Genomic DNA, 57,671 nt, shown 5'->3' with positions numbered 1-57,671 from the left:
TATCTTCTAGTGTGTTTTTCTTGAATATAGAGTACCGGAAAGATATAACCCAATAAGGTAACTGCTAAACCTGTGGTTAATTTAACGTGATAGGTACAGAGTAATTTGGTTTTTTTCACCAGGAAATATCTCTGAATAATAAGGAGATTATAAAATGAGAACACGCTCATCATTAGTGATTAAACTCACGCTGTTTCTATCACTTACGTTGTTTCTTATATGGCTAATTTCTGTCATAGCGACGGCTTTTTTTTCTTTTAAACATGCACACCAGCATATGATGAATGAGCTATCACATCTTGCGACTTTACGGGCAGATTTAAGTAATCATCGTTTTGAAGGTGCTGAGAAAGATGCGCAGGAGCTGGCGAGGCGCTACGACGCTTATTATGAAAAGTATGAAAATGATAAAAATATTACGTCGAATACTGATAGCAAATATCTTCCCATTGATGGCAATATTTGCCGGCCCGATCACGAAATAAGTCAGGATAACTGGTTTATTCAGGCATATGGCGCTGCCGGACAAGCTTATTATCTGGACAGCTTTATTTTTAAGCGATCTCAAGGGATATCGATTTATCCTCCGGAAAAAATCTCAGATGATTATTTTGTCAAACGGTGTCTTGAATTGGCGAATTTTCCCATGAGTCCCAATCACGATAATATTTATTGGGGACAGCCGGAGCATATTCCCGGCAGTGGCTGGAGCATCTCGGTTGCTGCGAGTGATAAAATGGGACGACTGACTGGATACGCTATTAAATTCAATGATCTATTGTCATACGGACAAGCAGTAACTAATTATGATATCGATCTCTGGCTGGACAGCAATCAACAATTATTGCCGTTTTTCAAAGGGAAATTACCGCAGGATCAAGAACAACATATTTTAGCATTGTTGAAGAAAGTCAAATTACATGATGGCTGGCAATATATTCCCGGTTATCAGGTATTACGTATTCAGCTGAAAGGCCCCGGTTGGCAGCAATTGGTACTGTATCCTACCAAAGGTCTATTTGAGGAAGTCATTGATCAGGCGATTATTCAGCTTCCCTTTGCGTTGGTTATTTTATTAATGATAACGCTGACTTTATTCTGGATGTTGCATCATTACTTAGCCAAACCGTTATGGGAGTTTGTGGATATCATTGATAAAACCGGGCCACGTGCTTTAGATGTTCGTCTGCCCGAAAATCGGTGTGATGAGCTGGGTCAGATAGCCAGAGCCTACAATACGTTATTGGATACCCTTAATCAGCAATATTCCACATTAGAAAACAAGGTAGCAGAGCGCACTAGAGCATTAACGGAAGCAAAGCAACAGGCAGAGTTAGCGAATAAGCGTAAAAGTAGCCATTTGACGACGATCAGCCATGAATTGAGAACACCACTTAGCGGAACACTGGGTGCATTGGAATTGCTGAAAACCAGCGAAATGAACAACGAACAATTGCAACTTGCAGAAACGGCACACCAATGCACATTATCTTTACTATTTATTATCAATAAATTACTTGATTTTTCGCGTATTGAAGCCGGGCAGGTTGAATTGCAGTATGCAACCTGCCAGTTGTTACCGTTGTTGGATCAGTCAATGGCGACGATACAGGGAATGGCACACAATAAAAGGTTGACGTTAGAAACTTTTGTCTCCACTGATGTGCCACAATCATTAGTTCTTGATGCAATCCGTGTAAGGCAGATTCTGGTGAATTTGTTAGGAAATGCCTGCAAATTTACCGATGATGGCGGTATTTGTCTGACTGTTACCCGTTCAGATAACACGCTGATTTTTGATGTGACTGATAGCGGGTGTGGTGTGGCACCAGAAAATATCTCATCGGTATTTAATCCCTTTTATCAGGTGCAAGAACATGCTCAAGGTACTGGGCTTGGGCTTGCTATTGCGGCTACGCTAGCCAAAATGATGGGAGGAAGTTTGAGGTTCAACAGTGCTCTTGGTTTAGGCACCAGTGTGGTATTTCAACTGCCGCTGACAGATTTTATTGAGCCAGAGTTATTGCAGGGGGAAGTCGATGCACCATTGGTTTTACATCGTCAACTCATGGCATGGGGCCTCTCCTGTTTGTCAGAACAGCATTACGGCGGGTTATCCGCCAATGACTTACGTTTTTTGCCCGGTCGTTTGCGGGATATTGTAGAGCGTCAGCTATCTGGAACACCGCCACCTGTGCAGGATAACGTACCGTTACAGCCTTGGCGTATGCGTGTGTTATTAGTGGATGACGCAGAGACGAACCGGGACATCATTGGCATGATGCTGACCCGGTTAGGTCAGGAAGTGCAGTACGCTAAGGATGGTACAGAGGCATTATTGTTAGGCAGGCGTTACCGCTTTGATCTGGTTTTGATGGATATATTGATGCCGGGACAATGTGACGGTCTGGAAACTACACGACTTTGGCGTGTTGATTCTGACAATCAGGACCCAGAGTGCATGATTGTTGCTCTGACGGCAAATACAGTTGCCGAGGAAAAAGAGCGCGCCGCTCAGGCAGGGATGAATGATTACATATCCAAACCGGTTACGATTAACCAATTGGCCCAAATATTAGAGATGACAGCGGAATATCAGTTACGGCGTGACATTGATCTGATGATACAGCAAGAAACAGGCAAGCCATTACTGTCCATGAACTTATTACGTATGCAAGAAAAGGTTCGCAGGGAATTATTAACTTTACTCGACGAAATTGAACAACATATTACTCAACAGGAGGTATTAGAAAAGCTCTTACATTCTATGAAAGGAGTGAGTGGGCAGGCAGGGCTTAATTCGTTGTTATGTATCATTGTTGAAATGGAAAACCAGGTACATAACGGTGTTCTGCCGCAAGAGAATGAGCTGATGAAACTACGTAAATTAATTAATGCAACACTGTGCTCTGCTGAGGAACACGAGCAGAATGCACCTTTTTCCGCGAGGTCCTAATATGATTTGCTATAAAGTTTTGCTAGTGGATGATCATGAGCTGATCATAGATGGAATAAAGAACCTTCTTGCTGCATATCCGCGTTATCAAGTAGTCGCGCAGGTTGATGATGGGCTATCTGTTTATGCTGCCTGCCGGGATTTGACACCGGATATTGTTATTCTTGATCTTGGCCTTCCGGGGTTAAATGGATTAGATATTATTCCACAGCTTTGTCAACGCTGGCCTGATTTGCGCATACTTGCCCTTACTGCCCATGATGATGAATTAACGGCGAGCCGTGTACTACGTGCAGGGGCATTAGCCTATGTTTTGAAAACCAGCTCGCAGCAGATATTACTTGCTGCAATTACCAGCGTTGCAGCCAAAAAAAGTTACGTTGATCCTAATCTGAATCAGGAGGCTGTTCACCTGTTAGGGGAGGGAACGAATGATGACAGTACATTGCTTACTCGACGCGAGCGCCAAATATTGCAGTTAATCAACGAAGGTAATGGCAATCGTAATATTGCGGAGGTGTTAAGTATTAGTGTTAAAACAGTAGAGACTCACCGCCTTAATATGATGCGAAAACTCAAAGTTCATAAGGTTACTGAATTACTTAAATACTCGAGAAAGTTGGGATTAATAACTTGATCATGCAGACAGAATTAATGCTGTTGGATGACAATTGGCTATTAAAAATAGCTTGCATAAACAGCCCGATTTATAGGGCTGTTTTTGTGTGTGGCAGTAATATATATAAGATAAATTTATGGTTTTTATAAAGGATTAATTAATATGAAATGTTGTTTTATTATTGCAGGCTTGTTCTTATTTTTAATTAATTAGTGATTAATTTGGTATTTAATTGAATTTTTGTTTTTATTGAATAATCTTTTATTCGGTTTAATGTTACCATTTGATTAAATAGGTTTTATGTTAATGGATTAGTGCGGATAATGGTTGTTTTAAATAATTACGCATTAATCTTTGTAGAAATATTATTTGATTTTTATTTATAATGTTAAAAATAAATATATATTGAGCTTTATTATAAAAATAAAGTTTTTATTTTTCATATAATAAATAGTTAATTTAAATTTTATTGAGTGTGTAGCATAGATAAGGTATATAAGAATATATGTCAATATATCGAAATTTACCATTAATATTTAGAATTAAAGAATTAAAGAATTAAAGAATTAAAGAATTAAAGAATTAAAGAATTAAAGAATTAAAGAATTAAAGAATTAAAGAATTAAAGAATTAAAGTTTTCCTTCTATTTTAATCAAGGAAACCCGCTGAAACCTGTTCGCTGGGTGTGTCTGACAAAAATATCGGTATTGGAAAATTTCTTGTCTGGTGCGGGGAAGACACAAGGAGCACTTGGCGTTGGTGCTAAATCTTCAGGTACGCTAGGCACTCAAAGTAGTGGATACGGTGGAGCAACTTTTGAAGGTTCATCCGGGTGGACTTATTCTTCTCTGAAAGGAGAATAATCACAAATAATAATGAGCAATTCATCAACTGATGGCCAAGTACGAGATAGAATAAAAGCTATCCTTTTTGCTTCTGAAGGGTGGAGTTCTGTGATGATAGCCCAAGCCCAAGAATATCAAACCATCAATGATTACAACATTTGCCGTTTTTTCAATGAAATAAGAAGGTATTATCCTAACTATCATCAAAAAATTCATCTTATTGTAGATGATGCGGGTTACAACAAAGCTCATCTTGTGAAGGATTGGGCTTATGTTAGCAATATTGAGTGACATTACCTTCCTCCATACAGCCCAAATTTAAACCCGATAGAGCGATTATGGAAGGTCATGAATGAACATGTTCGAAATAACCGTTATTTCGCTAATAAACATGAATTTCGAGACAAAGTATTTAAATTTTTCACCACGACGCTACCTGATATAGCGGACATCGCTGATGTCTAGAATTAACGACCATTTTCAGGTGCTAAAAACTGCATCTTGAAGTTTCTTGGGTATAGGTATTTCTTACGCTGTTATTTTTAATTCCGTACTATACCGCAGTCAGTCAGGCTGTCATTAATTTTTTATGAACAAAATTGCAATGAGCAGCCTGTTTATTGTTCTAAGTGGCTCTTGTCAATAAAGTTTACATTACTTGAAAGGTTTGGTCTCATCTTGTCCTGAAAGTTTTGCCCTATTTAGAAACACTGTGTCTGCCAGAAAGTCTGCAACTTTTCTTATCCTGAGGGAATGCGCTAAATCTGCTTGAATTACCAGCCATAAAGGTTGATCTATGCCCAAATTACTTGAAACACATATGAGACCAGCCGCGTTGGCTACAAAATGTGGAAGTACTGCCAATCCCAAGCCTGCTTTTACAGCAGAAATTTGAGCAGAAAGGGAAGTTGTGGCTACAGAAAGTGGACGGCCTTTGAGTATTTGTTCAACCCATTTGAATGTAAAGAGTTGAGATTGATCATCTGTCCACCCAATAAAGTTATCGTTTTCATATTCTCCTCTAAGCGCTCCTGATGAATGAGTTGCCAGGTAATCTTCACTTCCATAAAGACCAAATCCTAAGATACCTAATTGACGAATAGTTACATGCCCTCTCTCTGGCCTAATTATGCGAAGTGCCAAGTCAGCGTCGCGACGATGTAAATTGACAGTATGAATATCTGTAATGATCTCCAGTGTTAGATCCGGATAATTTTTCTGTAAGCTTGGCAAACTAGGAATTATTAAACTGTTTGCGAGAGTCTCCGTGGTAGCGATGCGAACTTTCCCCGAAATTTCCATGCGTGTATCAGCTTCAAGCAACAATGTATTTGCTGCCATCTCCATACTTTTCGCTTTTTCCAGAAGTTCAGTCCCATCTTCTGTTAGTCGATAACCAGTTTGATGGCGGAGGAACAATGGCATCCCAAAAGTTGCTTCAAGTCGTTCAACTCTTCTGGATACAGTTGCAACTCCTATCTTAAGGAGATTTGCAGCCCTACTTATGGTACCGGTTCGAGCCACTGCCAAGAATATGCGTATATCATCCCAAACAAGAGACTGCTCAATCCGGCTTCCATTTTTGGAAAGTTGAATTCCAATATTATCTACATCTTTCATATTTGATATATGCCACAATTATCTTGATAAAAGTAAACGAGTTTAATGCATGACGGTTTTTTGGGATATTTAATATATCAACGGTCATTTCTTCATATATTGAATGTCGAATCGTTTCATTCTTAGACTGTCATTGTTGTTCAATAAATAATGGTAGTCAAAAGTACTTGTTGCTTACTCTGAGACCAGCATTGATGAGTTAATTGGAAATAAGTTAGCCACCACACATCCAATCCCCATCTTGGCTAAGTCTACTTGTCTAATATGATATGAGAGGCCATTATGATGAAGAAAAGAAAAATATTTATTACAGGTGCTGGTAGAGGTATTGGGTCTTCATTGGTTCAGGATCGCCTGCAAGCAGGTCATTTTGTAGCTGCTGGAGACATCACATCAATTAATACTCACGATAATAACAGCGATTCAGCTCGTTTAATTCCCCTTCAGTTCGACATACGGGATGTCAATAGCTGCACCCAAGCGATTCAAACCGCAGACACCAAAAGATGTTTCAGAAGCTGTATGCTTTGTTCTCAGTACAAATTCGACTGCGCATATATCATATATACGTCTTGATGCTCCATTATGGTATCAATTAGAAAAATAAGGTCATTGTTATGCGAGTTACACCACAGCTAGCCGTCATTCTGACTCTATTTGCAACCTTCTTTTGGGGCTCCAATTTCCAGGCAACAAAACTCGCTCTCAGCAGCTTACCTCCATGGACTGCATCTGTTGAACGTTTTGTCTTTGCTGTCTTAGCTATTTTTATCTTTATGGTCCTTAAAGGCGGTATTCACGGTAAGGTACTGAGACAAAACCTCCTTGCATTCATTAGTCTTGGAACGATTGGCGTCGCCGGCTTCAATGGGGCTTTGTTCGTTGGCCTGCAAAGCTCCAGCCCTGTCACTGCTGCATTAATAATGGCTACAACTCCAATTTCTGCCAATATTCTGGAAGCCATAATGAATCGCCGTTTTCCAGAGCTTATCCGTGTGTACGGGATGACGATTAGTCTATTTGGTGTAGCGTTAGTTATCACCAATGGTCAATTGTTTTCTGGTGGAGCAATTCATACAGCATCTGGCGACTTAATCATATTAGTTGTTTGTTTTCTAGGGGGGCTTGGGAAAATGGAAATATACTGTCCCCCGTTCTCTCAAAATTTGATGGGTAACTGCTGTAATTGAAATGGTAATTCGCTGAAATTTAATTAGTGACCGTTGCTTTTCAAACACGGTTTGATGAATCGTTATCTGGGACAGCCCCTAAATTTTTTATACGTTATTGCCGATGAAAAATTTAAATATAGAGAATGTTTTTATATCCATAAAATTAGGAATGAAAGGTTATGTAGAGAATGGATATAACTCTCCCATTCATCTGTTTATTTACGGTTCCTAATAGGAAGAAGCTACGGAAATATAATCGCAAGTGAAAGATGTTTATAACTTTAGTAGCGATTTTTCTATATTGGCAGTACCAGTACACAACCAGAGCATAATAATGTTTAGAAAATATTTCCTTAGAAATGAATTCATACACAACATTTACTAGAGAAAATTATAAGATAAATTTACCAAACTTATTGGCTAAATATTCTTGGTAACAGGGACCAATAACTCATGGTAAGTTTTTTTCATGATTAATATGATATATACATCACAAGGTTAAAATTTTTATTTATTAGTTCGTTGTGTATATTTTAAAAAATGTATAGCGTGAGCATAATAAACATCATTTTTGCTTCACAAAGATTACGATTTTTTCGCCTTAGCACATCTGAAATAACAAGTCATTTTTTCTATCTATACCTTATGGATTTCAAGATGCATCACGACGGCAAGGGAGCGAATCCCCGGGAGCATAGATAACTCTGTGACCGGGGTGAGTGAGTGCAGCCAACAAAGAGGCAACTTGAAAGATAACGGGTATATAACCTATAACAGAAGAGTTGACTTAATTAAATGTCGCCTTATTTAAAAAGGAGATTACTCATGGTGTCCAAACTTGCGCTACATGGAGGTTCTTCCATCCGAACAGTTTCTTGGCCTGGATGGCCTACAAGTTCTCCACAAACTGTTAATAACCTACTTGCTGTTTTAGGTAGTGAACGTTGGTCAATAAGTGGTCCTTACCGTGGAATGCCTTCTTTTGAGCAACGTTTTGCAGAGGCGTATGCTCGCTATACCGGTGCTCACTATTGTGTTCCCTCTTCGTGCGGAACGGCCAGCCTTACCATGGCTCTTGAAGCGGTTGGTGTTGGCGCTGGCGATGAAGTGATTGTGCCGGGATTATCTTGGGTCGCCTCAGCATCGGCGGTACTAGGCGTTAATGCTGTGCCAGTGCTAACTGATGTGGACCCGCTAACGGGTTGTTTGGATGCAAGTGCCGTGGAGAGAGCGATCACCCCTCGCTGTCATGCTATTACTGTTGTACATCTCGGATCGGCTGTTGCTGACCTACATGCCCTGCGGCGTGTAGCAGAACAAAACAACTTACCGCTGATAGAGGACTGCGCTCAGGCACATGGTGCCCGTTTTGCTGGTCAACATGTTGGTACCTTTGGTAGTGCAGGCACTTTCAGCATGCAACACAGCAAACTGCTGACAAGTGGCGAAGGAGGTGCAGTAATTACGCATGATGAGCAGCTTGCAAGCCGATTAGCTCATCTACGAGCTGATGGACGTACTCTAAGCAGCGTACCGCCTCCGCTGGATCATATGGAATTATTAGAAACAGCCGAGTTGATGGGTTCAAATTACTGTATGTCTGAATTTCACGCAGCGATTCTGTTAGCGCAATTAGAGAAGATGGATGCAGAAAATGCTATTCGACGCCGTAATGCTGAATATTTGGATACGCTGATGCGGCAGATTGGCTGTGAACCTCAGCAAACTACACTTGGTACAACAGAACGTGTCTATTATAACTATGCAATTGGCTTGCCTGAAGCAGTCTTGGCAAAAACATCTGTGGAGAAACTGGCAGAAGCACTATCAGCGGAGCTTTGTCTACCGTGCAAACCAATGTACTCATCATTAAATCAATGTAATTTGTACCAACCAGCAAGTCGACGCCGTTTCGCATTAGGCGAAGCCTTTCAGGCATCTGTTCAACCGCAGCGTTTTAGCTTGCCAATGGCGGAAGCATTTGCTCGCAGTCACATCACATTACCGCATCGTTTCTTACTCGCGGAAGAGTCAGACATGCTGGATGTACAGCGCGCACTGGATAAGGTCATTAGCCATGTTGAGCAACTGTGAATAATCAGAAGGCTAGAAACGAATATGACCTCAACACATAGCCATCGTTTTGTATTCATTCGACATGCAGAAGCAACATGCAATCTCCAGAATGATAATATGTTGATCAGTTCAGTTTCGCCTGATTCATCGTTGACCCATGTTGGTCAGCAACAGACACAATTGTTGGCGGATCATTTCCCACAAGAGCTGCTTGGTGCTCAGATATTCTGTAGTCCAATGTGTCGAGCTGTACAAACCGCTAACCCCCTTGCTATGCGACACAGTTTACCTTTGATACATGACGAGCGTTTGGAGGAAGTGCGTATTACCTCACCACTAACACCGCCATTAAGTTTGTCGGCATGGGACGCCATGCTTGAAGAACGTTTGGACAAACCCACAACAGAAGTAAAACCGGGGGTAGAAACTGTAGTTGCACAGCAAGCACGTGTGGCCGATTTTTTGCTTGAACGACATCGACACCGTAGCGAGGAAAAATTAACCGTTGTTGTTTCCCATGCATTCACTATCGAGCTGGCAATATTTGTGTTATTGGGGCTTGAATTAGCGATGTTGCAGCGTTGGCGTATACGCATCAGTAATACCGCGTTGCATGTTGTAGAAAATGAAGAGGTGGGAGGAAAGTCGCGACTCGTACTTGTCAACGCGAAGACTCACCTGGGATTCTGGCTTTAAGGTAAGAAAGTAAAACATATGACTGCAAAATTTGAACGATTGCAACAGCTTGCCCAGCACGTCGATTTCTCGGCTCTTATTCCCCCTTTGGTGGCGCTTCCTGCCAATGAAGCGCTTGCTATCACAGAGGGTTCTCCACATGCTGATGTTGCGCTGTTGCGCACTATTTACAGCAAGCATATTACAGAGCATCACGATTGGATTAAACAAGTAGAGGAAGTCTGTGGCCCGCCCCCCTGGATTGTTCGTAGTGCAGGTTTAGAGGATGGTGCAATTTTTGTCAATGCGGGTGGCTATATCAGTGTAATTTGCCATCGCATAGCAGATTTTGCTGATACTGTTGCAGCTGTTACTTTTAGTGGATTTGAACCTCAGGCTGTCGCACAACAACGGCTCATGAATCCTGATTATCAACCGCAGCCAATCGCCTGTTTCGTTCAGCGATTGATTGAAGGCATACTCCCTCAGGTGGAACCCTTACAGGCGCCTTATCTGACCGCCGATGTATGCCATGGTTTGTACAAAATTATCATGCAGTTGCATCAACATTTTTCTGAAATTGCATTAGATACTGAGTGGGTATTGGAAACAGATCAGGGTCTGGTATCAGCCACCGGACTGACCTTGTCCGCCTCTGATGGTGTCCGCGGAGAAGTGGCTTTTGGCTTTGGCTTTGCGTCGGCGCAATCACCCGGTTCAAGGGCAAACTCGGTCGCCTATCATTGGCCGACATTAGTCGCTCCCTTGTGGTATGGCACACAATTACGTCAGGTGCACGTAGATAAACTTTGGTTAGTACAAGTACGCCCTGCACCTGGTTACACGCTTGAACGTCGTGTTCAACGGTTAACAACAGAGGTAAGAGCAGAGTTGACGCGTTGTATGCGAGCAGTACCGGTGACAGCACTATTGCATCCTTCAACGCCCTCTTTAGGTTGCTTCCTTTCTGCATCGACATTGGATGATGCCTGGTCTCGTTACCTGCGTCTTCCTCCGTCTGTGCAAGCGGCGCTTACCGCTGTCTTCGTTGAGTCTGGAGTGGCTAGTGAACACGCCGGCATCATGTTCCGCCAACAAAATTTACCGGTTTTTCTTACCCAGCTAACGGATCTGCCCGCTGTTCCCTGGGTGATCATTGATAGTATGGGGGAACTGGCTTATTTTGGTGCGCAAAAACCGCTTATCGAACTGAAAACGGAAATAGCCGAATCGGTCAATTTGTCTGCCTCAGTACAATGTGTGTTTGACGACAGTGAATCCCTGCCAGTAGCGGAGCTTACTTCTCAGCGTATTACCGATCTTTTGCAAAATGCGTTGACTGGCTTACCTATGCTGACGGAAAAAAGTTATACCACACTTAAACAGCGCACGATTTTCCCAACAGACACTTGGCTACAAAATGGTAATGCTGTCCGGAGCCCCAGTTTAACAGGTTGGCTTCTCGCACAGGCAGGCGAGAGAGCCACGGAGTTTATTCCCTCTGATTGGCCGACAACTGACGCAACAGCAGATTATTTTTGTGCTCTCACTGCCAAAAACAGTCCGCAATCTGCGTTACCGCGCTTATGCAAGGCCATCCCAACGCTTGCAGACAGGATCATTCAACTCAATGATCTGCGCCTACTTATACAATTAATCAAAGCCGAAGCATGGATTGGAAAATTGCCATCCATTCGATTAGCTCCATGGGTTGATGCTGCGATAATTGCACCGTATGGTGATGCGCGTCTGTTGCTGGAATGTATACTCCATGTACTCGCCGATACAGAAATTCTGCCCATTTACGAAAATACTGATAGGCTAAATATTGTACATTCCCTGATCGGTGCAGCAGAATCCGGGATTTCCTCGGTCTCTCTATTAGAGGTAATACACCACAGCCAACTAGCACCAACTGCGCTGGCTAGCTTGGTATGTGCACCCAAAGCATTTGCCGCCTACCTGGCTTTTTTGACGCCGCTGAAACGTTTTAAGGCTGCCGCAGCACTGGCTGGAGTCAGCGAAGTAGCCGATTTACTGCAAGCTACCGCCAATCTAATGGAGACCCTGCATAAAGCAAACTTACCAACATTGAAGGGACTCTGTCGTATTGACCTAGTGGATACTTATGATCAGGTGCTTAAAGCGGTATTGACCGATGTGGTAGATCGGCGTGATCCCAGTACACATCAGCGTTACCTGGATTTGCTAAGTGGTTGGATTGCATTTGCCCAACTGTCGACTCTTTCTGCCACGGAGGCGGCGGCATTGCTCTCTTTCTTAAGATGGATAGAGCGTGCTCGTCATCAATCCATGCCAGACAATTTTTTACTTGAGTTAAAAGAAGACATGGTGGAATGTTTGGGCGACGACTTCTTACGCTGGCAAGTTTTCATACCCATTGCCGGCAATATGACGCCTGATCAACTTCCTATAGAAAATGCTCATCAACTACACAATCTTTTACATCAGTGGATGCTGGCTCATTTTCGAGCTGAATCTGGTTCTGAATTGCCGGTACCTCTACGCAAACTGATAAACATCGCAGATGGCTTTGGTGATGCACGCTCTTGTTTGCTGCGGTTAACGCGAAACATTCTGGAGATTTCACTCCCCTTTGTAGTACATAAGGCCAGTTTCCTCTTTAATGAGAAGGAATTGATTGTTGAATTTGCTGAACTACCGAATGCGCCGGAAGAGGACATTGGTCGTTTACATGTATTCGAAGCGTTGGCACTGCGTATTGTCGAGTGGGAACCTATATGGCAAGTATCACTGAATCGAGTTTGTCAGTTGGGCACCTGGACACTTTTCTTACGTATGCGGCGTACCGATGAGGCACATTGGCAAGCTGAGGATCTAAATCAGCTGGTGCTTTGGTTGCGAGTGCTGTTCGATACCGCTTACGACTTTTCGTATGTTCCTAACGATGAAGTTTCACATGTGTATGAAATGGTTGGTCATTCTCCCTGGCGTGAACTGTTTCGGGCGTATGTCAATTACCGGGCAGCGGTTGATTTTTCTATTCAACGTATCACGGTCTATTCATTGCCCTTTGCCACAATGCTGGCAGCCCTTTGCCTGAATCAATCTGTACGTGATGAGGTCACTGGCGCCTGCATTGCCGGTTTTGAAGGAGCCTGGAAAAGCTTTCATGGTATTGCTGAAAAATTGGAGAAAACAGAAGCTGACCAAAACCAGTGGGAAGTCCTTCATACCACAGCAGGACAACTGGGATTGCTGCTTGCAGCAATGTGGCCGGAACAGACACTGAAGCGAATGGTACAAGTGCCGTTATCACCGGTTGCTGCTGAGCGAATAGGTGTAAGTCTGTTACATCGTCGTGACCTGGCGACCACATTGCAACAACTGATTGCCGTGCCGGAAAATGCAGCTTTGCGCGATTTGGTGTTACACCATGTCCCTGAGATCGCGGTGAATGCAAACTCTGCCTCTACAATTGCCGATGAAGTCACAAGTTGGCAAAGTAAGTTTAAGCGCTGCAAGGAATATCTGCTCGCTTATCATGCTAATTTACTCTCTGACAGCCAATGTCAACAATGTGTCAAACAGCTCGGACTGGTGCCCTATGGCATAACTGAGGAAATTGAAACCCATATTCAACATGCTTTGACTCACACAGCAGCAGAGGAGAAAGGTCGTTTTAAACTGGCTGAGGTTGACTCTATTGCTATTATTCGTGCCATAGGTACGGAGGATGGCATATGACTCTTCAACTTGATGCCAATATCAACCAATCTGAAGAAGTCGTTAAGATACAGATCACCCCGTCAGTTCTGGTGGCGGGCTTAGTTGCAGCCGAACGTAGTCAACAAGGTGATGGTTATGTATCGGCTTGTGCCTTGGCTCAGATTTGGAGCGATCTGAGTCTGTTCGCTGAAGCTAGCAAACAGTCGTTATCGGTATGTCGTCAGGCCAGACTCTCCGCTACTCATGCAGCGCTAACTGCCTTGTCTATCGCTTGCGGTCAAAAATTCAATACTGAAACAGTATGTACCTCACAAACAGATATTGTACTTCAAGGTCAGTTCGCACCTTGGTTGGATCTCCTGACTCGTATCTTGGCGGTACCCTTGCCAGAATGTTACGGCTATGATTTAGGCGATACCGAAGTTTGCGTAGATGATGCGATTTGCTTTGCGCGTGAGCATCTTTGCGGACGTCCTGTCGTGATTGTCGGTATCCGCAGTGGTGGCAGCTTTATTGCGCCGCGTTGGGTCGCAGGTTTGTCACAGGTTAGCGGCGTTACACCTCCATGGTTAACATTACGCCCTTTAAGGCAAATCAATGCGCCTTGCCAGTATCACCCGTCGGAGTTGAAGGCCCTGTTTCATCTTTGTGACTCCCAGCCAAAGCGTCCTGATATTGTTATTGTTGACGATCAGCCCGATACAGGCAGTACGGTTGAGGAGCTTGTGAAGAAATTGGCTCCTAAAGTAGAAAGCGTGTGGTTTGCAAGCATTGGTAACGTCAGCAGGATCAAGGCACCAGGCTCATGGTCAAAAGTGTTTACGCGATCACCGCTGATAACCCGCGAGAAGCGTCCACTCTGGCAACTATTGTTAGAAGAAGATCACCGCTATTTTCTTTCCACTCTGGCTTCTGCACTACCTAATAGTGCTGGTACTGCGGCTCGGATCTTCATCCGCTGCCCAACACTGGAAAAAAGATATGGTCAGGGTGAAGCTTGGTTGCCTTGGAATTCTCCAGCAATGGCAAAATATGTGCGAAGACTGATTAATCCTAAGAAAACACCACTGTTGGTCACTGATCAGAATGAAACTCCATTGTTGCACGTGAGGTTTATCGGTGAAAGCGTTTATGGACTTGCTGAATTTAGACGTACAGAGCAATTCGATACAAAACATCGCAACGCTTGGTTTCTTGATGGCTATCACATTGCTGAACACCTGCCCGGGTTACGCCCATTACGCGATCTGATGGCTGAAGCAACTAACACCGCCTATTCCACTTGGCTTACCCAATGCAATGCGATAATAGAGCTTATCAGCCGATCACCATTGGTAAATGTTACTGGTCAGCTATCTCTGGTTCCGATAGGGATATCCATCAGCAATGCATGGAGACGTTTACAATGCAGAATCGGCGAAAACACGTTGCCAGACTTACCTTTCTGGCTTTGTTCACTCAACATTCCTCCCTTTGCTGGCAGTATTCGACCAATACGTTCTTCCTTAAGTCATGCTTTTGGTGATTGGCATTGGCAAGTTGACAATGACGGACATCTCTACCGTTTTCATCAAGAGGCTAACTGGGGGGGAGTAAGTTGGCCAGAATTGGAGATAGCTGCTTTTGTGCTGGTACATCAGCTGTCACCAACCACATTGCAACTTATCTGCAATAGTCGCCAGGAATGGGGTAATGAACCACAGGTGATATTTGCCTCCTTACCGGTTGCTGCACTTTTGCTACTTGAAGGTTTCTATCGGGAAGTGCGCCAGTTCAGTGAGGTCGGTAAGGTGCGCTTGTGTGAAGATCTTGCACGGTTATGCCAAACCTTGGCTCAGTACCACGACTTGATTATTGAAGCATCTAAATGTGCAACCGCCAGGCGTATCAAGGAGTGTATATGAATAAACCTGAAAAAATCGCTTCTGCTGTTGGTGTGCCGGCACCAGGCTTGCGTGCTTTATCTGCAAGCGGTGCTATCGTTAAGCTGGCCGATGGCCGAGATTATCTTGACCTTATGAATGGTAAGGGCTGCATCACTTTGGGGCACCATCATCCAGTGGTAACGGAGGCGATAATTTCCAATTTGAAGAATCAACAGGGATGCTCAACCTGCTGGTCTGAGCTATTTGAAGTTCTTTCGGAAATTATCGTTGCTGATAGCGGCATATCCAATGGTCAGGTTGCCTTTTTTAGCACGGGTACTGAGGCTTGTCGTGCTGCTGTTCAATGTGCGCGGAAGATGACTGGGAAAAAAATCATTGCCAGTGCCGGTTATCATGGTTGGGGCGATTTATGGGCTTCTCCCCCCAGTTTTTTAGCACCGAATGAAAGCGGCATCATCGATTTTTACTTCGTCCCCGAACTGCTTGCAGACGTGTTAGATCGCTATCGTGGCGAAGTATCAATGGTGATGATCTCACCCGATTATGTGCACTTTAAGCCGGAGACGCTACAAAGCTTAATCCGGCTTGCCCGCGAGCATGGTGTACTGTTTTGCAGTGATGAGGTTAAAAATGGTTATCGTTCAGTTGCCGGCTCGGCGTTACCGAGTGTGACTGGCGAACAGGCTGACTTCTATACTTTTTCCAAAGGGCTATCTAATGGACAACGCTTATCTTGCCTAGTAGGCACCGCCGAAATGATGAAAAAGGCCAGGCATATGACATATACCGCCTACTTTGACACATTGCCTATTGTTGCGGCTTTGGCCACGTTGAAACATATGAGAGAAGAACGGGGTTATGAGCGGTTAATAGCCTGTGGAGCAACGTTAGCAGAAAAGCTACGAGCACTTATCGCGCAGACAGAATTGCCGATCAAAGTTATGGGTGATGGGCCATTATTGCAGTTTATCAGTGCAACGCAGGAACTAGACGAAGCTTTCTATGTGACTTGTGCTAAACAGGGACTATTGCTGTATCACTCTGATAATCAGGCAATCTCTTTGGCGACTGAAACGGTTTTAGCGGAATTGGAAATTCGTTTTAAACAGGTGTTTTCGGATCTTTCTCATCGTTTTTCCGGGTTGTGCCAGACAGATGTGTCGATAGAGCGGCAAATGGAAGCCGCATTCAACATGATAGATGGTGCCAGTGATGTTATGCCGACTGTCGAAACTATCCACTGGTTACAGAGGAGTGCGATATGAGTGGAATAAATAGCTGGTATGGTAAGCGTTTAGCTTTGATTGCACCACATCCGGATGATATCGCTTATTCGATAGGGGGAGTGGTCGCGCAACTTGCTCCTTTATGTACACTAGAAATTGTGACCGTATTTACCCGTAGTGCATGGGCTCTCCCTAAATCACTGCGCGATGCTGGCTCCTGTGTTATCAGTGATGTACGGGTGAAAGAAGAGCACGCTTTTTGTCAACATTTTAAGATGAAGCTGCATACCTTCGGTTTCCCAGATTCCAGTCTCTCTGGCTATGATGACAAGGGCGAGCGCCAGGCACAATTGAATGACGACGCGCGTATTTCGACGGTATCAGAGGTACTACAGCAGGTATTAGGTGATCTTTGCCCTGATATTGTTATCGCACCCGCTGCTATCGGTGGTCATATCGACCATCTGATTGTTCATGACGTTATTTGTTCGCTGCAAAACAATCAATGGCAACTTGCCTTTTATGAAGACCTACCCTATGCCGCTGAATTTCCACTGGATATCCTGACAAACCAGTTGATAGCGCGAGAATTCAACGTACTAGAAACAGTGAGTATAGATCAAACGTTAGCGGATAAGTGTACCGCACTGCATAACTACGCCAGCCAAACCGATCAGGAAACCATTGATGCAATTCTTATGCATGCGCAACGCCTAGCGCAAGCGTGCTTCAATGCAAATCAACATGTCTGTCATGCAGAAAGATTTTGGGAGAAATCATGTCAATATCAGTGAATTACATTCGGCAATTGATTATCAAAGTCGCCTGCGATACGACAGGTGATAGTGCAGAAGAATTAATCGAGAGCGGACGACTGGAGATCCCTCCGCGTGATGCTATTGAATTTGTAGTGCGTCTGGAAGCTCTGTTTGATTGTACTTTGGGAGGGTTGCGCTACGAGCCTTTGTCAATAGAGATCGATGAATTTTCGGCAATCGTGAACAATGCCCTTAACGCGCACACATCTACTACATCAACATTATTTTCACCCCAAAAATAGGTAGAACAGCATGAAAAATTCTGAAATCCAGAGTGCCGAGCTACCGTTGGAGAGTAATGCCTTATTGCCTGAGAAAAATAGCGATTTAGCTTGGTTACAGTTACATCAACACCATACTCGCTCCATGCATAAAATCGATTTATGTTTCGAAGATGTGGCTTATCCTTTCTGGGTAGGTAGCCATTGCACTGAAGAAATTGTTGAACATCTAACCAAAATGTCTGCTTCTTCATTGCACATCATTACCGACAACACTGTTAACAAACTCCATGTTGAGCCTTTTGTACGACAGTTAAAAGTAAGCTCCCGGGTCTGGGTTTGGCCCATCCCAGACGGGGAAGCGAATAAGTCGCTAAAAACATTGGATTACCTGGCAAACCAGTTGCTGAATGTTGGGGTTGATCGCAAAAGTGTTGTCATTGCTATCGGAGGGGGAGTAGTAGGCAACATTGCTGGACTCCTGGCGGCTCTATTATTTCGTGGTATTCGCTTAGTGCACATACCTACCACGCTGCTTGCAATGAGCGATTCGGTCATCTCACTTAAACAAGCGGTTAATATGCCGCAAGGCAAAAATCTAATCGGCTGTTTTCACACACCGGAAGCGGTTTTCGCCGATACCGCCTTTCTGCTGACTTTACCTACCCAGCACTTACGCTCTGGGTTATGTGAAATTATCAAGAATGTGCTGACTCTGGAAGCGGAAAATTTGTCACTTTTAACGAACACGCTTAATGCTGAATCTCGTTACGACGAACTGACTCTGACACGCATAGTTCAAGCGGGTGTTCTGACTAAACAAAGAGTGATGATCAATGACAAGCGAGAGAGACATCATGCCCTCGTATTCGAATATGGCCATACGGTAGGACACGCAATCGAACTAATTTGTAATGGGAAACTCACACATGGCGAGGCAGTTGGTCTTGGCATGATCGTGGCGGCAGAAGTTTCTCACTCTCTGGGTTTGTTGACGGCAGAAGAGCGTGATATGCACTACCATCTGCTTCAGCTCAACGGAGTAGAAATCAAAGCCCCTATCGGAACCACACTGGAAGCCGTAATGAAGGTACTACAATCAGATAACAAGCGTGGTTATCTGCACACCACGCCAAATGAAATTCCGATGATTCTGTTACGTGGATTAGGGATGCCTCTTTGGAGTCATGAAGGGCACCCCTTAACGCCTGTGCACGCTGATTTACTCGAATCAATGCTGCGCCGGCATATTTTTCACTCAGTTTAAATTTGTTTAGAACCTGTGTTTACGATTTGTCACGAGCAGAGTTCAGCGGGGCGCAGCACAGAAACCACAGCATAATAAGTCATATGTGAGGATTTCGTAGTATATAAACCCCGATCAATATAGACCTGTAAGTGAGTAATTAGGTTCTTAGGAGGGTGTTATGCCGACTATAGCCAATTCAATTTATATTAAGCAGGTTTCTGATTGGCCGCCCCTTACTCATAGGGTACGCCGCTATCGCAATATCGTGGTAAAAACATCCTGCAATTTACGTTGCAGTTATTGTGAAGTAAAGCGAGCTAAAGTGAATGCTGAGGCTATCATTGGCTCAATAACACGAATTATGGATCGCTTTGATCCACGTGATGTTCTCTTTCGCGTTGAAGCCGATGGGGAAATTACCCTATATCCGAAAATACTCGATTTTCTGGCGGAGTATGTACAGAAAAAGGGCTATCTTATCGAAGTGCTAACCAACGGTACTCGTTTCCCTTCCTGCCTGCGTCCTGGTTTGCTCTGGGTCATTTCTGTTGATGGTCATACTGAACAAATGAACCAGGCCCGTGGTTTAAAGCAAAAACAAGTAGATATCATTTTAGAGCATGCAATTAACCTTTCTGCTGAGCTGCAATGTGTGTATCACGGCCAACCCATCGAAGAAATCAATGATTTCATCGATACTTTACATGCACGCGGCTTTACTGGTCGTCTACATTTTTTGCCTCTGTTGGCGACTAAAGGACGGCCATTGACAGTACATTTAAATTACGAGCAGCTCCATAAAGCCCCTTTTCTAGAACGTAAGGCTTTCTTCGATCGCTGGAATTATATCTACCAGCATGGACGACGCGGTGATTTCGTTTGTGACCAGATCTTGAATGGCTTCAACTACTACGTTGATGGAGAAAATATCTCAATGGTTAAGTGTGATTGTTATTCCCCTGTTCCCAGCCATCTGGAAATTGAAGGATTGCAGGAAGAACGAGAGTACAACAACTTTCCTTGTGGTACCTGTCTTTCTCATCAAGAGTTTAATAACCAACGTGATCGTATGGCATTGTACGATTAAATAGTCAAAGAGGATGGTGTATGCGTGTATTGCGGTTAACACCCTTTTTTCATCACCCTGATGTGAAGAGTTGGCCTGCTAAATATGACTCTTTGGGCGGGATGCAAATCCAGATTTGGCGACAAGCCATGTGGCTGGCTCAACAAGATGTTCAACAACACGTGATGACTATCGGTTTCCCAGGTTTGCCACACCAACGCAATCTGCACACCAATTTACGCGTAGAGCGAACCTATCTGCAATTACCTGAATTGCCTTCAGAACTCACTGGATTAAAGGGATTGACCCAATCCTGGGCACTGGCTACTTTACTTGTCATCCGCCGGAGAGCACGGCAGGAATCTTTTGATCTGGTTCATCTCCATCTTGATGGGCAGATTCCTGCCCTATTGGTTGCTTGCTTGGTACCAAAATTGTTGTCCTGTCCGTTAGTACTTACCATCCATTGCTCACGGCTTTCAGTTTATCAGCCAATGTCCGTTTGGGATCGTGCCACACATAAACTGGCCTGCTATCTGGAACGCAAAGCAGTGCAAGTTGCTGCAACCACCATAGTCCTAACTGAACGTACCGCAGCAGCGGTACGACCTTATGCTCGTCGGGTAGAAGTTGTGCCTGATGTTGTGGATCACAGGCAGTTTCAGCATCCCGGTGAGTTAGCGGTACAGACCTTTCGACAGCGTTATGGGCTAAAAGCCAAAACTGTCGGATTTATTGGGCGCATCGCGAAAGAGAAAGGTTGGTCACATTTTGTCACCGTTGCTCATCGTCTGCGCCATCTTAACCTACATTTTTTAGTCGTGGGTGATGGTCCTCAACGACAGCGACTTGAAGCAGCAGTAACCCAATATGGATTGGAATCACAGTTTACTATCACCGGGTTCATCCCCAACGATCTGGTGGCAACAGCACTTGCTGCCTGTCATGTCATTGTTATGCCCTCAGAGCATGAAGAATTTGGTGGTGTTTCCATTGAAGCAACCGCCGTAGGTACTCCGGTGGCAGCCTACGCCGTCGGCGGTATTAACGAGGTGCTTGGACAAATCTCCCCTGAGCTGCTCGTTTCCGCAGGAGATGTAAACCAACTGGTTGACCGTGTTTACTGTGCTCTGACAAAGCCTCAGCAGCCATCAGCGACATGCAGGAGCAATGGCAGCAGGAACCCAATAGAGGCTTTTGCACCAGATGTTGTACTACCGCGATTGAAGAATATCTATCGCGAGTTAGTCGGGCAACCTGCCACTAAACAGAGACTATAAGGATGACGCATTATGTTCTCCATGGTAGAGATTGAAATCAATTCACGATGCAATCGGCGTTGTACGTATTGTCCTAATGTAATAGCACCACGTGATGCCCCTAACAGAATGAAACCAGAGCAATTTGAACGTATTCTCGACAGACTAGAAGAGGCTCATTTCACTGGGCGGCTCTCTTACCATTTTTATAATGAACCGCTGTTACACCCTAAATTGCCGCAATTTGTTGCTCGAGTGACTGAACGACTCCCGGAGGTCAGGCAGATACTGTATAGCAATGGCGACTATCTGAACGATGAAAAATATCAACTGTTGCGTGAAAATGGTATCAAACGTTTCATTGTCACTCAGCACGATGGTAAACCCGGACAATCCAAGCCCGATCTAATCTGGCTGATTCCACAGCAGTTACAGCTAACCAATCGTGCTGGTAATGTTATTGCCGGGCCAGCCGTCGTATCAAGTCTTCCCTGTTTTGCACCATCGGATATGCTGATCATCACTATTACGGGGAATGTGGTGCTTTGCTATGAAGATAATCGCGAAGAGGTGGTTATGGGCAACGTTTTTGACACGCCAATTATGGAAATTTGGGATTCTATCCCCTTTCGTAAAGCGCGTGAAGCGCTGGCATGTGGTGATCGCAACGCAACAGAAATCTGTCGTCGTTGTAATAATCAGGCACATCAGCAAAGCGAGGCTTTTGATTATGTCTTCTGAAAAACAGTCGCATGATGTTGTGCTGATAGAACGATATCCGGACAATTTCGATCGCTATAAATGGGGAGGTATAGAAACAGCTTATTGGAACCTTGCCCGAGTCCTGCCACGCCATGGTGTTGAGGTGGTGTGGTACTCTGCACAAGAGTACCCAACAGTTGATGATTTGGTGAAACGGATCACGGCAGAGAAGATCACTGCAATATTTCCCTTAGTGGAGAGTGAACTATTTCGTGCTGGCGATCGGGGTCCTGCATGGTTGAAACAGCGTACTGTCCGGATTTGGCACGATGTATCTTTTTTCACTGCCTCCCATACTGAACTGACTGCTTGCAGTGCACATCAGCTTGGTGCAAATGCAGCAGATTGCCAGGCCATTGCCGTTGCCCCAGCGGCATATGCCGCAGATATCTTCTTTCATGATGAACTTTGGACATATTGCTTTCCGAAACGGCACTACATACCTTGGGCCGCCGATCATATACCTGCCTGTGATTATCATTCTCCAAACGGACCGATAGTATTGTTGGCAGGTAAAATAGCTTTTGAGAGGTTATCTCCTGTTGTGGAAACCTGCCTCGCGAAGGGGTTACGCCTGCGTGTAATCTTTAACAACTGGTCAAAGCGTGGAAAAGAAGCGAGAAACTATTTTAATAGCCTGAAATTGGCTGAACGGCATGAGATCTTCGATTGTTACGATTTGGAACATGACCATGAACGCATTTTTGGCGGAACAAGCGCCGCACTGGTGCTGAGTGATTATCACGAAACGTTCAATTTTCTCTCTGCCGAAGCCGTACAACTGGGTATACCTGTCGTAGCCTATGTTCATTCGGGTGCCACACGCCGTTTTGCTGCACATCTTGTTGAAGACAACAGAGAACTACTTGCTTGGCTAAAGGGGGATGGTATTGAGAGGTTGACTCCAATTCCCAGACCTCATTGGTCATGGAGCGATGTTGGAGCAGCTTATACCAAATTGTTACATATCATAAAAACAAACTGCTCTCAGCGTGTTTAGCATGGTGTGTAAGTCCCGTTTTTCTGATAGACGAAAATCTTGCCAACCCTTTTTATCAAATGGCAATCCAAACAGCGGTGGTAACAGAATCAGGAGAAAATAAAGTGTCAATTCAAGCACGATTGCCGTTAGGAACACGACATTTCCATGGATTTCAGAATGTCCCCAATGAATTGGTGGCAGATGCCTGTGTGATCGGTAGCGGAGCCAGTGGTGCGATGGTGGCTAATGCACTGCAAGAATGTGGTTGGTCTGTCATCATGGTCGAAGAGGGGAGTTTGCTTGCACGTGAAGTCTCGCAAGAAGAAGTGGATAGTGTTTCACCCGCCGCAGAAGTTCGGGGTGAACACGGTTGGGAAGAACATGGTTGGCCGTGGAGCACAAGGAACGTAGGTGGTGGCACGCTATTTTATGGCGGTGCTTCTTTTCGTTATCACGATTGTGACTTTGACGCTAGTCCTTGGCTATCAGGCATTGGCCTGGATATTATCTGGCCGATTAACCGAACAGATCTAGCAAAATATTATGCCATTGTGGAGAAACAGTTACGTGTCAGTGGTGGGCCACACATTGATCCAGCAAAATCAGGGAGTAATGCACTGCCAATGTCACTGCCTGCCGACATAATGGCGGTAACAGCAAAACGATTAGGTTATCATCCTTTTCCAACTCCCATGGCGATTGACCATAAGACTTGTACGTTGGAAAAACGCTGTATCGACTTTCAGTGTCCCAGTGGAGCCAAGAGCGATGTCATCAATATCTACATCAAACATCTGGTAACTAGCCGCAATTTTACGTTACTTTCCGGTATTCGGGGCGTGGCGCTGGAGCAGGAACGGCCAGAACAGATCAGCGCGCTACGTTGTCTGGATCTTGAAAGTGGGATCATTCGTCACGTGAGAGCACGTTATTTCTTTGTTGCCTGTAACGCTATCCAAAGTGCAGCCCTTTTGCTGCGATCAGTAACGCCTTTTGCTCCCAGCGGCATTGGTAATCGCCACGATCTAGTCGGTCGTGGGCTATGTATGAAGCTCAGTCAGCGTATACGCGGTATGGTTACTGTTACAGAAACAATGCGTGAGCATCCTGTAGGGCTTCGCGGTCCTTTTTCCACGATGGCGATTTTGGATCACTATCTTGATACTCGTTGTCCCAGCGGTATGGGGGGGTTGATCTACGAAGCGCGAACGCTTTCCCCACCTTCTGAACTCTCTGAGCAGTTACCATTAGAACTAGAAACTATCATTGCAGACACCCCAGCGTATGAGAACCGTGTACGACTGTCCTCTCATCGCGATGCTTGGGGTATGCCAAAAATCATGATCGATTATAGAATTGCACCGCATGATATGGCACGCATAGCTTACATGGCTGATCGCGGTGTAGCCATCCTACAGGCAGCTGGTGCCACTCAGATTTACTCTAAACGATCACGTTCTGAAGAGGGAAGTACTCACTTACATGGTACTTGCCGTAGTGGCATAGATCCAACGCGCTCTGTTTTAGATCCTAATTGTCGAGTTCACGATCTGGAAAATCTTTATGTTGTGGATGGAAGCTTTATGCCTTTCCCTGGGGGGCTCAATCCCACTCTCACCATCCAAGCGAATGCATTGCGTGTGGCACGACACGTTGCTGGAGTTGACTGAACATGATTCGAGCAGAAGAAGTTTCCAGAGTCTACCATGTACATCGGCGTGATGAGAGCTTCCATTCAGCGCTAAGTTCACTGTGGCGACGGCAGTATGAAACAGTAGTCGCGCTAAAAAAAGTCAGTTTTCAGATAGATGATGGCGAACGAGTGGGAATACTTGGCCCTAATGGTGCAGGCAAGACCACATTGATAAAGCTACTCAGTGGGTTACTGCATCCTAGCAATGGCCTATTGTCGGTAGAGGGTTACTCTCCTCATCTGCGTGAAAAAGCATTTTTACATAGTGTAGGTCTTGTTATGGGCAATAAGGGGCAGTTGATCTGGGATCTTCCCCCGATTGATACCTTTGAGATGATTCGGGTGCTGTTCCGCATTCCTTCAGCTGTATATCGGCGTGCTCTGGGTGAGTTGAGCGAACTACTACAGCTGGGTTCGATTATGACCAAGCCTACCCGTCAGCTCTCGTTAGGCGAGCGTATGAGGTGTGAAGTTGCTGCTTCGTTGATTCATCAGCCCAAAGTGCTATTTCTAGATGAACCGACTATTGGTCTTGATGTGGCAATGCAAGCTGCCCTGCGTGACTTTGTTGCTGAATATAATCGCTGTCATGGCGCAACGATTTTACTGACTTCACACTATATGGAAGATGTCCGTGTGATCTGTTCACGTATCATCATTGTTGATCACGGTACTATTTTCTACGACGGCGATCTGCGAACCTTCACGGCAAAACAACGACCAGAGAAAATTATCGCTTTTTCAATGAATAGCCAGATGAAAATTCCCGATTTTTCGCGATTCGGTACTTCGATCTTACAAACAGGAGATCGCTCCCAGATTCGAATTCACCGCGATCATGTACCTGAAGTGGTGCGTTTTTTGGTTGAGCAGCGACTAGCGATTGATCTCACCATAGAAGATCCACCGCTAGAAGAGATACTACGCCAGATTTTTGGTCATGCCATTCAAAGCAGATCTACCGATCAATAGAGGCGCACTAACATGATTTTCGCTCTTATAAAAGTCCGATTACTTGAAACCTTCTCATTTCGTGCCGAATTTCTACTTTGGCTGGTAACACTAAGCATGCCGTTGATCATGTTAGTATTCTGGCGCTCTGTAACTCAGGAAGGGTCTTTTCAAGGCTACACATTAGAGGACTTCAATCTCTACTATATTGCCGTTCTTGTCACCACCATATTAACCAGTTGTAACAGTGTCTGGGAAATTAATGAAAATATTCGTCTCGGCGAGCTATCATTTTGGTTAATGCGCCCAATTCATCCTTTCATCAATTACTTAGCAATTACGTTTGCGGAACTGGGGTTGAGTTTGATCGTCGCTTTACCTATTTTGATACTAGCGTTGACAATGAGTTTACATAACCAATCGTTCAGTTTGCTACAACTTGTCCTGTTAGTGTTGGCGTTATTGGGTGGGTTTCTTATCAACCAAACCATCCACTTACTGATTGGAAGCCTGACCTTCTGGATCGAACGTTCACTTGTTGTACATAAAGTTTATGTTGCTGCTAGCAGTGTACTGTCAGGTTATATGTTTCCGTTAGCCTTCTTGCCAGAATGGGCAGGGCGAATCGCCAATTGGCTACCATTCCGGTTTGTGATTGCGTTGCCGGTAGAAATTTTAACCGGAAAGCATACCTTGCTTGTTGCTGCTCAATGGGTAGCCTTGCAGTTCATGGTGGTAGCTTTGCTGTTTGCTGCCGCGCTTTTTGTTTGGCGGCAAGGTGTCCGCCGTTATTTGGCTTTTGGATAATGATTCATTCTCTTTCTGTCATTCGCATGGCGCTTATCTTAAGTATGAAGCGATCTATGCAATACCGTTGGGATTTCCTGATTGATGGCGCGCTTTCTCTCATCATGGCGGCACTACAGCTATTACCGCTTTTGGTGCTATTTACCGAACGCGGTACTGTAGCCGGCTGGTCGTTCGAACAAATGCTGGTATTGATGGGCTGGTATATGATGCTATGTGCTGTCGTTGAGGGCTTAATTGCCCCCAGTCTTGCGGCTGCTGTTGCGGGGATTCGCACTGGCCTATTTGATTATATTCTGATGCGGCCAATTGATTCGCTTTTTCTCTGCTCACTGGTTGATATCAGGTTATGGAAAGGTATTGATTTCCTCTTTGGGCTCGGTCTGGCTATTTACGCTTTTATACAGCTTGATGTTCATCCTTCATTTACTGACATCACCATGACAATCATCTTGTCACTCGGTGGTCTTGCCACCGCTTACGCGCTGTTTGTACTGGCTATTGCTGCCTCCTTTGCATTAGTAAGAATACAAAATCTTACCAATGTACTGTCCTCACTGCTCGGTTTTGCACGTTGGCCTATTCATTTATTTGATTTTCCTTGGCGGATAGTTTTTAGTTTTCTGATCCCTATTGGTGTAATGACAAGTTATCCTGTTATGGCGCTGTTGGGCATGCTGACCCTCCCCTTAGCAATGGGAGCGTTAGGAATAGCCGTCTTCTTTTTTGTCGTGGCCCGATTAGCCTGGAAGCGCGCGTTGCGTGGATATCGCTCTGCCTCCAGTTAAACAGTGTAAGTCCTTCCTGTGACGGGTCTTCAATCTTGAACTGACAAGCAAGGGGGAATTAGTTGCAAGGTAGGAAATTTTTTTGAACTTATGCAAATACCCAAGGATTATTTTTGATACATCAGGAGGATTGATCAAGAGGTAAGTTGTTCTGGTACAGGTATATCTGATAGGTCGATAAACAATAAGATATTAAGTTAATTAATTGATTTTTGTTTAGAGTGCCTTGGCAATTGTGATGAGGCTTCTAAGTATTTTGCTCGGAGAAAGGAGTAATGACTTAACATAATCCACGTGATATAGACTCTATCTGCAATGATGCATTTAGGTCCTTGTATTGGTCGCCTGTTAAGTTTTTATCTCCCAACAAGCGCGTTTTGAATTGGTGCCCGGAGGCGGAATCGAACCACCGACACGAGGATTTTCAATCCTCTGCTCTACCGACTGAGCTATCCGGGCAACGGGGCGCATTAAACCGTATTCAGCCTAAGTCGTCAATGTCTTTCTGATAAAAAATGATAAAAGTCGGTTGATTGCTTCCTTTTTGCCCGGCATTTGTGTGGTTATTCATCTTAGGCTGATTTTTATTAACTTAATGCGCCGTTTTTGCGGCATTGGGCAATATTCAAAACATCTTCTGCCAGCAGTTTTGCTGTGGCGATATCATTAATATCCCGTTTGACCAATAGCTTACTCAGGCAACCCTCCAGAATGAGTTCCATTTGTTTGGCAACTTGTTCGCAATCTTCGATATCCAGTTGACACAGTAGCTCGGTGGTGTAACGGAATGAACTTTGTTTTTGCAATTCAGCTAATTGATGAATAGGGTGGTCAGGTTCAGGAAATGCACTACAGGCTGTGATAAATAAACAACCCGGATAGCGTTTCTCTTTTACTTTTTCATCAAGTGTTGTATAGCGAGCCAGCAGTTTTTGCTCTGGTGTCAGAATTTCATCCAGCAACATTTGTCGTTGCCAAACTTCGATTTGTTGGCCGTGATAACGCAGGCAGTCATAAATCAGTGCTTCCTGATCGGGCCAGAACTGCTTTAGATACTCCATGTCCATGTTAAGTGAACCAAGAAGCGTTTCAGTGGTGGCGGATAAGCCATGTTGCTCCAGCAAAGTTAAGACATGACTAAGAATTTGCTCTCGTTGCACGGTGTTCTCCTTCAGATCATTTTTGTAGATGCTGCAAATGCTCATTAAAGCGGGTTGCATTCATAAAGCCGTTTATCCGTGAATCAGGGATCTCTTTTCCCTGAGAGTCAAAAAATAGAATAGTGGGTAATCCTCGTACACTAAATGTTTCCAATAGTTGTTTTTGTTGCGGGCTGTTATGCGTGACATTAGCCTGTAACAGTAGGGCATCACTTAGTTGTGATTGAACTTGAGGATCGCTGAAAGTATATTTTTCAAACTCCTTACAGGCGACACACCAGTCAGCATAAAAATCAAGCATAACGGTTTTATGGCTGTTTTGTGCCATTATATGTTCGAATTCTTGCCAATTATTTATCTGGTGGAAATTGAGGCTATGTTGCGGCTGTTGTGTAACCGATGTATTCCAAAACCAATCTTGCAAGGGGCGGCTAGCTATCAGCATTAGAACTAATAATATCAGTTGCATGACTCTGATCCAGCCATTTTGACTTCTGAGTGTCAGAGCAAATCCCCATCCCAGGAAGCTGATTGCCAGCAGGCTCCATAACCGTATTCCCCATGTATCCCCGATAACTCTTTCCAATAGGAAAACAGGCAACGCAAGAATAATGAAGCCAAAAGCTTCTTTGACATACTGCATCCAAGGACCGCTGCGCGGTAGAAGTTTATGACCAAACATAGTGACAGCAATGAGCGGTAATCCCATTCCTAAAGCATAGAGGTAAAGGGTTATGCCACCTGCCACTGTATTACCACTTTGAGCAATGTAGAGCAGAATGGCGCTTAAAGGAGCGGTAGTACAAGGAGAACAAATTAGTCCTGCTAACGCACCCATCGCGAAGACACCGAAGAATGAGCCGCTTTTTTGCTGATTACTCCAGTTGACCAGGCGGGTCTGAACAGAGGAAGGCAGTTGCAGAGAATAAAGGCCGAACATCGATAGTGCCAGTAGAATAAACAATACTGACAAACCTATTAGTACATATGGATGTTGTAGTGCAGCCTGAAACTGTAGACCCGCTGCCGCTACAATCAACCCAAGCAAGGTGTAAGTGATTGCCATTCCTTGAACATAGCTTAGTGCTAACCAAAAGATCTGTTTCAGGTTTTTAGGGCGCTGGCTGCCAAGAATAATGCTGGAGATTAACGGGTACATTGGTAGTACACAAGGTGTAAAGGCGATACCGATACCAATCAAAATGGCCCAAAGTGGTGAAAAAGGTAAATTTTTTTGATCATTTGATGTGCTTTCTGGTGTTTTCTGAACAGGTTCAGTTTGTATTACGTTGGTTGTTTCTGATGGAATAACTGCATTCAATGGAACAAGACGGGTTTCAGGTGGATAGCAGTATCCCGCTGCCGCGCAGCCTTGATAAGTGACAACAATATTGGATTTATCATTTGCTTCTGTAATAGGAACATTGATAGTCAATTGCTGGAAATAAACTTCGGTTTCGCCAAAGAATTCATCTTGATGAGCGGTACCTTGTGGCAGTGTGATTTTACCTAGTGTGGCTTGTTGTGGCTCGATACGAAATTGTTTGCGGTAAAGGTAATAGCCCGGTTTGATTTGCCAGTTTAATGTTAGTTTGTCGCCTTTTTGTTGAAAATCAAACATGAAGGCTTGATCTGCCGGCAAATACAGGTTTTGCCCCGGTTGTTCAAACAACGCATTGACTGTCAATGGTGTAAAGAGGGTGCTGCAAAATAGCAAAAACAGCATAAAAGTATGTTTAATCATATAAGGTAACGATCGCTAATGGAATGAAACAGATTTAGCACTATAACTGATGGCTGTCAGACCAGAAAGTGTTCTGGTTAAGATTAAAACAATAATTAAAGACTTGCAGAGAAAAAATATCTTTTAGCGGAAAATTCCAGGGACGGTGTACGTCCCTGAATTAAGCTGTTATTAGCAAAATTAGAGGATTATACTGCCGAACAAGAAGCCGAAGGCAACCGCCAGAGCGACCCCAATGGTGCCAGGGATAAAGAACGGATGGTTAAATACGAAACGGCCGATACGGGTAGTTCCGGTGTCATCCATCTGAACTGCAGCAACCAGCGTTGGATAAGTAGGCAAAATGAACAACCCGGAAACCGCAGAGAAAGAGGCGATTGCGGTCAGTGGTGTAACGTTCAGAGCCAGCGCCATCGGCATCAGTGCTTTTGCTGTTGCTGCTTGGGAATAGAGCAGGGCAGAACAGAAGAAGAAGATGACTGCTAATAACCAAGGCTGAGATTGGATTAAGCCGCCAGCTGTGTCTTTAATCCAATCAATATTTGCTTGTACAAAAGTATCACCTAGCCATGCAACACCCAGAATACAGATACATGCGCTCATACCTGCTTTAAAAGTGCTGGAATTGAGAATGGCATCAGTATCAACTGAACAGAACATGGTAGTGATAGTTGCTACACTCAGCATGATAATCAGAATGGCGCTGGTGGTACTCATCAGAGGTATTTCAACCAGGCCAATACTTGGGCTGTTGACGATAGCGTAAATAACAACACCGATAACACCTGACAGGAACAACAGAACGGAAGCTTTAGCCCTTGGTTTAATTTCAATCTGTTTGCTGCCGCGCAGAGTCACTAGGTTTTCTCCCAGGCGTTTCAGATAAACAGGGTCATCAGATAGTTTGGAATTAAATACCCAAGAGATAATAAAGGACATCAAAACGATAGCAGCGAAAGTGGATGGTAACAGAACCATCAGCAGGTGGATATAGCTGACACCGTGGCCTTCCATCAGAGAAGACATATAGACGACTGCCGCGGAGATGGGAGAGGCGGTAATACCAATTTGGGCTGCCACAACCGCGGTGGAAAGTGGACGGCATGGTTTAATACCTTGCTCTTTTGCAACTTCAGCAATAACAGGCAGTGCTGACAGAGAGATATTACCTGTACCAGCAAACAGCGTCAGGAAATAGGTAACAATAGGGGCAAGGATAGTGATGTACTTTGGATTCTTACGTAGAAGTTTTTCGGTTTGTTGAACCAGATAATCCAGACCACCAGCAACTTGCATTGCAGAGATTGCGGCGATAACCGCCATAATGATGGAAATAACATCAAATGGAATATGCCCTGGTTTAACACCAATTGCTGACAGCACCAGAACGCCAAGACCACCGGCAAACCCAATGCCGATCCCCCCTAATCTTGCACCCAGGAAGATGGCCAGCAGAACGATAATCAATTCTACGGCTAACATAATATTTACTCCTTAAGATAATTAAAAATTTGAAAATTTTAGGTTAATACTTTGTGTGTGTAGGGAAGTAAAAAGGCACGCTATCCAGTTGGAGTTGCGTGCCTTAATTATTAAGACCTATTTATTATTATGAACATTTTATTAGTCATAAAAACGTTTCGCTTTATACGCTAATTGCTTCAGATTTTCTATGAAAAGAGATAATTTAACTGAGCTTCACTTAGTAAACTATGTCCTGGCACAATTTTTCTTGCATTTTTACCAACCTTAACGCAAATGTTTCAATAAATTAGTCTCATTATTATAGAAACACTCACAATGAATTGCACGATATAATCTGAATCTATGAATGTACCTGAAATGGCTTTGAAGAATGATTTACTTTTCAAAATTAGAAGAAATTTACGACAGCATTATTGGCTGGTATTTGGTCATCCATCGTTATCAATAAATTTGGGTCGTTACCAGCCATTGCTATTATCAGTAATTTTTATGTTCCCTGGCTAATCATAACTATTGCAAGGGGCACAGTAACAATAGCAAGCGCTGTGCTTAACATCACTGAAAGAGCTGCTTTTTCAGGATGGACATTTAGATTGTTTGCGATAACGACTACATTACCGGCCATAGGAGTGGACAGCATGAGAGTGATAACAACCAATACATCATGGGGAGTATTAGCTATATAATGAAAAAAGAATAGCCCAAAAATAGGATAAATAAGGTGTTTCCATAACAACGCAAAAAAAGAAAATTTCCAATCAATTTTCATTTTACAAAAAGAAGATAGGGTTATTCCAATCACTATCATGCCTGGAATACTATAAGCGCCTTTAAAGTTATCTAGTGTAGATACCAATATTGGATGTAGTGTTGTGCTACTACTTTTTAATATAATTCCTAATATGGCTGCGTAAATAATGGGTAAGGCGGATTCGACTAAGAGGAGTGGTGATATTCAAAACTCACATTATACCCAATAGATTTCAAATTGCAGCGCGGCGGCAAGTGAACGCCTCCCCAGGAGCATAGATAACGATGTGACTGGGGTAAGTGAAAGCAGCCAACAAAGCAGCAACTTGAAAGATGAAGGGTATATATCGAATGATAAATAAACTCTCATAGATGTTTATTTAATGCAATAACCTCAGACTACAGCATGATTTGATATGTTTTAATTTTGTTATTTAACTGCTTGTATTTAACAATAAAATTACAAAATAGATATTTTAATTAAAATTAATTTTCAGACTTGTCTTATTTTATATAACCTTTTGGAGTAATAATATTCTGATTAGTTAGGAAAATAAAAAAACAATTTGATTTAAAAAATAAATTGTTATTGGCAATGAAAAAGATGTCTTTTTTATAATTAAATAAAGTTATGCCGAACCTCCGCCGTAATGACGGAAATAATATCAAATGGAATGTGCCGTGGCTTAACGTTAATTACTGACAGCACCAGAACGATAATCAATTCTACGGCTAACAAAATACTGACTCTTTGAAATAATTAAGAAACTGAAAATATTAGATTAATAATTTGTATATGTAGGGAAGTAAAAAGGCACGCTATCTAGTTGGAGTTGCGTGCCTTATTGCTAAGAACTATTTTTTTACTATATTTAACAAATTAATCGTCAAAACGTTTTGCTTTATAAGCAGGGCGTTTCAGGTTCTCTACAGAAAAGATATCATCCAACTCAGTTTCAGTCAGTAAACCACGTTCTAGTACGACGTCACGAACACTCTTACCGGTTTCAGCACAGATCTTACCGACGATGTCACCATTGTGGTGACCGATGAATGGGTTCAGATAAGTGACGATACCGATTGAGTTGAATACGAAGTTTTCGCAAACTTCTTTGTTAGCTGTAATACCACTAACGCATTTTTTTACTAGGTTACGGCAGGCATTGCTTAGCAGGGAGATAGATTCAAACATGGCCTGACCAATAGCAGGCTCCATCACGTTTAACTGTAACTGGCCTGCTTCAGATGCCATAGTGACACAAATATCGTTACCAATGACTTTAAAGCAAACTTGATTCACAACTTCTGGAATAACAGGGTTAACTTTTGCTGGCATGATAGAAGAACCGGCCTGCAATTCTGGCAAGTTGATTTCGTTCAGGCCAGTACGAGGGCCGGAAGAGAGCAAACGCAGGTCATTACAAATTTTAGACAGTTTAACCGCCAGGCGCTTCAGAGCGCCGTGGACCATAACATAAGCACCACAGTCAGAGGTTGCTTCAATCAGATCTTCAGCGGGTATGCAAGGCAGCCCGGAGACTTCAGCCAGTTTTTCAACTGCCAGTTTCTGATAGCCTGGTGCAGTGTTAAGACCAGTACCGATAGCGGTAGCACCAAGGTTAACTTCTAACAACAGTTGAGAAGTCCGGCTCAGGTTTTTAACTTCTTCTTTCAGCAGGATGGAGAATGCGTTGAATTCTTGTCCCAGCGTCATAGGTACAGCATCCTGCAACTGGGTACGACCCATTTTCAGAATGTCATCAAATTCTTTGGCTTTTTTATCGAAGCCAGCGATGAGCAGTTCAAGAGACTCAATCAGTTTCAGGATCGAGTTATAAACAGCAATACGAAAACCGGTTGGGTAGGCATCGTTAGTTGACTGACTTTTATTCAGATGGTCATTTGGGTTGAGGTATTCATATTCACCCTTTTTGTGGCCTAACAGTTCCAGGCCGATGTTTGCCAGAACCTCGTTAGTGTTCATGTTGAGTGAAGTACCTGCACCACCCTGAAACACATCAACCGGGAACTGGTCCATGCATTTACCCGCATTGAGCACTTCATCACATGCTTTGACAATGATATCGGCAATTTTTTTGGGGATGGTTTGCAATTCTTTGTTAGCTAAAGCCGCCGCTTTTTTTACCATCACCATGCCACGGATAAATTCTGGTACATCATTAATAGTGTTGTTACTGATGTAGAAGTTTTCAATCGCACGTAAGGTATGAACACCGTAATAGGCTTCAGCAGGGACTTCTCGTTTACCTAACAGGTCTTCTTCGATACGAATGTTGTTTGACATGAGAACCTTCTTATTAGATGACGTTTTTACTGTCTAATTATGCGTTTGTTAAATAATTATGTTGCCAACAGCAATAGTTGTGATATGAATTCTTCATCACCAGATTGCTGGCGTGATCATATGCTGGTTAGCAATAAATGCATTGAATCTGGATCACTTTATAGTGGTAATTTGCTGAACATGATTCTATATATGTGATGTAAATCACAATTGTATTCCTAATCCCTAAGATCTTCATAGGATTGAAAATGATAGGTATGACCCCAATCATTAATCTCTATAAACTGAAAAAAAATGCTAATCTGGTTGTCCCTTGGATCTTGTTGATATGATTTATTCAGGATACAACCTCTCCAGCCAAATCAATTGAAGGAGAATCAAGTGCGTTGGTTGCCATTTATCCTGATATTTTTACTTGTCTATATTGAGTCAACTTTATTTGTGCGTGTCGCATCTGAATTAGGGGTATTACTAACTCTGTTACTGGTGCTGTTTACTTCCTGTGTTGGTATCTCTTTGGTACGTAATCAGGGAGTAAAGAACTTTATTCAGCTCCAGCAGAAATTAGTTGCCGGAGAAAGCCCTGCGGCAGAAATGATAAAGAGTGTGTCTCTTGTATTGGCCGGTTTCCTGTTACTGTTGCCTGGTTTTTTTACTGATTTCCTTGGATTGCTGTTGTTACTGCCTCCCGTTCAGAAAACGCTGGTGATGAAGCTGATGCCACATATTAATTTCTATCGTCCTCATAATAGAAATGGGTTCAAACAGGACGGTAACACCTTTGAAGGGGAATACGAGCGCAAGCAAGATGATCCCTCCCATACGTTGAACGACCATAAACGTGATGATGATGAGCATAAACCTCGTTGATAAGAAAGTATTTTTTCTAATCACATGGTTTTTTTCTGTGGGTAAGAAAAGAATAAAATATTTTTCTTGCCTGCCCTTGAAGTGTCATAAATAAGTCCCCATTTAATTTATTATGATACTGGTTCGTGAAAGCATACTAGTGTCAATCCTCTTACCTGATATGGACTTTCTTATAGGAGAGCTATCAATGAATATTCGTCCATTGCATGATCGTGTAATCGTCAAGCGTAAAGAAGTTGAATCAAAATCTGCTGGCGGTATTGTGCTGACTGGCGCTGCTGCGGGCAAATCTACTCGTGGCGAAGTTTTGGCTGTAGGCAATGGCCGCATCCTTGACAGTGGTGACGTAAAAGCGCTGAGTGTGAAAGTTGGGGATATCGTTATTTTTAACGAAGGTTATGGTGTTAAGTCAGAGAAGATCGATAACGAAGAAGTATTGATCATGTCTGAAAGCGACATTTTGGCAATTGTTGAAGCGTAAGTATTGCGCTTAGATCTTCTTAACTGAACGAATTTAAAGGAAAGAAACAATGGCAGCTAAAGACGTAAAATTTGGTAGCGATGCTCGCGTTAAGATGCTACGTGGTGTGAATGTTCTTGCTGATGCAGTAAAAGTAACCTTGGGTCCTAAAGGCCGTAACGTTGTTCTGGATAAATCTTTTGGTGCTCCTGCAATCACTAAAGATGGCGTTTCAGTTGCTCGTGAAATTGAACTGGAAGATAAGTTCGAAAATATGGGCGCTCAGATGGTGAAAGAAGTTGCTTCTAAAGCGAATGATGCTGCGGGTGACGGTACAACGACTGCAACTGTATTGGCTCAATCTATTGTTACTGAAGGTCTGAAAGCCGTAGCCGCTGGCATGAACCCAATGGATCTGAAACGTGGTATTGATAAAGCTGTGGTTGCAGCCGTTGAAGAACTGAAAAAGCTGTCTGAACCTTGCTTAGATTCCACCGCTATTGCTCAGGTAGGTACTATCTCCGCCAATTCCGACGAAACTGTAGGTAAGTTGATCGCAGAAGCGATGGACAAAGTCGGTAAAGAAGGTGTAATCACCGTTGAAGAAGGTACTGGCCTGGAAGATGAACTGGATGTCGTTGAAGGTATGCAGTTCGACCGTGGTTACCTCTCTCCTTATTTCATCAACAAACCAGAAACTGGTTCTGTTGAATTAGAAAACCCATTTATTCTGCTGGTAGATAAAAAAATCTCCAACATCCGTGAACTGTTGCCAGTTCTGGAAGGTGTTGCTAAAGCAAGCAAGCCTCTGCTGATCATTGCTGAAGATGTTGAAGGTGAAGCATTGGCAACTCTGGTTGTTAATACCATGCGTGGCATCGTGAAAGTTGCAGCGGTTAAAGCTCCTGGTTTCGGTGACCGCCGCAAGGCTATGTTGCAAGATATCGCTGTTCTGACTAGCGGTATCGTTATCTCTGAAGAGATCGGTCTGGAACTGGAAAAAGCAACTCTGGAAGATCTGGGTCAGGCAAAACGTGTTGTTATCAACAAAGACACTACAACTATTATTGATGGTGTTGGTGACAAAGTTGGAATTGATGGCCGCGTTTCTCAGATTCGTCAGCAGATCCAAGAATCTACTTCTGATTACGATCGTGAAAAACTGCAAGAGCGCGTAGCTAAGCTGGCTGGCGGTGTTGCTGTTATTAAAGTTGGTGCTGCAACAGAAGTTGAAATGAAAGAAAAACGTGCCCGTGTTGATGATGCCCTGCATGCAACTCGCGCTGCGGTAGAAGAAGGCGTGGTTGCTGGTGGTGGTGTGGCACTGGTTCGTGTTGCAGCTGCTATTGCTGGTCTGAAAGGCGACAACCAAGATCAAAACGTAGGTATCCGTGTTGCAATGCGCGCAATGGAAGCACCTCTGCGTCAGATCGTTGACAACGCAGGCGAAGAACCTTCAGTTGTTGCAAACAATGTGAAAGCAGGTGAAGGCAACTACGGTTATAACGCGACTACTGAACAGTATGGCAATATGATCGAAATGGGTATTCTGGACCCAACCAAAGTAACCCGTTCTGCACTGCAATTCGCAGCATCTATTGCTGGCCTGATGATCACCACTGAGTGTATGGTGACTGACCTGCCTAAGGATGACAAAGCTGATTTAGGTGGAGCAGGCGGTATGGGTGGCATGGGCGGTATGATGTAATAGCCGTTCAGTCGCCGGTATTAAACCCTCAATACGCGATATGAATATCAGACGGGCGGAGTAATCTGCCCGTTTTTTTATATTTATGTGTAAATCAGAATTCAGAATGATTATTGATAGATATATTCCGGAATTTTTATTTATGCTAAATGTGGTATATTTATCTCCCTTTACGGGGATATTTTCATTTTTTTCTACCAGATAATTATAGAAAGAAAAATAATCATCTATTGTGGATATATAGGTAATGGTTTGTTAAATCAAGAATATTTTTATGCTAACTATCTAAAAAGCTGTTAGTTATCATCATAGTATATTTTTATGTCGTTTTAATATTATTTCTATTATCCATTTTGTTGATCGTAATTGAGAAAACCCTTATTTCATCTATCATAATTAATCCACTTTCCCATCATAGATGTAATAGATCTGATGATCTGCTAAATAGTTCTGAAAAATCGTATCAACTATCACAATATAACAGGGAATTTTAGGAAGAATGTTATTTTCAATAAGTGTATTTTTTGTAACATCAATTTTGAAATTTTTCATGTTATTTATTTAGCTATTTTTCTCTATTTTTACTGAATTTGTCCTGATACAAAAAGCTTTTAGCTCGAATATTTCATTGCAAGGATTCCTTTATAAATTATTTGCTTTGCGATATTGGTGTGTAACAAGGTATATTGATGATTAATTGTCGAATTTCCAACAATAAATGAGGGAAAACATGCGAATTAAAGTTTTGTTCAGTGCTTCAGCATTGTTACTGTTAGCAGGATGTACCGCCACTAACCAATTAACTTCCGGTGGCTCACAGATTCGTTTTGTTGATACTAAGCCAGGCAGCGAGTGTCAGTTATTAGGTGAAGTGACAGGTATTCAAAGTAACTGGATTGGCGTAAGTAATGAAAGCAGCTCAATGCGTGGTGCAGCTAATGATTTGCGTAATAAAGCCGCAGCTATGGGCGGAAATGTGATTTATGGTGTAACCAGCCCAAGCGAAAGTCTATTATCAAGCTTTGCCCCATTAGACAGTAAAATGGTTGGTCAAGTTTATAAATGTCAGTAATGGCATTCAGTATTTGAATGGCATGCCCGGTAAAAAAGTACCCGGGCATGAGTTTTTGTCACTTTTGCTTTAATCCCAAATCTAATGGTGTTTTACTCAATTCTCCACCGATTTCTCTTGCCAGACATGGCACTAGGTAACCTGAAACTTTTGTCAGCAATTCCCGGATAATTCCTCTGGCTTCCTCATCACTTACCATAAAGTGAGCGGCACCTTGCACTTTGTCGAGTACATGAATGTAATAAGGCAAGATTCCGGCATCAAATAGAGCGTTACTCAAATCAGCCAATGTATCAGGATGATTATTGACACCACGTAACAGCACACTTTGGTTCAGTAGCGTGATGCCTGCGTGTTTCAACAACATCATGCTGTTTCGTAAAGATTGATCGATCTCATTGGCATGATTGATGTGCGTCACCATGATCACCTGTAATCTCGATTGGGCCAGCCTATTGCAAAGCGTAGTTGTGATCCGAGTAGGAATAACCACCGGTAGACGGGTGTGAATACGCAGTCGTTTGATATGAGAAATCTTTTCCAGGTTGCTGATCAGCCAATCCAATTCGTGATCTTTTGCCATTAATGGATCGCCGCCAGAGAAGATGATCTCATCAAGCTCAGGATGTTGCTGAATGTAATTTAATGCTTGCTGCCAGTTGCGTTTATTACCTCTGTTATCCTCATATGGGAAATGACGACGGAAACAATAACGGCAGTTAACCGCGCATCCTCCTTTGACCAGCAATAATGCGCGGTTACGGTATTTATGTAACAAACCGGGAACAGCACTGCGTTGTTCATCCAAAGGATCGGTAGAAAAACCGGGTACAATGTTGAACTCTTCCGGTGCTGTTATGACTTGCAGTAATAGCGGATCATTAGGATCGCCTGCTTGCATACGGGCAGCAAAAGCTCTGGGTACCCGTAGTGGAAACAGACGACGTGCGCGGCTCCCTTTGGCCAACTCTGGGTGCTCATGTAAAGACAATAATTGTAATAATTCATCAGGATCAGTAATAACATCTGTAAGTTGTTTCAACCAGTCTTCTCTGATGACGATCTTTGGGGTTATAATGTGCGCCATTTTTTGGCTAAGCCATTTTGTTTAAATTAGAGGGTCTCCATGGCTACTTATAGTACCAATGAATTCCGTTCAGGTCTTAAAATCATGTTAGATGGCGAGCCGTGCGCTATCCTTGAGAGTGAATTCGTAAAGCCGGGTAAAGGCCAGGCATTTGCCCGCGTTCGTATCCGCAAGCTAATTTCCGGTAAACTGTTAGAAAAAACCTTCAAATCTACTGACTCTGTAGAATCTGCTGATGTGATGGATATGAACCTGGCTTACCTGTATAACGATGGTGAGTTCTGGCATTTTATGAACAATGAAACCTTTGAGCAGTTAGCTGCTGATGAAAAAGCAGTTGGTGAGAACGCGAAATGGTTGGTTGAACAGGCGGAATGTATCCTGACGCTGTGGAATGGTCAGCCTATCTCTGTCACTCCACCAAACTTTGTTGAATTGGAAATCACTGAGACCGATCCAGGTTTGAAAGGTGACACTGCTGGTACAGGTGGTAAACCCGCAACTCTGAGTACTGGCGCTGTGGTTAAAGTACCTCTGTTCGTACAAATCGGCGAAGTGATCAAAGTAGATACCCGTTCTGGTGAATACGTTTCCCGTGTGAAATAACCGTTGACGGCAACGGTATTTAGTAAAAACCGCAGTTTTGGCAACAGGCTGTGGTTTTTCTTACTTGATGATCAATGTGTAAGGGGTAAGCTTTATATCTCTGGAGCATCGTAAAATTGCGCTATTGATACCGCGATTTTACGCAATTATAATCTGCTTTCACTTCTAATGGTTATCCAGGACGACCTGGGTATACTGCCGTTTCTTGGGGACGACCCCGCAACTCTATGGGACGTTGATATGTCCTGGTTTATTCTTGTTATTGCCGGTTTATTTGAAATCGTCTGGGCGGTAGGTCTGAAATACACGCATGGTTTCACTCGCTTAATACCAAGTCTTGTTACAGTCAGTGCTATAGCTTTCAGTATGGGACTGCTTGCTTATGCAATGAGGGGGTTACCTGTAGGCACGGCCTATGCAGTGTGGACTGGAATAGGCGCAGTGGGTACTGCCATTTTTGGCATCATCGTGTTGGGTGAATCTGCGAGCATCGCCAGAGTATTGAGCCTCGTTCTGATTGTTGCTGGTATTATTGGTCTGAAATTGACCAGCTAATTTTAAACTGCACTCCAAAGGATTAGATTTTGGCAGTGCAGTTTTTAATGAAATTTTGTGACAGCTGCATTTATTGGATGGGAAACAGCAAGTAATTAGAAAGACCAATACCAGAGTAATATAATTTCAAACTCATCCAAATGATGTACCGCTCTTGGATATTTTGTGTATGCGCCTGAATCTTTATGACGATAAGGGCTTTCACGTGAGTTAGTGACGTATCTGCTCAAGTTCATTCTGGTTCAGCCCTGTGGTTTTCATTGAGCATCTGTAAGTAATCAATAATGGTAAGGTTGTTAATGTTACCTTTGTCTTGACGATGCTCTTTTAGCCAATTGATAATCTTTTCTTGTAACCTTGTAACCTTGTAACCTTGTAACCTTGTAACCTTGTAACCTTGTAACCTTGTAACCTTGTAACCTTGTAACCTTGTAACTTTACTTCTGGCTCATCCAGTTTCTCAGCCGGTTCACCGTGGTTTTCCCATAAACCATTAGTGGTAGTAAATACCATCCCTTTTAGGGTGTAATCGAAGTGATGCTAGGCATGTAATAAATGATTACCTAAGACAAAGGGCCGTTCACTCCCACCTTGATCGCAATTTTCAGGGCGGGAGTACCACTGTGGTTCAGGTATATCGATCATTAACTCACTCACTGGTGTCAGAAATGCTGAATAATCACTCATGCTGACATATGTGGCAATTATTGAGAACCGTTAGAAGATCGATGGGAACTTTGTTCTCAATTTCCAGGAAATAAACGGGGACGGATCACAGTGGAGTGATATTGGGCACACTTATTTAAAATTCCACATTGTAGGCTTTCTCTAACTCCCAGTAGCATTCTTCAATTCTGCCTTTAGCTTCAGATTCTTTGGCGGACTCTAAACTCTTTCTGACTTTATCTACAAATTCTATTTTATTCTCTTTGGTCTCAAGTTCTGGTGGGATTGTACAGATATCAGCTAATGATATATTTTTTTCTTTGTCTGCGGCAGCAAGGACATCAACAGGATTATTAATTAATGCAATGGAGAGTGCATAGCGTATCTCTCTGGAAAAATCAAGATGCATACTTTGAGTTAATTTGAAGGCCAATTTTACCCAGTTACTATCACCAGTAGTAATTTTGTGAGTAATTTCTTGCCTGACCCCTATTTCTCCTAATTCTGCAACAACAGAGTTAATACCTCTGTTTGTAATCTCTCTGGCAATATCATTGGCTGTAAAGGGGCGTGATAAAGCAAATGTCGGAAGACTGGTGAACAAAATTGGGGACAACAAAATAAGAGATTTTATTATTCGCATTAATATTTCCAGTATTTATAGTTGAGTAAGTATAGTGATATATGAATCCAGCATTTGAAATATTTTATTTAAAATTCATTGTAATAAGAAGAAATATTTCCAGATAATTTAATATGATAGCAGGTAAGTGAGGAATGTTCATTAAGATAATTACTCTATATATGAAGGGTAATTTAATTAATTTATTGAACTGATAATAGAAATACGGGAGCTGGAAAGCTCCCTGTGTTGATTAAATATTGAGGTAGTCGAGAATACTTTGTGCTGCTTTACGCCCTTCAGCAATCGCTGTTACAACCAGATCAGAGCCACGAACGGCATCTCCGCCAGCAAATATCTGAGGATTACTGGTTTGGAAAGGAATATCAGAAAATTCTGGTGCGACGATACGTCCTTGTTTATCTAGTGTGACTTGATGGTCATTTAGCCAATTCATTGTATGTGCTCTAAAACCAAATGCCATAATCACCGCATCAGCTTCGAGTAGATGTTCTGAACCAGTGATAATTTCAGCTTGGCGGCGTCCATTCTCATCAGGTTTACCTAATTGAGTCTGCACCATTTTTATTCCACAAACTTGACCTGAGCTGTTGATTTCAATGCTAATAGGTTGCAGGTTAAACAAAAATTCCACTCCTTCTTCCTTGGCATTTTTCACTTCGCGGCGGGAGCCCGGCATGTTCATTTCGTCACGGCGATAAGCACAGGTAACAGAAGCCGCTTTTTGGCGAATAGAAGTTCTGACGCAATCCATTGCAGTATCGCCACCACCGAGGACCACAACCCGTTTACCACGCATATCTATGAAAGGCTGTGATTGCAGGGCGGGATAGCCCATTAGATGCCGGGTATTAGCAATTAGGAATGGCAGTGCATCATAAACGCCATTAGCATCTTCGTTTACCAGTTCCCCACGCATCGACCGATAAGTTCCTACACCAAGAAATACAGCATCAAACTGTTCAGTCAGTTCAGACAGGGCAATATCTTTACCTATTTCGGTATTGAGCCGGAACTCAATTCCCATCTCAGAAAAAATTTTACGGCGTCGTAGCATCACCTCTTTTTCTAGTTTAAATGCAGGTATGCCAAAAGTGAGTAACCCGCCTATTTCTGGGTGACGATCAAAAACGACGGTTTGTACACCATTGCGAGTCAATACATCAGCACAAGCTAGTCCCGCAGGGCCGGCGCCAATAATAGCAACTTGTTTGCCCGTTGGCTGAACTTGTGACATATCCGGCTTCCAGCCCATAGCAATTGCTTTATCGTTGATGTAGCGTTCAATATTACCAATAGTCACGGCACCAAATTCGTCATTCAAAGTACAGGCGCCTTCACAAAGGCGATCCTGTGGACAAACGCGGCCACAGACTTCCGGCAGGCTGTTTGTCTGATGGGACAAATCAGCCGCTTCCATGATACGCCCTTCATTGGCAAGTTTGAGCCAATTCGGAATATAGTTATGAACAGGGCACTTCCATTCGCAATAAGGGTTACCACACGAAAGGCAGCGATCTGCCTGTGTTTGTGCCTGGACTTTTGAAAATGACTCATAGATTTCTACAAATTCTATCTTGCGGATCTTCAGCGGTTTTTTAGGCGGATCGACGCGCTGTAAATCGATAAATTGATATACATTCTGACTCATCTTGACTCCTTACTGCGCCTGAATTCGCAATTCTGCGGAAGAACGACTGCGATGTCCCAGAAGAGCTTTTACATCACTGGATTTGGGTTTCACAAGCGCAAATTTACTCAACCACTGTTGCCAGTTAGCAAGAATATCTTCACCACGCTGGGAACCGGTCAAAAGAACGTGTTCAGTGATAAGCCCTCTCAAATGTTCTTCGTGGATAGCCAAGGTATCTACTGCCAGTACTTCAACTAATTCTGGATTAACTCGTTTGCGGAAGTCATCATTTTCATCCAGAACATAAGCAAAGCCGCCGGTCATTCCTGCACCAAAGTTTATTCCAGTATGTCCGAGAATACAGGCGATACCGCCCGTCATATATTCGCAGCCATTATCTCCAATACCTTCTACAACGGTAATCGCACCTGAATTGCGAACGGCAAAGCGTTCTCCGGCACGCCCAGCAGCAAACAGCTTGCCTCCGGTTGCACCGTAGAGACATGTGTTACCAATAATGGTTGCTTGATGGCTTTTGAAGGCAGATCCCACGGGTGGGTGTATTACAATACGGCCACCAGCCATGCCTTTACCGACATAATCATTGGCATCACCGATAAGTGTGAGTTCCAGACCGCCAGCATTCCAGACACCAAAACTCTGACCCGCAGTGCCATTAAAATGAATTTTTATTGGAGCCGCTGCGATCCCTTGATTACTATATCGATCAGCAATAAAGCCAGAAAGAGAAGCTCCGACTGAGCGATCGGTATTACGGATATCAAAATAGAAAGTTTTACTTTTTTGGTTTTCAATATAACTGACGGCTTGAGACAGTAAGTTTTTATTCAGAACTCCATCATCAAATGGTGGATTGTTTTCAGTGCAATATAACGCCTTGCCCTGATGTGGTTCCGCTGTTGCTAACAGAGGTTCAAGATTTAATTTGCTCTGTTTCGCTGAGACGCCTTCCAATACTTCAAGTAGATCCGTTCGGCCTATCAAATCAGTCAGACTTCTGATACCTAATTCAGCCATGATCTCTCTGGTTTCACGGGCGATAAAACGGAAATAATTCATGACCCGATCAGGTAATCCATGGTAATGGTCACGGCGTAATTTCTCATCCTGAGTTGCGACACCAGTTGCGCAGTTATTTAGATGGCAGATACGCAGATATTTGCATCCAAGGGCAACCATTGGTCCGGTACCGAAACCGAAACTTTCAGCACCAAGAATGGCTGCTTTGATAATGTCTACGCCTGTTTTCAGTCCGCCATCTACCTGTAAGCGGATCTTATGGCGTAATCCGTTGGCGACCAGAGCTTGTTGGGTTTCCACTAATCCTAATTCCCACGGGCATCCGGCATATTTCACCGATGACAATGGGCTAGCACCAGTACCGCCATCATAACCTGCGATAGTAATTAAGTCGGCATAAGCTTTAGCAACACCAGTTGCAATTGTGCCAACTCCCGGCTCTGAAACCAGTTTTACTGAGATCAATGCCTTGGGATTGATCTGTTTTAGATCGAAAATCAACTGAGCGAGATCTTCAATCGAGTAAATGTCGTGATGTGGTGGTGGAGAAATGAGTGTGATACCTGGTACGGAATAACGTAATTTTGCAATATAAGGTGTCACTTTATCACCTGGTAACTGCCCTCCTTCCCCAGGTTTAGCGCCTTGTGCTACTTTTATTTGAATCACATCAGCGTTGACCAGATAGGCGGGTGTCACGCCAAATCGCCCGGAAGCAACTTGTTTGATACGGGAAATCTTTTTTGTACCGTAACGCGCGGGATCTTCTCCGCCTTCACCAGAGTTGGAAAAGCCACCTAGTGTATTCATTGCTTCAGCCAGAGCTTCGTGTGCTTCGGGGCTTAATGCACCAATCGACATTGCGGCAGTATCAAAGCGTTTAAACAGCTCTGCGGCTGATTCCACTTCATCTATGGATATAGATTCATCTTTTGTTTTTATCGTCAGCAAATCACGGATTGTCGTAATTGGTCGCTGATTAACCAGACGAGCATATTTCAAGTAGTCGCTGTATTCACCGCTATGAACCGCAGATTGTAGAGCACTTACGACATCTGGGTTATAAGCATGATATTCGCCATTATGAACATATTTCAGCAATCCTCCCTGATCAACTGGCTGGCGGGCAAGCCATGCCCGTTTGGATAAATTTCTCAGATCCTGCTCAAAATCACTGAAGTTAGCCCCTCCAATCCGGCTGATAACGCCGTTGAAGCAAAACTCAGTGAGTTCAGAATGTAAGCCGACGGCTTCAAACAATTTAGAACAACGATAGGAAGCGATAGTCGAGATACCCATTTTCGACATGATTTTATATAGCCCTTTATTGATGCCATTGCGGTAGTTGAGCATGACATCAGCATAAGGTTTGTTAATCGTGCCATTATCGACCATTTTGGCTAGTGATTCGTAAGCCAGATAGGGGTAGATAGCTGTTGCACCAAATCCTAGTAGTACAGTGAAATGATGCGGATCACGGGCACTGGCTGTTTCTACTATCAGATTGGTGTCACAGCGCAAACTTTTTTCTACCAGACGATGCTGAATAGCACCAACAGCCATGGGGGCGGGTATTGGTAATTTATCTGGCGTAATATTGCGGTCAGATAATATCAGTAGTACCGCGCCATCTCTGGCTAATTGTTCAGCCAGGTCACACAGTACAAGCAGGGCATTTTGCAGATTGGTTTCCTGTGGATTGAACGTTAAGTCTAATTGTTCTGCGCGATAATGTGGACTCTGCTGAGTTGTTAATTGATGAAAATCAGAGTAGAGCAGAATAGGAGATTTAAAACTTAGTCGGTGTGCCTGTCCTTCAGCTTCACAAAATACGTTCATCTCACGCCCTATGCAGGTGGTGAGAGACATAACATGTGCTTCACGCAGCGGATCAATTGGTGGGTTAGTGACCTGAGCGAATTGTTGGCGGAAATAGTCATAAATAATTCGTGGGCGGCTGGAGAATACAGCAAACGGAGTATCATCACCCATTGAACCTGTTGCTTCTTGGCCGTTTTCTCCCAGAACACGGATAATTTGATCTAATTCTTCATTGCTGTAGGCAAATTGCTTGTGATAAACCGCTAGGGATTGATCGTCCAGATTCCGGTAGCCAGATTGATCTTGGCGTAATTCTTCAAATGGGATAAGACGTTTGACGTTTTTATCCATCCATTCTTTATACGGATGGCGACTTTTCAGGTCATTATCGGTCTCTTCTGCATGCAGGATACGGCCTTGGCGGGTGTCAATCACCATGAGTTCGCCGGGACCAACTCGTCCTTTTTCTATTACTTCATCCGGTTGATAATCCCAGATGCCGATTTCAGAAGCACAGGTGATCAGTTTATCTTTTGTGATGACATAACGTGCCGGGCGCAGGCCATTACGATCCAGATTACAAGCAGCATAGCGGCCATCTGACATGACGATACCGGCAGGACCATCCCATGGCTCCATGTGCATGGAGTTGAAATCAAAGAAAGCCCGCAGATCCTCATCCATATCAGGGTTATTTTGCCACGCAGGAGGAACCAGTAGCCGCATAGCACGGATTAGATCCATTCCACCATTGAGAAACAGTTCTAGCATATTATCGAGTGAGCTGGAGTCTGATCCTGTTTCGTTTACGAAAGGGGCGGCAGTTTGTAAATCAGGAATAAGCGGAGTTTTGAATTTATAGGCTCTTGCCCGTGCCCACTCGCGGTTACCATTTATCGTATTTATTTCACCATTATGAGCGAGATAGCGGAAAGGTTGTGCTAGTGGCCAGCGTGGGACTGTATTGGTTGAGAAACGTTGATGAAACAAGCAAATAGCTGATTCTAGACGTAAATCAGCCAGATCAGGATAGAAGCGGGGCAAATCTGCCGCCATGCATAATCCTTTATAGATAGTGACCAGATTGGACAAACTGCAAACATAAAAGTCACTGTCGCTGATGCGTTTTTCTATTCGGCGGCGGGCAATGAAGAGACGGCGTTCTAAATCACGTGCGCGCCAGCCAGCAGGAGCATTAACAAAAACCTGTTCGATACGGGGGAGGCTTGAAAGGGCTATTTCACCCAAAATATCAATGTTGGTCGGTACCTCACGCCAGCCAACGACTGACAGCGTTTCATTTTGTAACTCCTGTTCGACTATTTCCCGGCAGGTTTGTGCAATCTGAGAGTTCTGGCTGAGAAATAACATACCGACTGCGTAATTACGAGCTAAACGCCACTCTTGCTCCTGTGCGACCATACGAAAAAAACGGTCGGGCTTTTGCAGTAATAAACCGCAACCATCACCCGTTTTACCATCTGCCAGGATAGCACCACGATGTTGCATGCGTGCCAGTGCATGGATAGCGGTACGAACTACTTTGTGGCTTGGCTCCCCTTCGATATGGGCTATCAGTCCAAAACCACAGTTATCCTTTTCTTGAGATTTGTTATATAGCATAGTGAACCTCCCCAGGTTCTGTCCGACTCTCACAGAAACTCACAAAAATTTGTGAGATTAATGTTTTTACGGGCGTCTGAATTGCGTCCTTAATCAACTATCACTTGTTTGTTAGAAACAGGTGATACAAACAATATTGTGTCACTGCATAATTATGGTTCAGATGAGGATCTGACTGATTATTTCCAGTGGCTTTCCAAATTAACGAGAAATGTAAATCAGGTCAAATATTGCCGGGATAAGACTAGAATCGGTAAAAATTTTATTTAATTTTATGATTTTTAAGTAAAAAAAATAATATTAGTGTTGTGTGATATAGATCATGTTGGAATTTTAATGTGAGCTATCTCACTAATATTAGTGTGATATCTGTTTTATATATACTGTTAAATGTTGATTTGTCAGATTTAAAGTCTGACAAATTCAAACTATATAGTATTAATATACATTTATTTCTTTATAAGAATAAAGTTTTATCTTTATCGTGGTTATCAACATGGTAAAAAAGAATTTTATGCTTATTTGGGCGGCCAATATGATTATATATTCATGTTTGGATTGTGCAAAAAGACCGGCAAAGATGAAAAGCCAGAATAATGTTTGGGAAGTTATAACCTAAACTATTACGTAATACTATTGTTTTATCGGGTCAACAATTTCTGTATTCCTTCAACGAAGTAGTCGGTTTTTTACGGTATGATCTGGATTGGTCATATGAACAGGAGTCTTTATGAAGTTGCTCAGGGGCCTGGCCCAATATTATGTTGATTTAATGATGAAATTGGGGTTAGTTCGCTTCTCATTACTGCTTGCATCTGCGCTGGTGGTTCTTGCCATGGGTGTACAGATGGTAGTGACTTTCTTGCTTCAGGGAGGAGTACAAAGTATTGATTTAGTCCGTTCAATCTTCTTTGGTCTGTTGATTACTCCCTGGGCTGTCTATTTCCTTTCGGTTGTTGTTGAGCAGCTTGAAGAATCCCGACAACGATTATCCAGATTAGTTGAAAAACTGGAAGTTATGCGTCAGCGCGATCGAGAACTTAATCAGCAATTAAAAGATAACATTATTAAGCTTAATCAGGAGATCTCAGAAAGAGAAAAAGCAGAGCAGGCGCATCTGATGTTGTTGGATAAATTACAAGAAGAGGTGAAACACCGTGAGCAGACCCAGATTGAACTGGAACAGCAATCTGTATTACTGAAATCTTTTCTCGATGCTTCTCCTGACTTGGTCTATTACCGTAATGAAAATAATGAGTTCTCTGGTTGTAATCGGGCCATGGAATTGCTGACGGGCAAAAGTCAGAAACAACTTATTGGTCTGACACCCCATGATGTTTATGACAAAGAGGTTGCTCGTAAAGTGATGGAAACTGATGAGAAAGTATTCCGTCATAATGTTGCGCTGACTTATGAGCAATGGCTGGTTTATCACGATGGTCGAAAAGCCTGTTTTGAACTGCGGAAAGTCCCTTTTTATGATCGGGTAGGAAAGAGGCACGGGCTTATGGGATTTGGGCGCGATATAACGGAACGTAAGCGCTATCAGGACGCTTTGGAGAATGCCAGCAGGGATAAGACGACTTTTATCTCTACGATTAGCCATGAGCTCCGTACGCCTTTAAATGGCATTGTTGGTTTGAGCCGCATCTTGCTCGATACTGAGTTGACTCCTGAGCAAAATAATTATCTGAAAACGATTCATGTTAGTGCTATCACTCTGGGTAATATTTTTAATGACATTATAGAAATGGATAAAATTGAGCGGCGCAAAGTACAGATTGATAATCAGCCAATTGATTTTACCGGTTTTATGTCCGATCTTGAAAACCTCTCTGGGCTTCTTGTGCAGCCAAAAGGTATTAGATTTGTCATGGAACCCGCATTGCCATTACCCGCTAAAATTCTTACAGATGGTACTCGATTACGCCAAATTTTATGGAACCTGATTGGTAATGCGGTGAAGTTCACCCAAGAAGGCGAGATTAATGTTCGAATCTGGTATGAAGAAGGAGATCGCCTGCTTTTTGAAGTCACTGACACGGGGATTGGTATTCCTCTTGATGAGCAGGAGAAGATCTTCGCGATGTATTATCAGGTGAAAGGCAGTAGTGGTGGTTGTCCAGCAACAGGAACGGGTATTGGATTGGCTGTATCCAAACGCTTATCCCAAAGTATGGGCGGAGATATTGTAGTGGAAAGTGAGCCGGGAAAAGGTTCTCGATTTACACTGTCTATCATTGCACCCGCTATGGAAGAGCACCTTCCATGTGAAGAAGATACAGAAGATTACCCACTTCCGGCTTTGCATATCCTGTTGGTAGAAGATATTGAGTTGAATGTCATAGTTGCTCGTTCAGTACTGGAAAAGTTGGGTAACAGCGTAGAGGTAGTAATGAATGGTAAGGATGCTCTTGAAGTGTTCCAGCCGGGAGAGTTTGATCTGGTATTACTTGATATTCAACTGCCTGATATGAGCGGACTAGATATCGCTCGTGAATTATGTAAGCGTTATACCAAACAGGAGCTGCCCCCACTTATTGCGCTGACTGCTAATGTTTTAAAAGATAAAAAAGAATATTTAGATGCAGGTATGGATGGGGTACTGAGTAAACCACTTTCCGTCAATGCGTTAACTGCCACCATTGAACAATTCTGGGGAGAGCAGTCGGTATATTGTATGAAGCCAAAGGAAGATGAGTTGGGATTGATGAAAAAAGATGAAGATTTACTTGATACAGAAATGCTTAATCAATACATCGAACTTGTTGGCCCTCAATTGATTCGCAATAGTTTAAATGTATTTGAAAAGATGATGCCAGGGTACCTATCTGTTTTGGATTCGAATATGACAGCTAAAGACCAGAAAGGCATTACGGAAGAAGCTCATAAGATAAAAGGTGCCGCGGGTTCGGTCGGATTACGTCATTTACAGCAACTGGCTCAGCAGATCCAATCACCGGATTTACCCGCATGGTGGGACAATGTTCAGGAATGGGTTGATGAATTAAAACAAGAATGGAGAAACGATATAGAAATTTTAGGGGAATGGTTGGCAGAAGCAGAAAAAAAATAACCCCAACCGAGGTTGGGGTGCGCGAATACTGCGCCAACACCAGGGAAAACTTTTTACACGCCTATCTAATACATCTTTGTTGGGGTGAGTAAATGGGGAATTCTCCGTACATCATACAAGTACCAACATAGCAAAGATAAGATTTTTTGTTACAAGATTCATTAAAATCTGTGATGAAGATTGGTGTTTGACCCCCTAAAGGGTTAAGCAATAATCTACTACAAATGGAGTGAGGTATGAAATCAGTTGCGGTTGTCTTAAGTGGATGTGGTGTATTTGATGGTAGTGAAATTCATGAATCAGTATTAACAATGCTTTCTTTAGATCGTTCAGGTGTTAAGACATGCTTTTTGGCTCCTGATGAGCCACAACTTCATGTTATTAATCATATTAATGGTGAAGAAACTGGTGAAAAACGTAATGTCTTACAGGAATCTGCGCGTATTTCAAGAGGAAGAATCAAGCCTTTGTCACATGCAAATGCAAATGAGTTTGATGCCCTGATCATTCCTGGGGGATTTGGTGTTGCAAAGAATTTATGTGACTTTGCGATTAAAGAAGTTGACTGCGAAATCAATAAAGATTTATTAAGTTTAGTGAGAGCTATGCACCAGCAACATAAACCAATGGGATTTATGTGCATTGCTCCCGTTATGTTGCCGAAACTACTTAATAAACCGGTGAAATTAACTATTGGCGATGATCCTGACACAGTTGCCCAAATAGAGAAAATGGGGGGAATACATATAGTTTGTAAGGTAAATGATATTGTTGTTGATTTAGAAAATAAAATTGTTACAACTCCAGCCTATATGCTTGCTGAATCTATCTCTCAGGCAGAGGAAGGAATTGATAAACTTGTCAGAAAAGTATTGGAAATGACTGAGTAACTGAGTGCGAAATTCTTTGCAATTTTTATGGCTCTGGCTTAAAAAAATCGTAATTTCAGTCATTATCTTATGGATAGTTTCTGTTGTTGCATTTTCATTTTTGCCAGCGCCATTTTCTATGGTTATGGTTGAGCGTCAGATTAACGCTTGGTTATCATTTAATTTTTCTTATGTTTCTCGTTCTATCTGGATAGAGCAAGAGCAAATATCGCCAAATATCGCATTAGCTGTTATTGCTGCGGAAGATCAAAAATTTCCGCAGCATTGGGGATTTGACTTGGATGCTATCGGAAAGGCATTTGAGCATAATAAGAATGACCTGGGAAGACTCCGAGGGGCTTCAACAATTTCTCAGCAAACAGTTAAAAATTTATTTTTGTGGAATGGGCGTAGCTGGTTGAGGAAAGGATTGGAAGCAGGGATGACTTTTGCCATTGAGTTGGGATGGACAAAAAGCAGAATTCTAACTGTTTATCTTAATATTGCAGAATTTGGTGAGGGTATTTTTGGTGTTGAAGAGGCATCCAGATACTATTTCCATAAATCGGCTAGTAAATTGACAACGTCAGAAGCAGCCTTACTCGCAGCAGTATTGCCTAATCCACACCGTTATAAAGTTAATGCACCTTCAGCTTATGTTTTACAGCGTCAACAATGGATTTTGCGGCAAATGAGGCTGTTGGGAGGAGTGAATTATCTTAAGAAAAATGAGTTAATGAAAAATAATTAAGGAAAGGGTAGCAAAGTCACTAGGTTTGACGTTGGACGATAAAAGAGTAAAGCACGCGCGCCAAAGGGTGGGCGCGGCGCAATACCTCTGGGGAAAGTTTTATTATGTTATCACCCCAGTAACATACTTAATTTAAATAAGTAAATGCAGTTGTTACCCGTTTTACACCGTCAGTTTCGCTGGCAATTTTTGCTGCGGCATTGCCTTCTTGCTTAGTCAGAATTCCCAGCAAAAAGACTTCACCGTTTTCCGTAACAACTTTTATGTTGGAAGACTTAACCGAGTCACTCGCCAGGATTTTTGAACGCACCTTGGTGGTGATCCAAGTATCTTTAGACGCAGTACCCAATTCAACAGGTTTACCCTGACGAATTTCATTGTAAATAACCTGCGTTCCGTTAACACGTGATGCTATTTGTTTAGCACGGTCTGAAAGGCTTGAATCTGAGCTTTGACCTGTCAGCAAAACTTTCCCTTGATAGGCAGTAGTAATAATTCGGGTTTGTTCCTTGAGTTGTTTGTCTTTGTTAAGCGCATTACTCACACGTGCTTCCAGAGTGCCATCATCGACCTGCTGGCCGATAGTACGGGGATCAGTTGCTGTTTTAGTCGCTACGGCGGCAGAACCTATTACCGCAGCACTAATACATCCTTGTAACATTACAGCGGCACAAACCGTAGTTAATAGGGAGAGAAATCGCATTATTGGTTCCTTAGTCATCCTGATGGGGAAAGAGTGTATTGTCGATTAAGTCACATAGGCAGTTAACTGTTAGCATATGAACTTCCTGAATTCTGGTACTGCGATGAGATGGAATACGAATTTCCACGTCCTGCGGCCCTAATAAGCCAGCAAGTTCACCACCATCATAGCCAGTAAGGGCGACAATCGTCATATCGCGGTTTACAGCAGCTTCAACAGCTTTAACAACGTCACGGCTATTACCATGAGTGGAGATAGCTAATAACACATCACCTTGCTGACCTAGTGCTCGAACCTGTTTAGCATAAATTTCATCATGTTGTTTACTGCTTAAAATCGCAGTTATCACCACATTATCTGCGTTAAGTGATAATGCAGGAAGACTTGGACGCTCAGTTTCAAACCGGTTGATCATATTGGCAGCAAACCGCTGTGCAGTTGCGGCTGAACCACCGTTACCACAGCAAAGGATTTTATTACCATTTAGTAATGACTCAACCATCGTCATTGCAGCACGAGAGATAGCATCAGGTAATGCTTCCGCAGCTGCAATCTGAGTTTGAATACTTTCCGTAAAACAGACTTTAATTCTATCCAGCACGTTTATAACCTACTCAGTATCATTTTAACGAGTGAACTCATTTTGATTGAAGGCATTTGGTAACCATTCAAATCTTTGACCAGTAATAGCACAAATATCAAAGCGACAAGAAGTAGTTTCAAAACATTCGCCTCGTTGATATAACCACACTGCGGCAGCGTGTAATAATTTTTTACGCTTGCTACGGGTGATTGTCGATAGCGCATCGCCATGCTGCTCTAGTTTACGAAAGCGGACTTCAATAAAGACCCAAGTCTGCTTGTCTTTCATAATCAGGTCAATTTCACCACCATGCATTTTCACATTCGCAGCGATAAAAGATAGTCCCTGTTTTTGTAAAAATAACTTTGCCTGCGTTTCATAGTTGCGTCCCAGCAAATAACTTGTCGGCTTTTTTATTTTCATCTTGAAATGGATTGCTTAAATTTAAATGCCGCCTGATAACAAGCGGCAATCAACTGTTAAATTAAATGGTAATGATTTGACCATGATGATACTGCATCCATGGGAGCTGTCGGAAAATTGCGCAATTTTCCTGAACAGATAGCATACCGGAAGCACCATTGAGATGGAAACCACTTTGAAGTTGAATCTGACTGAACTGATTTGCCAATGACCAAGCATCAATACCCATAGCGTAAAGGCGCATCAGAGAGTAATCGTTCGCAAACTTACCGGCTGCTTGCTGCATCAGTGGCAAGTTAGCGCCTGCTATTAATGGAATGTCGCTAAATTGTACTCCCTCCATTTCCAGACGGAAATCAGGACCAGCACCGGCCTGATTACTACGGGAACTTGCATATAGAGCAGGTTTATTGCGGGAACTGACTGCCATATCAATCATTGGCTTAATTAGGGTCAGTTCATCCAAGGTGGAAACAATATAAACTGCATCTACTGCACCATCAGAGGTGGAAACCACATCTGTATTTATCTGAGGGATTTCCTGATTACCCATAGTGGTTGGTATGGGCTGATTTGCTACATGAACAACAACCGCTGTCCCAGTTAGACGAATACCAATACCTCTGTTAATTGATTGTTTCAGTTCGGCAGAAGAGCCGAAGGTTTGTTGCAGAACGGTATGACCACCTTGTTTTTGCCATTCCTCCGCGAATGCTTTGGCAATTCTGTCACCGAAGCTACTGCGAGGAACCAGTATCAGAGGATTCTGTTTCTGTTGCTGCCAAATATGCTCTGCGGCATTTTTTGCTTCATCTTCTGGTGACAAAGAAAAATAACAAATATTTGGTTGGGGTTGTGCATTATCTAATTCGTTCAACACCAGCATGTTTAGTGGAGTATTAATCTGAACCAGTTTAACTACGTCGGGCTTAAGTAGCGGCCCAACAACTAAATTCATACCGTCCTGTTCAGCCTGCATTAATAGATTTTCTAATGGCTGACTTGCAGTGTCATAGATTTTGACTTGTTGCGTGTTAATTGGTGTATTTGCTATGGCAGGAGTTGACTGAACGGTTGGTATTGCTGATTCAGCAGGTGTAGCTTCATTTGGCGTCGCATTGGCAGGAGTCGTTTCATCTGGAGCATTATTGCTGTTAGCTATAGGAGGTAAGTTTGCCGGATTCTCTGTAGGCATTGAGGGGCTAGGTAAACCTGCTTGAGCATCAAGAAAACCCTGACGGATTGCTTCACCGAATACTTTCGCTTGACCACTTAATGGTAGGAACAGTGCAATACGGGCGTTCGTACCTTGTGGTTGGATGGCTTCCTGTTGTAACTGGGTTGGAAGTGATTGTGCTGCCGGGTTTTGCGGATAACGAATTTTCCAGTCACGAATAGCTGCCTGTAGTTTGTCGGAGTCCTGTTTGTTATCCTGATAGGTACTGAGTAAGTCTAGCCAGCCTTGCAGAACATTTTCATCAGCGTTGATTACTAACCCACTGCTATCTTGCGGAGAAAAGCGGGTTAGTATCTGCCAGGTATCATCAATATTTTTTTGATGAATAGTATCATCTTGCAGAAGTGGTTCCTGAGCGATATAAGCACGGATGACATCAAGAGAAGGTTCGCCATTGGCAGCATCAATGATGGATTGATAATGGGCGATTTCTGTACTGACCTTGTCCAGAGTTTGCGAAGGTTGTTGCCCTTGTTGGTCAGGCATGGTACACCCTGCGATGATCATAACTGCCAGCATAGCTGAACAGACTAAACCAGTTTTGATACGCACAAAAATTGAGGAAAGCATACTGTATCCAGCGATGTTTTTTTCAAAGATGCTCAATTTTAAATCGGTCATTCGGATGAAACAATGAATCAACCCAATCGAGCAGTGGTTACGACATCCACGCTATATGTTGTGCCAACCCCCATTGGAAACTTGGGCGATATTACTCAGCGTGCGCTTGAAGTTCTTGAGCATGTCGATTTGATTGCGGCCGAAGATACGCGACATACGGGCTTGTTGCTTCAACATTTTGCCATTAATGCGCGTATGTTCGCACTTCATGATCATAATGAACAGCAGAAAGCAGATCAATTAATTACAACACTTCAGCAGGGAAAGAGTATTGCATTAGTCTCTGACGCGGGAACCCCATTGATTAACGACCCTGGTTATCATGTCGTTCGTCGTTGCCGTGAAGCAGGTATTCACGTTGTCCCTCTTCCAGGGCCTTGTGCAGCAATAACTGCATTGTCTGCTGCTGGTTTGCCATCTGATCGTTTCTGTTATGAAGGATTTTTGCCCGCTAAGAGTAAAAGTCGGAAAGATACTTTACGGGCTTTGGAACAGGAGCCACGTACTTTAATTTTTTATGAATCTACTCATCGTTTGATCGATAGTTTAGAAGATATGGTTGAAGTGTGGGGGGCTGAACGCTATGTCGTTTTGGCGCGGGAACTGACAAAAACTTGGGAATCAATTCAGGGAATGTCGGTAAGTGAACTTCTGGTATGGATTAAAGAAGATGAAACCCGCCGCCGTGGTGAAATGGTATTGATTGTTGAAGGTTATAAAAAAACCGCTGATGATGCTTTATCTCCAGAAGCATTAAGAACGCTGGAACTTCTTCAGCAAGAATTGCCGTTGAAAA

45 protein-coding genes, 1 tRNA gene and 1 pseudogene (1 of these 47 cut by a window edge) are annotated in these 57,671 nt (G+C 43.1%); 32 read left to right on the top strand and 15 right to left on the bottom strand.

Going from position 1 to position 57,671, the window contains the following annotated elements; all coding sequences use genetic code 11:
- Window positions 1-154 precede the first annotated feature (154 nt).
- The 4 genes and pseudogenes from C5469_RS11740 to C5469_RS11725 all read left to right on the top strand — a co-directional run.
- Window positions 155-2,956, top strand: a complete 2,802-nt coding sequence (locus C5469_RS11740; RefSeq protein ID WP_166306489.1) for a two component system sensor kinase — start codon at window positions 155-157, stop codon at window positions 2,954-2,956.
- 1 nt (window position 2,957) lies between these two features.
- Window positions 2,958-3,593: a two component system response regulator gene (locus C5469_RS11735; RefSeq protein ID WP_166306486.1), complete on the top strand. Its 636-nt coding sequence runs from the start codon at window positions 2,958-2,960 to the stop codon at window positions 3,591-3,593.
- Between the two features lie 702 nt (window positions 3,594-4,295).
- Window positions 4,296-4,439 (top strand): hypothetical protein, encoded by a 144-nt coding sequence (locus C5469_RS11730; protein ID WP_166306483.1) that lies wholly within the window; start codon window positions 4,296-4,298, stop codon window positions 4,437-4,439.
- 108 nt (window positions 4,440-4,547) lie between these two features.
- Window positions 4,548-4,926 (top strand): annotated as a pseudogene (locus tag C5469_RS11725) (IS630 family transposase); the annotation flags it as partial.
- A gap of 149 nt (window positions 4,927-5,075) precedes the next feature.
- On the opposite strand, the gene C5469_RS11720 reads toward C5469_RS11725, so the two are convergent.
- A complete protein-coding gene (locus C5469_RS11720; RefSeq protein WP_166306480.1) occupies window positions 5,076-6,041 on the bottom strand; it encodes a LysR family transcriptional regulator in 966 nt (321 codons plus the stop codon).
- 282 nt (window positions 6,042-6,323) lie between these two features.
- Here C5469_RS11720 and C5469_RS11715 point away from each other — a divergent pair, with 282 nt between their 5' ends.
- The 18 genes from C5469_RS11715 (at window position 6,324) to C5469_RS11630 (ending at window position 27,383) form a co-directional block, all read left to right on the top strand.
- Complete coding sequence (locus C5469_RS11715) at window positions 6,324-6,617, top strand: SDR family NAD(P)-dependent oxidoreductase (RefSeq protein ID WP_166306477.1); 294 nt, start codon at window positions 6,324-6,326, stop codon at window positions 6,615-6,617.
- A 41-nt stretch (window positions 6,618-6,658) separates the two neighbouring features.
- The gene (locus C5469_RS11710) at window positions 6,659-7,231 is read left to right on the top strand and encodes a DMT family transporter (RefSeq protein ID WP_242689446.1); all 573 of its coding nucleotides are present in this window, start codon (window positions 6,659-6,661) and stop codon (window positions 7,229-7,231) included.
- 807 nt (window positions 7,232-8,038) lie between these two features.
- Window positions 8,039-9,307, top strand: coding sequence for a DegT/DnrJ/EryC1/StrS aminotransferase family protein (locus tag C5469_RS11705; RefSeq protein ID WP_166306474.1), 1,269 nt, complete (start codon window positions 8,039-8,041; stop codon window positions 9,305-9,307).
- Between the two features lie 24 nt (window positions 9,308-9,331).
- Window positions 9,332-9,985, top strand: coding sequence for a histidine phosphatase family protein (locus tag C5469_RS11700; protein ID WP_166306471.1), 654 nt, complete (start codon window positions 9,332-9,334; stop codon window positions 9,983-9,985).
- A gap of 18 nt (window positions 9,986-10,003) precedes the next feature.
- Window positions 10,004-13,693 carry a hypothetical protein gene (locus tag C5469_RS11695; protein WP_166306468.1) on the top strand — a complete coding sequence of 1,230 codons (3,690 nt, stop codon included), beginning with the start codon at window positions 10,004-10,006 and terminating at the stop codon, window positions 13,691-13,693.
- A complete protein-coding gene (locus tag C5469_RS11690) occupies window positions 13,690-15,579 on the top strand; it encodes a hypothetical protein (RefSeq protein ID WP_166306465.1) in 1,890 nt (629 codons plus the stop codon). Before C5469_RS11695 ends, C5469_RS11690 begins: the two co-directional genes overlap by 4 nt.
- Window positions 15,576-16,826, top strand: coding sequence for an aminotransferase class III-fold pyridoxal phosphate-dependent enzyme (locus tag C5469_RS11685; RefSeq protein ID WP_166306462.1), 1,251 nt, complete (start codon window positions 15,576-15,578; stop codon window positions 16,824-16,826). The genes C5469_RS11690 and C5469_RS11685 overlap by 4 nt, the downstream gene beginning before the upstream one ends.
- Complete coding sequence (locus C5469_RS11680) at window positions 16,823-17,581, top strand: PIG-L deacetylase family protein (protein WP_166306459.1); 759 nt, start codon at window positions 16,823-16,825, stop codon at window positions 17,579-17,581. Before C5469_RS11685 ends, C5469_RS11680 begins: the two co-directional genes overlap by 4 nt.
- Window positions 17,566-17,847 carry a DUF6137 domain-containing protein gene (locus C5469_RS11675; RefSeq protein ID WP_166306456.1) on the top strand — a complete coding sequence of 94 codons (282 nt, stop codon included), beginning with the start codon at window positions 17,566-17,568 and terminating at the stop codon, window positions 17,845-17,847. Before C5469_RS11680 ends, C5469_RS11675 begins: the two co-directional genes overlap by 16 nt.
- Window positions 17,848-17,857: 10 nt before the next feature.
- Window positions 17,858-19,093 carry a 2-deoxy-scyllo-inosose synthase gene (locus C5469_RS11670; protein ID WP_166306453.1) on the top strand — a complete coding sequence of 412 codons (1,236 nt, stop codon included), beginning with the start codon at window positions 17,858-17,860 and terminating at the stop codon, window positions 19,091-19,093.
- A gap of 160 nt (window positions 19,094-19,253) precedes the next feature.
- Window positions 19,254-20,162, top strand: coding sequence for a radical SAM protein (locus C5469_RS11665; RefSeq protein ID WP_166306450.1), 909 nt, complete (start codon window positions 19,254-19,256; stop codon window positions 20,160-20,162).
- A 20-nt stretch (window positions 20,163-20,182) separates the two neighbouring features.
- Window positions 20,183-21,421, top strand: coding sequence for a glycosyltransferase (locus tag C5469_RS11660; protein ID WP_166306447.1), 1,239 nt, complete (start codon window positions 20,183-20,185; stop codon window positions 21,419-21,421).
- Between the two features lie 12 nt (window positions 21,422-21,433).
- Window positions 21,434-22,141: a radical SAM/SPASM domain-containing protein gene (locus C5469_RS11655; RefSeq protein WP_166306444.1), complete on the top strand. Its 708-nt coding sequence runs from the start codon at window positions 21,434-21,436 to the stop codon at window positions 22,139-22,141.
- Complete coding sequence (locus tag C5469_RS11650) at window positions 22,131-23,162, top strand: hypothetical protein (protein ID WP_166306441.1); 1,032 nt, start codon at window positions 22,131-22,133, stop codon at window positions 23,160-23,162. The genes C5469_RS11655 and C5469_RS11650 overlap by 11 nt, the downstream gene beginning before the upstream one ends.
- A 104-nt stretch (window positions 23,163-23,266) precedes the next feature.
- A complete protein-coding gene (locus C5469_RS11645) occupies window positions 23,267-24,814 on the top strand; it encodes a GMC oxidoreductase (RefSeq protein WP_166306438.1) in 1,548 nt (515 codons plus the stop codon).
- A 2-nt stretch (window positions 24,815-24,816) separates the two neighbouring features.
- A complete protein-coding gene (locus C5469_RS11640) occupies window positions 24,817-25,809 on the top strand; it encodes an ABC transporter ATP-binding protein (protein WP_166306435.1) in 993 nt (330 codons plus the stop codon).
- 12 nt (window positions 25,810-25,821) lie between these two features.
- On the top strand, window positions 25,822-26,595 hold the full coding sequence (locus C5469_RS11635; protein ID WP_166306432.1) for an ABC transporter permease: 774 nt from the start codon (window positions 25,822-25,824) through the stop codon (window positions 26,593-26,595).
- A gap of 56 nt (window positions 26,596-26,651) precedes the next feature.
- Entirely contained in the window at window positions 26,652-27,383 is a 732-nt protein-coding gene (locus tag C5469_RS11630) for an ABC transporter permease (protein ID WP_166306429.1), read from the top strand.
- A gap of 383 nt (window positions 27,384-27,766) precedes the next feature.
- On the opposite strand, the gene C5469_RS11625 is transcribed toward C5469_RS11630, so the two are convergent.
- The 6 genes from C5469_RS11625 to aspA form a co-directional block, all read right to left on the bottom strand.
- Window positions 27,767-27,842, bottom strand: a tRNA-Phe gene (locus tag C5469_RS11625).
- A gap of 128 nt (window positions 27,843-27,970) precedes the next feature.
- Window positions 27,971-28,543 carry a division control transcriptional repressor DicD gene (gene dicD, locus C5469_RS11620; protein WP_166306426.1) on the bottom strand — a complete coding sequence of 191 codons (573 nt, stop codon included), beginning with the start codon at window positions 28,541-28,543 and terminating at the stop codon, window positions 27,971-27,973.
- A gap of 16 nt (window positions 28,544-28,559) precedes the next feature.
- The gene (locus tag C5469_RS11615) at window positions 28,560-30,287 is read right to left on the bottom strand and encodes a protein-disulfide reductase DsbD (protein WP_166306423.1); all 1,728 of its coding nucleotides are present in this window, start codon (window positions 30,285-30,287) and stop codon (window positions 28,560-28,562) included.
- Window positions 30,288-30,467: 180 nt separating this feature from the next.
- On the bottom strand, window positions 30,468-31,769 hold the full coding sequence (locus tag C5469_RS11610; protein WP_166306420.1) for an anaerobic C4-dicarboxylate transporter: 1,302 nt from the start codon (window positions 31,767-31,769) through the stop codon (window positions 30,468-30,470).
- Window positions 31,770-32,259: 490 nt separating this feature from the next.
- Entirely contained in the window at window positions 32,260-32,688 is a 429-nt protein-coding gene (locus C5469_RS11605; RefSeq protein WP_339414218.1) for an AEC family transporter, read from the bottom strand.
- A 714-nt stretch (window positions 32,689-33,402) separates the two neighbouring features.
- Window positions 33,403-34,827 (bottom strand): aspartate ammonia-lyase, encoded by a 1,425-nt coding sequence (gene aspA, locus C5469_RS11600; RefSeq protein WP_166306417.1) that lies wholly within the window; start codon window positions 34,825-34,827, stop codon window positions 33,403-33,405.
- 381 nt (window positions 34,828-35,208) lie between these two features.
- Here aspA and C5469_RS11595 point away from each other — a divergent pair, with 381 nt between their 5' ends.
- The 4 genes from C5469_RS11595 (at window position 35,209) to C5469_RS11580 (ending at window position 38,937) form a co-directional block, all read left to right on the top strand.
- On the top strand, window positions 35,209-35,697 hold the full coding sequence (locus C5469_RS11595) for an FxsA family protein (protein ID WP_166306414.1): 489 nt from the start codon (window positions 35,209-35,211) through the stop codon (window positions 35,695-35,697).
- Window positions 35,698-35,884: 187 nt separating this feature from the next.
- Window positions 35,885-36,178 (top strand): co-chaperone GroES, encoded by a 294-nt coding sequence (locus tag C5469_RS11590; protein WP_166306411.1) that lies wholly within the window; start codon window positions 35,885-35,887, stop codon window positions 36,176-36,178.
- Between the two features lie 49 nt (window positions 36,179-36,227).
- Window positions 36,228-37,865, top strand: coding sequence for a chaperonin GroEL (gene groL, locus C5469_RS11585; protein ID WP_166306408.1), 1,638 nt, complete (start codon window positions 36,228-36,230; stop codon window positions 37,863-37,865).
- A gap of 730 nt (window positions 37,866-38,595) precedes the next feature.
- Entirely contained in the window at window positions 38,596-38,937 is a 342-nt protein-coding gene (locus tag C5469_RS11580; protein WP_166306405.1) for a DUF4156 domain-containing protein, read from the top strand.
- A gap of 58 nt (window positions 38,938-38,995) precedes the next feature.
- Here C5469_RS11580 and epmB read toward each other — a convergent pair whose 3' ends face one another.
- The gene (epmB, locus tag C5469_RS11575; protein ID WP_166306402.1) at window positions 38,996-40,024 is read right to left on the bottom strand and encodes an EF-P beta-lysylation protein EpmB; all 1,029 of its coding nucleotides are present in this window, start codon (window positions 40,022-40,024) and stop codon (window positions 38,996-38,998) included.
- A gap of 39 nt (window positions 40,025-40,063) precedes the next feature.
- Between epmB and efp the strand changes: the two genes are divergently transcribed.
- Together efp and sugE are read left to right on the top strand one after the other, a co-directional pair.
- Window positions 40,064-40,630, top strand: a complete 567-nt coding sequence (gene efp / locus C5469_RS11570) for an elongation factor P (protein ID WP_166306399.1) — start codon at window positions 40,064-40,066, stop codon at window positions 40,628-40,630.
- Between the two features lie 240 nt (window positions 40,631-40,870).
- Window positions 40,871-41,185: a quaternary ammonium compound efflux SMR transporter SugE gene (gene sugE, locus C5469_RS11565; protein WP_166306396.1), complete on the top strand. Its 315-nt coding sequence runs from the start codon at window positions 40,871-40,873 to the stop codon at window positions 41,183-41,185.
- A gap of 802 nt (window positions 41,186-41,987) precedes the next feature.
- On the opposite strand, the gene C5469_RS11560 is transcribed toward sugE, so the two are convergent.
- The 3 genes from C5469_RS11560 to gltB form a co-directional block, all read right to left on the bottom strand.
- On the bottom strand, window positions 41,988-42,494 hold the full coding sequence (locus C5469_RS11560) for a hypothetical protein (RefSeq protein WP_166306393.1): 507 nt from the start codon (window positions 42,492-42,494) through the stop codon (window positions 41,988-41,990).
- A 232-nt stretch (window positions 42,495-42,726) separates the two neighbouring features.
- A complete protein-coding gene (locus C5469_RS11555; protein ID WP_166306390.1) occupies window positions 42,727-44,145 on the bottom strand; it encodes a glutamate synthase small subunit in 1,419 nt (472 codons plus the stop codon).
- Between the two features lie 9 nt (window positions 44,146-44,154).
- Window positions 44,155-48,612 carry a glutamate synthase large subunit gene (gene gltB, locus C5469_RS11550; protein ID WP_166306387.1) on the bottom strand — a complete coding sequence of 1,486 codons (4,458 nt, stop codon included), beginning with the start codon at window positions 48,610-48,612 and terminating at the stop codon, window positions 44,155-44,157.
- Between the two features lie 730 nt (window positions 48,613-49,342).
- On the opposite strand from gltB, the gene arcB reads away from it, so the two are divergent.
- The 3 genes from arcB to mtgA all read left to right on the top strand — a co-directional run bounded on the left by arcB (window position 49,343) and on the right by mtgA (window position 53,308).
- Entirely contained in the window at window positions 49,343-51,688 is a 2,346-nt protein-coding gene (gene arcB, locus C5469_RS11545; RefSeq protein WP_166306385.1) for an aerobic respiration two-component sensor histidine kinase ArcB, read from the top strand.
- Between the two features lie 236 nt (window positions 51,689-51,924).
- Window positions 51,925-52,578, top strand: a complete 654-nt coding sequence (gene elbB, locus C5469_RS11540; RefSeq protein WP_166306382.1) for an isoprenoid biosynthesis glyoxalase ElbB — start codon at window positions 51,925-51,927, stop codon at window positions 52,576-52,578.
- 4 nt (window positions 52,579-52,582) lie between these two features.
- Complete coding sequence (gene mtgA / locus C5469_RS11535; RefSeq protein ID WP_166306379.1) at window positions 52,583-53,308, top strand: monofunctional biosynthetic peptidoglycan transglycosylase; 726 nt, start codon at window positions 52,583-52,585, stop codon at window positions 53,306-53,308.
- Between the two features lie 127 nt (window positions 53,309-53,435).
- Here mtgA and dolP read toward each other — a convergent pair whose 3' ends face one another.
- The 4 genes from dolP to C5469_RS11515 form a co-directional block, all read right to left on the bottom strand.
- Entirely contained in the window at window positions 53,436-54,011 is a 576-nt protein-coding gene (gene dolP / locus C5469_RS11530) for a division/outer membrane stress-associated lipid-binding lipoprotein (RefSeq protein ID WP_166306376.1), read from the bottom strand.
- A gap of 10 nt (window positions 54,012-54,021) precedes the next feature.
- A complete protein-coding gene (gene diaA, locus C5469_RS11525) occupies window positions 54,022-54,612 on the bottom strand; it encodes a DnaA initiator-associating protein DiaA (RefSeq protein WP_036768385.1) in 591 nt (196 codons plus the stop codon).
- Window positions 54,613-54,636: 24 nt separating this feature from the next.
- Entirely contained in the window at window positions 54,637-55,017 is a 381-nt protein-coding gene (locus C5469_RS11520; RefSeq protein ID WP_166306373.1) for a YraN family protein, read from the bottom strand.
- Between the two features lie 61 nt (window positions 55,018-55,078).
- Window positions 55,079-56,824 carry a penicillin-binding protein activator gene (locus tag C5469_RS11515; protein WP_166306370.1) on the bottom strand — a complete coding sequence of 582 codons (1,746 nt, stop codon included), beginning with the start codon at window positions 56,822-56,824 and terminating at the stop codon, window positions 55,079-55,081.
- A gap of 63 nt (window positions 56,825-56,887) precedes the next feature.
- On the opposite strand from C5469_RS11515, the gene rsmI reads away from it, so the two are divergent.
- Window positions 56,888-57,671, top strand: partial view of a 16S rRNA (cytidine(1402)-2'-O)-methyltransferase gene (rsmI, locus tag C5469_RS11510; protein WP_166306368.1) — the 5' portion only. 95 nt of this gene lie beyond the right edge of the window; the window shows 784 of its 879 coding nt (coding positions 1-784); the start codon lies at window positions 56,888-56,890; its stop codon lies off the right edge, out of view.

This window comes from Photorhabdus cinerea, from assembly GCF_011189575.1.
GTDB classification, from domain to species: Bacteria; Pseudomonadota; Gammaproteobacteria; order Enterobacterales; family Enterobacteriaceae; genus Photorhabdus; species Photorhabdus cinerea.
This window is presented reverse-complemented; position numbering and strand designations above follow the sequence as displayed.

Excerpts from the sequence above, each read along its gene's own strand:
- groL (WP_166306408.1), top strand. The coding sequence starts at position 36,228 with ATGGCAGCTAAAGACGTAAAATTTGGTAGCGATGCTCGCGTTAAGATG.
- C5469_RS11695 (WP_166306468.1), top strand. The coding sequence starts at position 10,004 with ATGACTGCAAAATTTGAACGATTGCAACAGCTTGCCCAGCACGTCGAT.
- C5469_RS11690 (WP_166306465.1), top strand. The coding sequence starts at position 13,690 with ATGACTCTTCAACTTGATGCCAATATCAACCAATCTGAAGAAGTCGTT.
- C5469_RS11635 (WP_166306432.1), top strand. The coding sequence starts at position 25,822 with ATGATTTTCGCTCTTATAAAAGTCCGATTACTTGAAACCTTCTCATTT.
- sugE (WP_166306396.1), top strand. The coding sequence starts at position 40,871 with ATGTCCTGGTTTATTCTTGTTATTGCCGGTTTATTTGAAATCGTCTGG.
- C5469_RS11640 (WP_166306435.1), top strand. The coding sequence starts at position 24,817 with ATGATTCGAGCAGAAGAAGTTTCCAGAGTCTACCATGTACATCGGCGT.
- C5469_RS11720 (WP_166306480.1), bottom strand. The coding sequence starts at position 6,041 with ATGAAAGATGTAGATAATATTGGAATTCAACTTTCCAAAAATGGAAGC.
- C5469_RS11515 (WP_166306370.1), bottom strand. The coding sequence starts at position 56,824 with ATGCTTTCCTCAATTTTTGTGCGTATCAAAACTGGTTTAGTCTGTTCA.
- C5469_RS11705 (WP_166306474.1), top strand. The coding sequence starts at position 8,039 with ATGGTGTCCAAACTTGCGCTACATGGAGGTTCTTCCATCCGAACAGTT.
- C5469_RS11610 (WP_166306420.1), bottom strand. The coding sequence starts at position 31,769 with ATGTTAGCCGTAGAATTGATTATCGTTCTGCTGGCCATCTTCCTGGGT.
- C5469_RS11650 (WP_166306441.1), top strand. The coding sequence starts at position 22,131 with ATGTCTTCTGAAAAACAGTCGCATGATGTTGTGCTGATAGAACGATAT.
- epmB (WP_166306402.1), bottom strand. The coding sequence starts at position 40,024 with ATGGCGCACATTATAACCCCAAAGATCGTCATCAGAGAAGACTGGTTG.
- aspA (WP_166306417.1), bottom strand. The coding sequence starts at position 34,827 with ATGTCAAACAACATTCGTATCGAAGAAGACCTGTTAGGTAAACGAGAA.
- C5469_RS11630 (WP_166306429.1), top strand. The coding sequence starts at position 26,652 with ATGCAATACCGTTGGGATTTCCTGATTGATGGCGCGCTTTCTCTCATC.
- C5469_RS11560 (WP_166306393.1), bottom strand. The coding sequence starts at position 42,494 with ATGCGAATAATAAAATCTCTTATTTTGTTGTCCCCAATTTTGTTCACC.
- C5469_RS11670 (WP_166306453.1), top strand. The coding sequence starts at position 17,858 with ATGAAAAATTCTGAAATCCAGAGTGCCGAGCTACCGTTGGAGAGTAAT.
- efp (WP_166306399.1), top strand. The coding sequence starts at position 40,064 with ATGGCTACTTATAGTACCAATGAATTCCGTTCAGGTCTTAAAATCATG.
- C5469_RS11655 (WP_166306444.1), top strand. The coding sequence starts at position 21,434 with ATGTTCTCCATGGTAGAGATTGAAATCAATTCACGATGCAATCGGCGT.
- C5469_RS11700 (WP_166306471.1), top strand. The coding sequence starts at position 9,332 with ATGACCTCAACACATAGCCATCGTTTTGTATTCATTCGACATGCAGAA.
- C5469_RS11685 (WP_166306462.1), top strand. The coding sequence starts at position 15,576 with ATGAATAAACCTGAAAAAATCGCTTCTGCTGTTGGTGTGCCGGCACCA.
- elbB (WP_166306382.1), top strand. The coding sequence starts at position 51,925 with ATGAAATCAGTTGCGGTTGTCTTAAGTGGATGTGGTGTATTTGATGGT.
- C5469_RS11680 (WP_166306459.1), top strand. The coding sequence starts at position 16,823 with ATGAGTGGAATAAATAGCTGGTATGGTAAGCGTTTAGCTTTGATTGCA.
- C5469_RS11710 (WP_242689446.1), top strand. The coding sequence starts at position 6,659 with ATGCGAGTTACACCACAGCTAGCCGTCATTCTGACTCTATTTGCAACC.
- arcB (WP_166306385.1), top strand. The coding sequence starts at position 49,343 with ATGAAGTTGCTCAGGGGCCTGGCCCAATATTATGTTGATTTAATGATG.
- C5469_RS11740 (WP_166306489.1), top strand. The coding sequence starts at position 155 with ATGAGAACACGCTCATCATTAGTGATTAAACTCACGCTGTTTCTATCA.
- C5469_RS11665 (WP_166306450.1), top strand. The coding sequence starts at position 19,254 with ATGCCGACTATAGCCAATTCAATTTATATTAAGCAGGTTTCTGATTGG.
- C5469_RS11520 (WP_166306373.1), bottom strand. The coding sequence starts at position 55,017 with ATGAAAATAAAAAAGCCGACAAGTTATTTGCTGGGACGCAACTATGAA.
- C5469_RS11735 (WP_166306486.1), top strand. The coding sequence starts at position 2,958 with ATGATTTGCTATAAAGTTTTGCTAGTGGATGATCATGAGCTGATCATA.
- gltB (WP_166306387.1), bottom strand. The coding sequence starts at position 48,612 with ATGCTATATAACAAATCTCAAGAAAAGGATAACTGTGGTTTTGGACTG.
- C5469_RS11555 (WP_166306390.1), bottom strand. The coding sequence starts at position 44,145 with ATGAGTCAGAATGTATATCAATTTATCGATTTACAGCGCGTCGATCCG.
- C5469_RS11580 (WP_166306405.1), top strand. The coding sequence starts at position 38,596 with ATGCGAATTAAAGTTTTGTTCAGTGCTTCAGCATTGTTACTGTTAGCA.
- C5469_RS11715 (WP_166306477.1), top strand. The coding sequence starts at position 6,324 with ATGATGAAGAAAAGAAAAATATTTATTACAGGTGCTGGTAGAGGTATT.
- C5469_RS11660 (WP_166306447.1), top strand. The coding sequence starts at position 20,183 with ATGCGTGTATTGCGGTTAACACCCTTTTTTCATCACCCTGATGTGAAG.
- C5469_RS11615 (WP_166306423.1), bottom strand. The coding sequence starts at position 30,287 with ATGATTAAACATACTTTTATGCTGTTTTTGCTATTTTGCAGCACCCTC.
- C5469_RS11675 (WP_166306456.1), top strand. The coding sequence starts at position 17,566 with ATGTCAATATCAGTGAATTACATTCGGCAATTGATTATCAAAGTCGCC.
- C5469_RS11590 (WP_166306411.1), top strand. The coding sequence starts at position 35,885 with ATGAATATTCGTCCATTGCATGATCGTGTAATCGTCAAGCGTAAAGAA.
- dolP (WP_166306376.1), bottom strand. The coding sequence starts at position 54,011 with ATGCGATTTCTCTCCCTATTAACTACGGTTTGTGCCGCTGTAATGTTA.